General features: G+C 66.5%; 49 protein-coding genes, 10 tRNA genes and 1 pseudogene. 41 read left to right on the top strand and 19 right to left on the bottom strand.

Annotated features, from left to right (window positions below; genetic code table 11):
* Positions 1 to 61: 61 nt before the first annotated feature.
* The 3 genes from LIG30_RS15405 to LIG30_RS15395 form a co-directional block, all read right to left on the bottom strand.
* On the bottom strand, positions 62 to 418 hold the full coding sequence (locus tag LIG30_RS15405) for a cupin domain-containing protein (RefSeq protein ID WP_235510312.1): 357 nt from the start codon (positions 416 to 418) through the stop codon (positions 62 to 64).
* Positions 419 to 499: 81 nt separating this feature from the next.
* Complete coding sequence (locus LIG30_RS15400; RefSeq protein WP_051995038.1) at positions 500 to 1,327, bottom strand: AraC family transcriptional regulator; 828 nt, start codon at positions 1,325 to 1,327, stop codon at positions 500 to 502.
* Between the two features lie 217 nt (positions 1,328 to 1,544).
* Positions 1,545 to 2,348, bottom strand: a complete 804-nt coding sequence (locus LIG30_RS15395; protein ID WP_038713462.1) for an inositol monophosphatase family protein — start codon at positions 2,346 to 2,348, stop codon at positions 1,545 to 1,547.
* A 270-nt stretch (positions 2,349 to 2,618) separates the two neighbouring features.
* On the opposite strand from LIG30_RS15395, the gene LIG30_RS15390 reads away from it, so the two are divergent.
* Both LIG30_RS15390 and cysE read left to right on the top strand, forming a co-directional pair.
* Positions 2,619 to 3,446 (top strand): RNA methyltransferase, encoded by an 828-nt coding sequence (locus LIG30_RS15390; protein WP_152986101.1) that lies wholly within the window; start codon positions 2,619 to 2,621, stop codon positions 3,444 to 3,446.
* Between the two features lie 164 nt (positions 3,447 to 3,610).
* A complete protein-coding gene (cysE, locus tag LIG30_RS15385) occupies positions 3,611 to 4,384 on the top strand; it encodes a serine O-acetyltransferase (RefSeq protein ID WP_038713461.1) in 774 nt (257 codons plus the stop codon).
* A gap of 6 nt (positions 4,385 to 4,390) precedes the next feature.
* Here the strand turns inward: cysE and LIG30_RS15380 are convergent, their stop codons facing one another.
* From LIG30_RS15380 to LIG30_RS15365, 4 genes are all read right to left on the bottom strand, one after another.
* The gene (locus tag LIG30_RS15380) at positions 4,391 to 5,191 is read right to left on the bottom strand and encodes a UDP-2,3-diacylglucosamine diphosphatase (RefSeq protein WP_038713460.1); all 801 of its coding nucleotides are present in this window, start codon (positions 5,189 to 5,191) and stop codon (positions 4,391 to 4,393) included.
* Positions 5,192 to 5,214: 23 nt separating this feature from the next.
* On the bottom strand, positions 5,215 to 5,706 hold the full coding sequence (locus tag LIG30_RS15375; RefSeq protein ID WP_038713459.1) for a peptidylprolyl isomerase: 492 nt from the start codon (positions 5,704 to 5,706) through the stop codon (positions 5,215 to 5,217).
* Positions 5,707 to 5,793: 87 nt separating this feature from the next.
* Complete coding sequence (locus LIG30_RS15370; RefSeq protein ID WP_038713458.1) at positions 5,794 to 6,369, bottom strand: peptidylprolyl isomerase; 576 nt, start codon at positions 6,367 to 6,369, stop codon at positions 5,794 to 5,796.
* Positions 6,370 to 6,410: 41 nt separating this feature from the next.
* Positions 6,411 to 7,109 (bottom strand): tetratricopeptide repeat protein, encoded by a 699-nt coding sequence (locus tag LIG30_RS15365; protein WP_038713457.1) that lies wholly within the window; start codon positions 7,107 to 7,109, stop codon positions 6,411 to 6,413.
* Between the two features lie 234 nt (positions 7,110 to 7,343).
* Here LIG30_RS15365 and cysS point away from each other — a divergent pair, with 234 nt between their 5' ends.
* The 4 genes from cysS (at position 7,344) to tilS (ending at position 12,206) form a co-directional block, all read left to right on the top strand.
* Entirely contained in the window at positions 7,344 to 8,741 is a 1,398-nt protein-coding gene (gene cysS, locus LIG30_RS15360; RefSeq protein ID WP_038713456.1) for a cysteine--tRNA ligase, read from the top strand.
* 47 nt (positions 8,742 to 8,788) lie between these two features.
* Positions 8,789 to 9,679: a DNA-3-methyladenine glycosylase family protein gene (locus tag LIG30_RS15355; protein ID WP_038713455.1), complete on the top strand. Its 891-nt coding sequence runs from the start codon at positions 8,789 to 8,791 to the stop codon at positions 9,677 to 9,679.
* Between the two features lie 102 nt (positions 9,680 to 9,781).
* Entirely contained in the window at positions 9,782 to 10,753 is a 972-nt protein-coding gene (locus tag LIG30_RS15350) for an acetyl-CoA carboxylase carboxyltransferase subunit alpha (RefSeq protein WP_038713454.1), read from the top strand.
* Between the two features lie 46 nt (positions 10,754 to 10,799).
* Complete coding sequence (gene tilS, locus LIG30_RS15345) at positions 10,800 to 12,206, top strand: tRNA lysidine(34) synthetase TilS (RefSeq protein WP_038713476.1); 1,407 nt, start codon at positions 10,800 to 10,802, stop codon at positions 12,204 to 12,206.
* Positions 12,207 to 12,298: 92 nt separating this feature from the next.
* Here tilS and LIG30_RS27545 read toward each other — a convergent pair.
* Positions 12,299 to 12,542 (bottom strand): annotated as a pseudogene (locus LIG30_RS27545) (hypothetical protein).
* Between LIG30_RS27545 and LIG30_RS15340 the strand changes: the two are divergent.
* From LIG30_RS15340 to LIG30_RS15300, 9 genes are all read left to right on the top strand, one after another.
* Complete coding sequence (locus LIG30_RS15340; RefSeq protein ID WP_038713453.1) at positions 12,525 to 13,775, top strand: aspartate kinase; 1,251 nt, start codon at positions 12,525 to 12,527, stop codon at positions 13,773 to 13,775. The pseudogene LIG30_RS27545 and the gene LIG30_RS15340 overlap by 18 nt on opposite strands.
* 113 nt (positions 13,776 to 13,888) lie before the next feature.
* A tRNA-Ser gene (locus LIG30_RS15335) sits at positions 13,889 to 13,982 on the top strand.
* A gap of 622 nt (positions 13,983 to 14,604) precedes the next feature.
* Positions 14,605 to 15,801, top strand: coding sequence for a glycosyltransferase family 87 protein (locus LIG30_RS15330; protein ID WP_160326702.1), 1,197 nt, complete (start codon positions 14,605 to 14,607; stop codon positions 15,799 to 15,801).
* A 1-nt stretch (position 15,802) separates the two neighbouring features.
* Positions 15,803 to 17,548: a hypothetical protein gene (locus tag LIG30_RS15325; RefSeq protein WP_038713452.1), complete on the top strand. Its 1,746-nt coding sequence runs from the start codon at positions 15,803 to 15,805 to the stop codon at positions 17,546 to 17,548.
* A 626-nt stretch (positions 17,549 to 18,174) separates the two neighbouring features.
* Positions 18,175 to 19,062, top strand: a complete 888-nt coding sequence (gene cyoA, locus LIG30_RS15320; protein WP_038713451.1) for a ubiquinol oxidase subunit II — start codon at positions 18,175 to 18,177, stop codon at positions 19,060 to 19,062.
* 3 nt (positions 19,063 to 19,065) lie between these two features.
* Complete coding sequence (gene cyoB / locus LIG30_RS15315) at positions 19,066 to 21,072, top strand: cytochrome o ubiquinol oxidase subunit I (RefSeq protein WP_038713450.1); 2,007 nt, start codon at positions 19,066 to 19,068, stop codon at positions 21,070 to 21,072.
* Positions 21,072 to 21,668, top strand: coding sequence for a cytochrome o ubiquinol oxidase subunit III (gene cyoC / locus LIG30_RS15310; protein ID WP_038713449.1), 597 nt, complete (start codon positions 21,072 to 21,074; stop codon positions 21,666 to 21,668). Before cyoB ends, cyoC begins: the two co-directional genes overlap by 1 nt.
* Positions 21,669 to 22,001 (top strand): cytochrome o ubiquinol oxidase subunit IV, encoded by a 333-nt coding sequence (cyoD, locus tag LIG30_RS15305; protein ID WP_038713448.1) that lies wholly within the window; start codon positions 21,669 to 21,671, stop codon positions 21,999 to 22,001.
* Positions 22,002 to 22,337: 336 nt separating this feature from the next.
* Positions 22,338 to 22,715, top strand: a complete 378-nt coding sequence (locus LIG30_RS15300; RefSeq protein ID WP_038713447.1) for a hypothetical protein — start codon at positions 22,338 to 22,340, stop codon at positions 22,713 to 22,715.
* 109 nt (positions 22,716 to 22,824) lie between these two features.
* Here LIG30_RS15300 and fabI read toward each other — a convergent pair whose 3' ends face one another.
* Positions 22,825 to 23,616, bottom strand: coding sequence for an enoyl-ACP reductase FabI (gene fabI / locus LIG30_RS15295; protein ID WP_038713446.1), 792 nt, complete (start codon positions 23,614 to 23,616; stop codon positions 22,825 to 22,827).
* Positions 23,617 to 23,735: 119 nt separating this feature from the next.
* Between fabI and LIG30_RS15290 the strand changes: the two genes are divergently transcribed.
* The 5 genes from LIG30_RS15290 (at position 23,736) to LIG30_RS15270 (ending at position 30,255) form a co-directional block, all read left to right on the top strand.
* Positions 23,736 to 25,631: an extracellular solute-binding protein gene (locus LIG30_RS15290; RefSeq protein WP_038713445.1), complete on the top strand. Its 1,896-nt coding sequence runs from the start codon at positions 23,736 to 23,738 to the stop codon at positions 25,629 to 25,631.
* 55 nt (positions 25,632 to 25,686) lie between these two features.
* Positions 25,687 to 26,727, top strand: coding sequence for a microcin C ABC transporter permease YejB (locus LIG30_RS15285; RefSeq protein WP_038713444.1), 1,041 nt, complete (start codon positions 25,687 to 25,689; stop codon positions 26,725 to 26,727).
* A gap of 1 nt (position 26,728) precedes the next feature.
* Positions 26,729 to 27,826 carry an ABC transporter permease gene (locus LIG30_RS15280; RefSeq protein ID WP_038713443.1) on the top strand — a complete coding sequence of 366 codons (1,098 nt, stop codon included), beginning with the start codon at positions 26,729 to 26,731 and terminating at the stop codon, positions 27,824 to 27,826.
* Entirely contained in the window at positions 27,823 to 29,445 is a 1,623-nt protein-coding gene (locus LIG30_RS15275) for an ABC transporter ATP-binding protein (RefSeq protein ID WP_038713442.1), read from the top strand. The genes LIG30_RS15280 and LIG30_RS15275 overlap by 4 nt, the downstream gene beginning before the upstream one ends.
* Before the next feature lie 126 nt (positions 29,446 to 29,571).
* Positions 29,572 to 30,255, top strand: a complete 684-nt coding sequence (locus LIG30_RS15270; RefSeq protein ID WP_038713441.1) for a C40 family peptidase — start codon at positions 29,572 to 29,574, stop codon at positions 30,253 to 30,255.
* Between the two features lie 135 nt (positions 30,256 to 30,390).
* On the opposite strand, the gene LIG30_RS15265 is transcribed toward LIG30_RS15270, so the two are convergent.
* Positions 30,391 to 31,413: a patatin-like phospholipase family protein gene (locus tag LIG30_RS15265; protein ID WP_442856859.1), complete on the bottom strand. Its 1,023-nt coding sequence runs from the start codon at positions 31,411 to 31,413 to the stop codon at positions 30,391 to 30,393.
* A 157-nt stretch (positions 31,414 to 31,570) separates the two neighbouring features.
* Here LIG30_RS15265 and gltX point away from each other — a divergent pair, with 157 nt between their 5' ends.
* The 11 genes from gltX (at position 31,571) to LIG30_RS15210 (ending at position 35,130) form a co-directional block, all read left to right on the top strand.
* Positions 31,571 to 32,980, top strand: coding sequence for a glutamate--tRNA ligase (gltX, locus tag LIG30_RS15260; RefSeq protein ID WP_038713439.1), 1,410 nt, complete (start codon positions 31,571 to 31,573; stop codon positions 32,978 to 32,980).
* 115 nt (positions 32,981 to 33,095) lie between these two features.
* A tRNA-Ala gene (locus LIG30_RS15255) sits at positions 33,096 to 33,171 on the top strand.
* Between the two features lie 131 nt (positions 33,172 to 33,302).
* Positions 33,303 to 33,378, top strand: a tRNA-Glu gene (locus tag LIG30_RS15250).
* Positions 33,379 to 33,457: 79 nt separating this feature from the next.
* A tRNA-Asp gene (locus tag LIG30_RS15245) sits at positions 33,458 to 33,534 on the top strand.
* Positions 33,535 to 33,598: 64 nt separating this feature from the next.
* Positions 33,599 to 33,674: transfer RNA gene (locus tag LIG30_RS15240), tRNA-Glu, on the top strand.
* A 77-nt stretch (positions 33,675 to 33,751) separates the two neighbouring features.
* Positions 33,752 to 33,828, top strand: a tRNA-Asp gene (locus tag LIG30_RS15235).
* 64 nt (positions 33,829 to 33,892) lie between these two features.
* A tRNA-Glu gene (locus LIG30_RS15230) sits at positions 33,893 to 33,968 on the top strand.
* Positions 33,969 to 34,045: 77 nt separating this feature from the next.
* Positions 34,046 to 34,122 (top strand) — tRNA-Asp (locus tag LIG30_RS15225).
* A 64-nt stretch (positions 34,123 to 34,186) separates the two neighbouring features.
* Positions 34,187 to 34,262: transfer RNA gene (locus tag LIG30_RS15220), tRNA-Glu, on the top strand.
* A 77-nt stretch (positions 34,263 to 34,339) separates the two neighbouring features.
* Positions 34,340 to 34,416: transfer RNA gene (locus LIG30_RS15215), tRNA-Asp, on the top strand.
* Between the two features lie 249 nt (positions 34,417 to 34,665).
* Complete coding sequence (locus LIG30_RS15210; protein WP_038713474.1) at positions 34,666 to 35,130, top strand: GNAT family N-acetyltransferase; 465 nt, start codon at positions 34,666 to 34,668, stop codon at positions 35,128 to 35,130.
* An 89-nt stretch (positions 35,131 to 35,219) separates the two neighbouring features.
* Here LIG30_RS15210 and LIG30_RS15205 read toward each other — a convergent pair whose 3' ends face one another.
* A complete protein-coding gene (locus LIG30_RS15205; RefSeq protein ID WP_038713473.1) occupies positions 35,220 to 36,101 on the bottom strand; it encodes an AraC family transcriptional regulator in 882 nt (293 codons plus the stop codon).
* Between the two features lie 186 nt (positions 36,102 to 36,287).
* Here LIG30_RS15205 and rraA point away from each other — a divergent pair, with 186 nt between their 5' ends.
* Positions 36,288 to 36,782 carry a ribonuclease E activity regulator RraA gene (gene rraA / locus LIG30_RS15200; protein WP_038713438.1) on the top strand — a complete coding sequence of 165 codons (495 nt, stop codon included), beginning with the start codon at positions 36,288 to 36,290 and terminating at the stop codon, positions 36,780 to 36,782.
* Positions 36,783 to 36,986: 204 nt separating this feature from the next.
* Here rraA and aceB read toward each other — a convergent pair whose 3' ends face one another.
* Positions 36,987 to 38,579: a malate synthase A gene (gene aceB, locus LIG30_RS15195; protein WP_038713472.1), complete on the bottom strand. Its 1,593-nt coding sequence runs from the start codon at positions 38,577 to 38,579 to the stop codon at positions 36,987 to 36,989.
* A 67-nt stretch (positions 38,580 to 38,646) separates the two neighbouring features.
* Complete coding sequence (locus LIG30_RS15190) at positions 38,647 to 39,405, bottom strand: haloacid dehalogenase type II (RefSeq protein WP_038713471.1); 759 nt, start codon at positions 39,403 to 39,405, stop codon at positions 38,647 to 38,649.
* A 158-nt stretch (positions 39,406 to 39,563) separates the two neighbouring features.
* Between LIG30_RS15190 and LIG30_RS15185 the strand changes: the two genes are divergently transcribed.
* Together LIG30_RS15185 and LIG30_RS15180 are read left to right on the top strand one after the other, a co-directional pair.
* Positions 39,564 to 40,466, top strand: a complete 903-nt coding sequence (locus LIG30_RS15185) for a LysR family transcriptional regulator (protein ID WP_038713437.1) — start codon at positions 39,564 to 39,566, stop codon at positions 40,464 to 40,466.
* A 168-nt stretch (positions 40,467 to 40,634) separates the two neighbouring features.
* Entirely contained in the window at positions 40,635 to 41,069 is a 435-nt protein-coding gene (locus LIG30_RS15180) for a universal stress protein (RefSeq protein ID WP_038713470.1), read from the top strand.
* A 197-nt stretch (positions 41,070 to 41,266) separates the two neighbouring features.
* Here the strand turns inward: LIG30_RS15180 and aceA are convergent, their stop codons facing one another.
* From aceA to LIG30_RS15165, 3 genes are all read right to left on the bottom strand, one after another.
* Complete coding sequence (gene aceA, locus LIG30_RS15175; RefSeq protein WP_038713469.1) at positions 41,267 to 42,574, bottom strand: isocitrate lyase; 1,308 nt, start codon at positions 42,572 to 42,574, stop codon at positions 41,267 to 41,269.
* 388 nt (positions 42,575 to 42,962) lie between these two features.
* Positions 42,963 to 44,516 (bottom strand): DEAD/DEAH box helicase, encoded by a 1,554-nt coding sequence (locus LIG30_RS15170; protein WP_038713436.1) that lies wholly within the window; start codon positions 44,514 to 44,516, stop codon positions 42,963 to 42,965.
* Between the two features lie 352 nt (positions 44,517 to 44,868).
* Positions 44,869 to 45,138 (bottom strand): acyl-CoA-binding protein, encoded by a 270-nt coding sequence (locus LIG30_RS15165; RefSeq protein ID WP_038713435.1) that lies wholly within the window; start codon positions 45,136 to 45,138, stop codon positions 44,869 to 44,871.
* Between the two features lie 147 nt (positions 45,139 to 45,285).
* Here LIG30_RS15165 and tsaB point away from each other — a divergent pair, with 147 nt between their 5' ends.
* The 4 genes from tsaB to LIG30_RS15145 are packed head-to-tail and all read left to right on the top strand — an operon-like array spanning position 45,286 to position 48,686.
* Positions 45,286 to 46,053 (top strand): tRNA (adenosine(37)-N6)-threonylcarbamoyltransferase complex dimerization subunit type 1 TsaB, encoded by a 768-nt coding sequence (gene tsaB / locus LIG30_RS15160; protein WP_038713434.1) that lies wholly within the window; start codon positions 45,286 to 45,288, stop codon positions 46,051 to 46,053.
* Complete coding sequence (gene rimI / locus LIG30_RS15155) at positions 46,050 to 46,547, top strand: ribosomal protein S18-alanine N-acetyltransferase (protein ID WP_038713433.1); 498 nt, start codon at positions 46,050 to 46,052, stop codon at positions 46,545 to 46,547. Before tsaB ends, rimI begins: the two co-directional genes overlap by 4 nt.
* Positions 46,534 to 47,730 carry a uracil-DNA glycosylase gene (locus LIG30_RS15150; protein ID WP_083494053.1) on the top strand — a complete coding sequence of 399 codons (1,197 nt, stop codon included), beginning with the start codon at positions 46,534 to 46,536 and terminating at the stop codon, positions 47,728 to 47,730. The genes rimI and LIG30_RS15150 overlap by 14 nt, the downstream gene beginning before the upstream one ends.
* Complete coding sequence (locus tag LIG30_RS15145) at positions 47,727 to 48,686, top strand: DUF1853 family protein (protein WP_038713432.1); 960 nt, start codon at positions 47,727 to 47,729, stop codon at positions 48,684 to 48,686. Before LIG30_RS15150 ends, LIG30_RS15145 begins: the two co-directional genes overlap by 4 nt.
* An 18-nt stretch (positions 48,687 to 48,704) precedes the next feature.
* Here the strand turns inward: LIG30_RS15145 and thiD are convergent, their stop codons facing one another.
* Both thiD and lplT read right to left on the bottom strand, forming a co-directional pair.
* Positions 48,705 to 49,514, bottom strand: coding sequence for a bifunctional hydroxymethylpyrimidine kinase/phosphomethylpyrimidine kinase (gene thiD, locus LIG30_RS15140; protein ID WP_038713431.1), 810 nt, complete (start codon positions 49,512 to 49,514; stop codon positions 48,705 to 48,707).
* Between the two features lie 70 nt (positions 49,515 to 49,584).
* Entirely contained in the window at positions 49,585 to 50,892 is a 1,308-nt protein-coding gene (gene lplT, locus LIG30_RS15135) for a lysophospholipid transporter LplT (RefSeq protein WP_038713430.1), read from the bottom strand.
* Between the two features lie 219 nt (positions 50,893 to 51,111).
* Here lplT and alr point away from each other — a divergent pair, with 219 nt between their 5' ends.
* The 3 genes from alr to LIG30_RS15120 all read left to right on the top strand — a co-directional run bounded on the left by alr (position 51,112) and on the right by LIG30_RS15120 (position 53,967).
* Positions 51,112 to 52,182, top strand: coding sequence for an alanine racemase (gene alr / locus LIG30_RS15130; RefSeq protein ID WP_038713429.1), 1,071 nt, complete (start codon positions 51,112 to 51,114; stop codon positions 52,180 to 52,182).
* A gap of 11 nt (positions 52,183 to 52,193) precedes the next feature.
* Positions 52,194 to 53,570 carry a DNA repair protein RadA gene (radA, locus tag LIG30_RS15125; protein ID WP_038713428.1) on the top strand — a complete coding sequence of 459 codons (1,377 nt, stop codon included), beginning with the start codon at positions 52,194 to 52,196 and terminating at the stop codon, positions 53,568 to 53,570.
* A 127-nt stretch (positions 53,571 to 53,697) separates the two neighbouring features.
* A complete protein-coding gene (locus LIG30_RS15120) occupies positions 53,698 to 53,967 on the top strand; it encodes a DUF2866 domain-containing protein (RefSeq protein WP_038713427.1) in 270 nt (89 codons plus the stop codon).
* Between the two features lie 85 nt (positions 53,968 to 54,052).
* Here the strand turns inward: LIG30_RS15120 and LIG30_RS15115 are convergent, their stop codons facing one another.
* Positions 54,053 to 55,984, bottom strand: a complete 1,932-nt coding sequence (locus LIG30_RS15115; protein ID WP_038713426.1) for an ATP-binding cassette domain-containing protein — start codon at positions 55,982 to 55,984, stop codon at positions 54,053 to 54,055.
* Between the last annotated feature and the right edge of the window lie 68 nt (positions 55,985 to 56,052).

Genomic DNA, 56,052 nt, shown 5'->3' with positions numbered 1-56,052 from the left:
AGGAAGCCCTACAAGCCGCTCGAGCGACTTTGGTAAGGGGTAGGCCACCCCCAAAAATGGCTTACGGGCATCCCGGAAAACAGTATTTCAGCAGCCTGCTAGGTGGCTGAATTCGCCAGAAGCACACGTTCGACATCTGACCGGCACGCAACACGATCGAGCCGTCGCCCGAGGGTCCACCGCGGAAGTCGATTCTCAATTCGCCGTCCAGCACGAGAAAGGTCTCATCTGTATCACCGTGTTTGTGCCAGACGAATTCACCTTCGATCTTGACGACCTTGAACTGATAATCGTTCATCTCCGCGACCACGCGTGGCTGCCAGTGGCCCTCGACCAGTGCAATCTTGCCACTCAGGTCAATCGCCTCACATTGTCCGCGCGCTGCCGGTGCAGTGCGGGAATGAGTTGATGTGGACATCGTTTTCTCCGTTCGGTGTAGATGTACCGTCGAGAATACGCAGTCGCCAGGGGGCCGTATTGAACGATCCTGGGTGAGTGTTCAATCGCGGGGCACGTTGCTCGCGATCTGGACCCAGCGTCCCGGCGTGAGGCCGAAGGTCTTCAGAAAATGACGCGTCATGTGGCTTTGATCGGCGAAGCCCGCGTCTGCTGCCGCGCTCGCGAGCGAGATGCCAGAGAGCAACATGCGCCGCACGGCGTCGAGTCGCCGCATTGTGAGGTAGCGATACGGACTCGTGCCGTAGAACGCGCGGAAATCACGCGAGAGGCTCCAGCGGTCACGGCCTGCGGCTGTCTCCAACTCTTCGAGCGGAACCACGCGCGTGAAGTTCGCGTGCAGATAATCGCGCGCACGGCGTGCCGCGGAATAATCACCTTTCCCTCGTTCGCGGGGCGTGCCCGCGACGGTGGCGAGCGCATGCGCAAGCTCGGCCAGCGCGTCGCTCTGTTCGAGCGGCTCGAACGTATGGCCGACGTGTTGCAGCAAGGTTTCCGTTGCTGCCGCGATACCTGGGTTGGTTGTCACACCGCCTTCGAGGAACGGCAGCGCTCGGCCACCCAATACCTCCTGAAAAAGCGCGGGCTCCACGTAAATCATGCGGTAGCGAAAGCCCTCGCCCGTCCCCGCCTGGCCGTCGTGCGCTTCGTCGGGATGAAGCACGATGGTGTTACCCGGCAGGCTGTCGCGCCGGCTGCGTCGATAGCTGAAGCTCTGCACCCCCGCGAGCGTGCGCCCGATCGCGTACGTATCGTGGCGATGCATGGCATACGCTTTGCCATGAAACCAGGCCTCGATACGCTCGATGCCCTCTGTCGGCTGGGCGCGCATCACCCAGTCTGGGCGCACGGATGCGGCTTTTCGGATCATGGCGAGTCGCAAAAAAGAGTGAATGGAAGTCGCGTCGGCGCGAAGCGCGCACGTCGACTATACAGATTGCAGTTTGGAATAGGAGTGACTGCACCCCGTCTGCGATCGGCCGGACGCTGGCCGGCCAACCCACGCACCGCGATCCCCGCCGCAAAAACGACAACGGCCCGGGCCGCACGGGGCGACTCGGGCCGTAGACGCAACCGGAGGGCGCGCGTTATTCCGCTGCGGGGTGCATCCGGCTGTAGCGGTTCAGGATCGGGATCATCTGCGCGTAGATCTTCGGGTTCGCCGCGACGATCTCATGGCGCTCCAGGAAGTCGGCGTCGCCCAGGTAATTGCCGACGAGACCGCCGGCTTCGGTGATCAGCAGGCTGCCCGCGGCGATGTCCCAGATGCTGATGCCCTGTTCGAAGAAGCCGTCGAGGCGGCCGGCCGCGACGTTCGCCAGGTCGAGCGCGGCGGCGCCCGGGCGCCGCAGGCCCGTGCAGGCCTGGGTCATTTCGGTGAACAGGCGCGCATACGCGTCGAGGCCGTCCTTCTCGCGGAACGGGAAGCCGGTGCCGATCAGCGCGTCCGACAGGCGGTCACGGCGACCGACGCGGATGCGGCGGTCGTTCAGGTACGCGCCGCGGCCGCGCGTCGCCGTGAACAGGTCGTTCTTGTTGGGGTCGTAGACCACCGCCTGCGTGACGACGCCCTTGTGCGCGAGCGCGATCGACACGCAGTAGTACGGGAAGCCGTGGATGAAGTTGGTGGTGCCGTCGAGCGGATCGATGATCCACTGGTATTCGGATTCGTTTTCCGAATGGCCCGACTCTTCCGCGAGGATCGCGTGATCGGGGTAGGCGGTCTTCAGCGTCTCGATGATCGCGTCTTCGGCGGCCTTGTCCACTTCGGTGACGAAGTCGTTCTGCTGCTTCTTGCGGATCTCGATCAGGTCGAGATCGAGCGAAGCGCGGTTGATGATCTGTCCGGCGCGGCGCGCAGCCTTGACAGCGATGTTGAGCATGGGATGCATGAGCCTGGATCCTGTTGCTGGCGGCAGGTGGCCGCCACGAAAATGGAACAAACCGCCCGAAGCGGCGCGGGCACGCTTCGGCGAGGAGAGACGCGAATTGACAAAGAACGACGCGCGCCGCTTGATGCGGGCGCGGATAAGGGCATGATTTTACCCGACTTTCGGCTTTTTTTCGCGGGGATGGCACGGGGAAACCCCATTCGCCATCCTGGCAGGTGGGTTTGGCGCGGTGTTGGCGTACCATACCGGCATTCTGGTGAATCGAGTCGTATGGTGTTGGAATCCTTGCAGAAAACTGCCGCTCCGTCAGCCGCCGGCGCGGCGCAGTCATCCGGGCCGCTGCGCGGCGGCTTTACGTCGACCCGCTTCGTGCTCGTCGAGCCGAGCCATCCCGGCAACGTCGGCGCGGCCGCCCGCGCGCTGAAAACGATGGGATTTTCGCGGCTCGTGCTGGTCGCGCCCCGCGTGCCGCACGTGCAGAGCGATCCCGAGGCGATCGCGATGGCGAGCGGCGCCGACGACGTGCTCGCGTCCGCGCACGTCGTGCCGACGCTCGGCGACGCGCTCAATGGCGTGCACTGGTCGATCGCGCTGACCGCGCGCGGCCGCGAGTACGGCCCGCCGCGGCTCGCGCCGCGCGAGGCGGCCGGGCAGGCGTGCGGGCAGGCAGGCGCGGGCGACATCGCGCTCGTGTTCGGCAACGAACGCACCGGGCTGTCGAACGAGCATGTCGAGCAATGCAGCGTGCTCGCGCACATCCCGGCGAATCCGGCCTACAGCTCGTTGAACCTCGCGCAGGCGGTGCAGGTGCTTGCGTACGAGTTGCGCGTCGCGTTCCTCGACCACGCGGACGCGCCGCAACCGCAGTCCGAGGCGGGCACGCTCGCGCAGAGCGACGAGATCGAGAGGATGTACGCGCACCTGGAAAACGCGCTGATCGCGATCGATTTCCTCGATCCGCGCAACCCGAAAAAACTGATGCCCCGGCTGCGGCGCCTGTTCGCGCGCACCGGCCTCGAGCGCGAGGAGGTGAACATCCTGCGCGGCATCGCGAAGCACATCCTGCTGAAATCGCGCACGCCCGACGGCGACGCGTAACGGCGCGTCGCCCAATACCCGTGCCGGCGGCGGGGTGATCCGGGCACACCGTGCGGGTGCGCGCGAGTCGACCTACAATCAGCCGACGTCATATGTAAAGCTGCCGGCCTGATAAGGGCCGGCGCATCGCCGGCGGTGCGCGCCGGCTTCTCCCGGACCCGACCATGTTCACGAGACTGCGCGAAGACGTTGCCACGATCCGCGAGCGCGATCCCGCCGCTCGCAGCGCGTGGGAAGTGCTGACCTGTTATCCGGGGCTCCATGCGCTCGTCCTGCATCGCGCCGCGCATGCGTGCTGGCGCGGGAAGCGGTATTGGCTCGCGCGCCTCGTGTCGCAGCTCGCGCGCTTTCTGACCGGCATCGAGATTCACCCGGGCGCGACGGTCGGGCGGCGCGTGTTCATCGATCACGGGATGGGTGTCGTGATCGGCGAGACGGCGATCGTCGGCGACGACTGCACGATCTACCAGGGCGTGACGCTCGGCGGCACGTCGCTCACCCGCGGCGCGAAGCGCCACCCGACGCTCGAGGCCGGCGTGATCGTTGGCGCCGGCGCGAAGGTGCTGGGCAGTTTCACGGTCGGCGCGGGTGCGAAGATCGGCTCGAACGCGGTGGTGGTGAAGCCGGTGCCGGCCGGCGGGACGGCGGTCGGCAATCCGGCGCGGATCGTGATGCCGGCCCAGCCGAAGCCCGAGCCGGCGCGCCCGGCGTTCTACGCGTACGGCATCACGCCGAACGCGGACGATCCGATGTCGCTTGCGATCCACGGGCTGATCGATCACGCGGCCAGGGAAAGCCGGCGGGTCGACGAGATCGTGGCGGCGCTCGAACGCCTCGGCACGCATCTGGAATCGTTGCAGGGCGCCGATGCGGCACGGCTGGACTTGCGCCGCCTGTCGGCGGTGCTGGAGGGCAAGGCGGTCGAGCGCGAGCGCTGATCGGGGTCAGTCGAGCGGCAGCGCGTGGATGCCTTCCGCGTCGACGCGCAGGTAGCCGCCGCGCGGCGTGCCGTGGTCGAGATCCCAGTCCGGCAACACCCAGCGCACGCCGCCCGGCTCCAGATGGCGCGCGGGGCGGTGCGTGTGGCCGTGGATCATCACGCTCGCATGGCTGAGCCTGAACAGCGCGGCGACGCCTTCGCGGGTCACGTCGTAGCGCGGTGAGGCCGGGCGCATCCGGCCGGCCTCGCTGTTCGCGCGCATGCGTTCGGCCAGCGAGCGGCGCCAGCGGAACGGGCAGGCGAGGAACAGCCACTGCAACGCGCGGTTGCGTGCCACCCGCCGGAAGCGCTGGTAGCCGCGGTCGGCCGTGCATTGCGCGTCGCCGTGCGCGAGCACGATGTGCTGGCCGAACGCCGTGATCAATGCGGGATCGGGCAGCAGCTTCGCGCCGGCGGCTTTCATGAAGCGCTTGCCGAGCAGGAAGTCGCGGTTGCCGTGCATCACGTACAGCGCGATGCCGCGCTCGGAGAGCGTGTGCAGCAGCGATGCGATGCGCGCGGCGAACGGGTCGGCGCCGAGCACGTCGTCGCCGATCCAGTATTCGAACAGGTCGCCGAGGATGAACACCGAATCGGCGCTGTCCGCGGTGAAGGTCACGAAATGCTCGAACGCGGCGACCGTCTTCGGAATCGCCTCGCTCAGATGCAGGTCGGACAGAAACAGAAAGGGGCGTGCCGCCTGCGCGTATTCGCGCTCGCCCGGCACGCCCGCGGAGACGCTTCGCGGCGGGGTTTCCTGCAACATCGAAGTGCCTCCGTGCGCCAGTGTCAGACGACGACGGCCTTCTCGATCACGACGTCGTCGCTCGGCACGTCCTGATGGAAGCCCTTGCTGCCCGTCTTCACGGCCTTGATCTTGTCGACCACGTCCTGGCCTTCGACGACCTTGCCGAACACCGTGTAGCCCCAGCCTTGCGGCGTCGGCGACGAGTGGTTCAGGAAGTCGTTGTCGTTGACGTTGATGAAGAACTGGGCGGTCGCCGAATGCGGATCGTTCGTGCGGGCCATCGCGATCGTGTATGCGTCGTTCTTCAGGCCGTTGTTGGCCTCGTTGTCGATCGGCGCGTCGGTCGGCTTCTGCTTGAGGCCCGGCTCGAAGCCGCCGCCCTGGATCATGAAGCCGTTGATCACGCGGTGGAACACCGTGCCGTCGTAGTGACCCTTCTTCACGTAGTTCAGGAAGTTTTCCACCGTCTTCGGCGCTTTCTCGGCATCGAGTTCGAGCTTGATGACGCCGTGGTTCGTATGCAGTTCAACCATGATGATTCCTTCGATGAGGTGGTTTAAATGGCACGCGGCCGGTCGGACGACACGGCCGCGTGTGGCGCCGGAACGATCCGGCCGGCATTATTTCGAGACGACGCTCGCCGATTCGATCACGACCTGCTGTTCCGGCACGTCGCGCATCGGGCCGCGCGACGTGGTCGGCGCGGCTTCGATCTTCTTCACGACGTCCATCCCCGACACGACCTTGCCGAACACCGCATAGCCGTTGCCGTCCGGATTCGGGTAGTCAAGGCCGGCGTTGTCGACCGTGTTGATGAAGAACTGGGCGGTCGCCGAGTTCGGGTCGCTCGTGCGGGCCATCGCGATCGTGCCCGTCACGTTCTTCAGGCCGTTGCGGCTTTCGAGCGGGATCGGCGCGCGGGTCGGCTTCTCGTCGAAGTTGGCCTTGTAGCCGCCGCCCTGGATCATGAAGCCCTTGATCACGCGATGGAAGATCGTGCCGTTGTACTGGCCCGCCTTCACGTAGTCGAGGAAGTTGGCGACCGTCTTCGGCGCCTTCTCCGGATACAGCTCGACGCGAATGTCACCCTGCGTGGTCTTCAGTTGCACGACGGGATGCGCGGTGGCCGTTTGCGCAAAGGACGGTGCGCTCGCGAGAAGGGCGGCGCTGCCAAGCGCCAGCAACAGACGTTTCATGACGATCCTCTTGTTGGGGGAGATGACGGGGTGCGCGCCGCTTATCGCGACGGCGCGAGGTACGGCGCCGACATCGCGGCGGACGGGCCGCCGAACTGGAAGGTCGGCGACAGCGGCAGCGTGGTGGTGGACACGTTCGCGGCCGCCCGCTCCGAGTACGCGCGCGCGGCCGACGCCTTCGGCGGCGCGATGATCTTCTGCAGGTCGGCGAGGCGCTGCGCGGTCGCGCCGGTCGTGCCGCCGAGCGCCTGCGCGCGCTTGTACGATTCGGCGGCGAGCCGCAGGTACAGGTCGCCGAGATTCTCGTAGGCGAGGTTGTAGCTCGGGTTCGCCTGCGTGGCGGTGACGAGCGCGGCGCGCGCCTCGTCGTAGCGGCCGTGCTTCGCGTAGAGCGCCGCGAGGTTGTTGTACGGCTCGGGCAGTTCCGGGTATGCCTGGGTCAGCGCGACGAACTGCTCGATCGCGTCGTCGTCGCGGTTCAGGCGGGCGAGCACGGTGCCGCGCTTGAACTGCGCCTGCACGTCGTGCGGATTGGCCAGGATGCGTGCGTCGAGCTGCTCGAGCGCCTGCGTCCACTTCTTGCCGGAGATCGACGTGTCGATCTCCGGCGTGCCGTCGGCGGTGGGCGGAGCCTTCTGCGCCAGGGCCGCGGCGGCCGGCAGAAGCGTCAGTGCGGCGCCCAGGACGGCGGTCGCAACGAGGGTCGCAGCGCTCGGCGCGCGGCCGCGGGGAGATTTCATAGGCGTAAATCGGAATGTTATACTCCGAGCCATTCTAACAAAACGTCTGCGCGTTCCGGCGAGCCGCAGACAGTCTTTTGCCTCTCGTGGCCGTCACCGCTGTGCATGCAGCCTGACCCGCCCCATGTGATACCGAGGACGCGCGCGGCATGCCGCCGTCGCGGGTGCCTCGGCCGGTTCGCATGCAGGGCGAGCATCGCCAGGGCGGTTTCCTTCGGCTCACGTGTCATCTCTATGGAATCACTGCGCATCTACAACACGCTCGCGCGTGACAAGCAAGTCTTCGTGCCGCGCCAGCCCGGCGAAGTGCGGATGTACGTATGCGGCATCACCGTCTACGACTATTGTCACGTGGGCCACGCGCGCATGATGGTCGTGTTCGACCTGGTGCAGCGCTGGCTGCGTGCGCTCGGCTACCGGGTCACGTACGTGCGCAACATCACTGACATCGACGACAAGATCATCCGGCGCGCGGTCGAGAACGGCGAGACGATCAAGTCGCTGACCGACCGTTTCATCGCGGCGATGCACGCCGACACCGACGCGCTCGGCGTCCAGCGCCCGGACATCGAGCCGCGCGCGACGCAGTTCATTCCGCAGATGCTCGGCATGATCGAGGCGCTCGAGTCGAACGGCTACGCGTATCAGGCGAAGGACGGCGACGTCAATTTCGCGGTGCGCAAGTTCGCCGGCTACGGGAAGCTGTCGGGCAAGTCGCTCGAGGATCTGCGCGCCGGCGAGCGCGTCGCGGCGAACGACGCGAAGGAAGATCCGCTCGATTTCGTGTTGTGGAAGCGTGCGAAGGCGGAAGAGCCGGCCGACACCTCGTGGGATTCGAAATACGGCGCGGGCCGCCCGGGCTGGCACATCGAGTGCTCGGCGATGGGCTGCACGCTGCTCGGCGAGCATTTCGACATCCACGGCGGCGGCCAGGACCTGCAGTTCCCGCATCACGAAAACGAAATTGCGCAGAGCGAGGGTGCGACCGGTCAAACTTTCGTCAATTACTGGATGCACAACGGTTTCGTGCAGGTCGACAGTGAGAAGATGTCGAAATCGCTCGGCAACTTCTTCACGATCCGCGAGGTGCTGGAGAAGTACGACGCCGAAGTGGTGCGTTTCTTCATCGCGCGCACGCATTACCGTTCGCCGCTCAACTACAGCGACGTGCACCTGGACGATGCGCGCGCGTCGCTCACGCGCCTTTACACCGCGTTGAAGGACGTCGCGCCGGACGGGCTCGCGCTCGACTGGAACGAGCCGTACGCGCAGCGCTTCGCCGCCGCGATGAACGACGATTTCAACACGCCGGTGGCGGTCGCCGTGCTGTTCGAGCTCGCAGGCGAGGTCAACCGCACGGGCGATGCCGCGCTCGCGCGCCAGCTGAAACAGCTGGCGGGCCTGCTCGGCTTGCTCGGCCGCGAGCCGCGCGCGTTCCTGCAGCATGCGGCGGGTGCCGCGCAGGCGGGCGCGCTGGCGGTCGACGAGATCGAATCGAGGATCGCCGCGCGCAGCGCGGCGAAGCAGGCGAAGAACTATGCCGAAGCGGACCGGATCCGGGCGGAATTGCTCGAAGCCGGTGTCGCGCTTGAAGACAAACCGGGCGGGTCGACCGAATGGCGTCGCATATGAGCGCGCCGCGTCTGTCCCACTGATCGACTCGCCAGGTAGGAGGCAAGATGGCAACGGCCAGAAAAGCGCCGGTCAAGCGCGCGACGGTGCGCCAGCCGGCAGCGCAGCACGCGGCGGCCGCGAAGGCAGGCGCGAAGCGCGCCGCGCCGAACGGCGCGCTCGACGGTCAGGCACAAGCGCCTGCCGCGAAGCCTGCGCGCGCGAAGGGCATGGACGCCGCGGCGCTCGACGGCGCGTTGGCGGTCGCCGATGCGCCGGGCCGCAAGCCGCGCGCATCCGATGCCGACGCACCGGCGCCGGTCGTCGACGCGGATGTCGCCGTGCGCCCGCCGTACTGGGAGAAGGCGTGTGCCGATCTCGTCAAGCGCGACCGCATCCTGAAGAAGCTGATCCCGAACTTCGGCCCCGCGCATCTCGTCAAGCGAGCCGATCCGTTCGTCACGCTGGCGCGTTCGGTGGTCGGGCAGCAGGTGTCGGTCGCGTCGGCGCAGGCGCTGTGGGAGCGCATCCAGACAGCCTGCCCGAAGCTCGCGCCGCAGCAGGTCATCAAGCTCGGCGCGGACAAGCTGATCGGCTGCGGGCTGTCGAAGCGCAAGACCGAGTACATCCTTGATCTGGCCCGGCACTTCGTGTCGGGCGCGCTGCACGTCGACAAATGGACGTCGATGGACGACGAGGACGTGATCGCCGAGCTGACGCAGATTCGCGGCATCGGCCGCTGGACGGCCGAGATGTTCCTGATTTTCAACCTGTCGCGGCCCGACGTGCTGCCGCTCGACGATCCCGGCCTGATCCGTGCGATCAGCCTGAATTATTTCAGCGGGGAGCCGGTGACCCGCAGCGAGGCGCGTGAGGTGGCCGCCAACTGGGAGCCGTGGCGCACCGTCGCGACATGGTACATGTGGCGCAGTCTGGATGCGCTGGATGCCGAGAGCTGATTAAAGCTATCGGTTTTTGAAAAACAATAGTTGCGAGCCGGTTTTGACCGCTTCCCGCGCGAGTAGAATACGCGCTGCCGCAAGACCCAAGGATTCGAACACATGAAAACCACTTTTCTGGATTTCGAGCAGCCGATCGCCGAGCTTGAGGGCAAGATCGAGGAACTGCGTTTCGTACAGGACGATTCGGCTGTCGATATTTCGGAAGAAATCGAGCGGCTGTCGAAGAAGAGCCAGCAACTGACGAAGGATCTGTACGCGAATCTGTCGCCGTGGCAGGTCTCGCAGATCGCGCGGCATCCGCAGCGTCCGTATACGCTCGACTACATCGGCGAGCTGTTCACCGATTTCCACGAACTGCATGGCGACCGCGCATTCGCGGACGACCAGTCGATCGTCGGCGGCCTTGCCCGTTTCAACGGTCATGCGTGCATGGTGATCGGCCACCAGAAGGGCCGCGACACGAAGGAGCGCGCGGCGCGCAACTTCGGCATGCCGCGTCCGGAAGGCTATCGCAAGGCCGAGCGCATGATGCGTCTCGCCGAGAAGTTCGGTTTGCCGATCTTCACGTTCATCGACACGCCGGGCGCGTATCCGGGCATCGGCGCGGAGGAGCGCGGCCAGTCGGAGGCGATCGGCCGCAACCTGTACGTGATGGCCGAACTGAAGACGCCGATCATCGCGACGGTGATCGGCGAGGGCGGCTCGGGCGGTGCGCTCGCGATCGCGGTTGCCGACACGGTGATGATGCTGCAGTTCTCGACCTATTCGGTGATCTCGCCGGAAGGCTGCGCGTCGATCCTCTGGAAGAGCGCCGCGAAGGCGCCCGAGGCGGCCGAGGCACTTGGCCTGACCGCGCACCGGCTGAAGGCGCTCGGCCTGATCGACAAGATCATCAACGAGCCGCTCGGCGGCGCGCACCGCGACCCGAAGGGCATGGCCGCGCTGCTGCGCCGTGCGCTCGCCGATTCGCTGCGCCAGTTCCAGGGCATGAGCATCGACGCGCTGCGCGAGCGCCGCTTCGAGCGCCTGATGGCCTACGGCAAGTTCAAGGAAACCACGCCGGGCGCATGATCCGCCGCGTGACGCTTTCATGGCGCGCCGCGCGCGCCTGCCCATCGTGATTCCCCCGAGTGAATTCTCCGCCGACCGCATCGTGCTCGATGCGGTCGGCGTTGCGCTTTCCGACGTCCCGCCGGGCGCGCGCATTGCGATCGCCTATAGCGGCGGGCTCGATTCGTCCGTGCTGCTCGACGCGGCCGTGCGGATCGCAGGCGCGCCGCGCTGCATCGCGCTGCACGTGCATCATGGTCTGAGCCCGAACGCCGATGCGTGGGCCGCGCATGCCGAGGCGAGCGCCGCGGCGCTCGGCGTCGGGTTCGACGCGATGCGCGTCGACGTGCCGCGCGCGAGCGGCGCGGGCATCGAGGCCAGCGCGCGCGAGTCCCGCTACCGGGCGCTCGACGCGATGTGCGAGCGGCATGGCGCGGCGGTGCTCTGGCTCGCGCAGCATGCCGACGACCAGGCGGAGACGGTGCTGCTGCAACTGCTGCGCGGCGCGGGCATCGCCGGGCTCGCGGCGATGGCGCCGCGCTACCGGCCGGCCGGGGCGCCCGTCGAGCGCGTGCGTCCGCTGTTGCGGCTGTTGCGCGCGCAACTCGAGCGGTATGCGGCGGTGCGTGGGCTCGACTGGATCGACGACGAATCGAACGCCGACACGCGCTTTGCGCGCAATGCGTTGCGCATCGACGTGCTGCCCGCGCTCGCCGCGCATTTTCCGGGCTTTCGCGATGCGCTCGGCCGCGCCGCGCAGCACGCGGCGGCGGCGCAGCGCCTGCTCGACGACCTGGCCGCGCTCGATTTCGACGTTGCCGCGCGCGATGCCGGCCGCGCACTGTCGCGCGAGGCGCTCGTTGCGCTCGACGACGAGCGCGGCGCGAACCTTCTGCGGTTCTGGATGCGCTCGCTCGGGCTGCCGGGCGCGTCGGCCGCGCGGCTTGCGAACATGATGCGCCAGTTGCGGGACGCGCACGACGCGCATGCGTTGCGCGTCGATCACGCAGGGCAATGCCTGCGGCTGTATCGCGACATGGTTTTCTGGGACGCGGGCGGGCGCATCGAGACCGCCGAGGACGGCGGCGTGCCGGCGCGTCCCGCCACCACCTGTGCGTGGGACGGGCAGGAGGTCTGGCATCTGCCCGCGTGGCGCGGAACGTACGTGTTTGCGCCGGCCGCGCCCGGCGACGCGAACGCGGTGCCCGAGACGTTGTTGCGCGCCGCGCCGCTCGTCGCGCGCGCCCGCGAGGGCGGCGAACGGCTGCGCGCCGAGCCGAGCCGGCCGAGCCGCACGCTGAAGAACCTGTTCCAGGAGCGCGGCGTGCCGGCCTGGCAGCGCGACGTGCCGCTGCTGTACGCGGGCGGCCGGCTGCTTTACGTGCCGGGGCTCGGCGTCAATCGCGAAGGCGCCGCGCCGGACGGCGCCGCGTGGCGGCGCATCGAATGGCGGCCCGACCTGCTGATCGCGTGACCGGCTCGATGCGGCTGGCGGCGATTTGCGCGATTCGGGAAAGCGCGGAGGATCGGCCTGCAGCTTGTCAAGCGCGCGTTGATGGAGTACGCTCAGATGTTTGCTCGGCTCGATTTTTGAGCATCTTGTGCAGGTTTTCCGCGTGACGTACCCGGTTTGCGCGGCCTGATCCGCCTTCCGGGCAAATCCGCCACGCCTGCGCGCTGCGCCTCAGCCGCCCCTTTCGTCGTCCGTCCACAGCCACAAGCCGCGTGACCGAACGGCATCGCGGCCTGTCCAGCACGCCCCGTGCGGTCTCTCCTTCAGTTCAGAACGACAATGGCACTCATCGTACATAAATACGGCGGCACTTCGATGGGCTCGGTCGAGCGCATCAAGAACGTCGCGAAACGCGTCGCAAAATGGCATCAGGCCGGGCACCAGCTGGTGGTCGTGCCGTCGGCGATGTCTGGCGAAACCAACCGTCTGCTCGGTCTCGCGAAAGAGATTTCGAGCCAGCCCAGCCCGCGCGAGCTCGACATGATCGCGTCGACGGGCGAACAGGTCAGCGTCGGCCTGCTGTCGATCGCGCTGCAGGAAATCGGCGTCGAGGCCGTGAGCTATGCCGGCTGGCAGGTTCCGATCAAGACCGATAGCGCGTTTACGAAGGCGCGCATCAACTCGATCGACGACGAGCGTGTGAAGGCCGATCTGGCCGCAGGCAAGGTCGTGATCATCACGGGCTTCCAGGGCGTCGATCCGGCCGGCCACATCACGACGCTCGGCCGCGGCGGCTCGGACACGTCGGCAGTGGCGGTCGCGGCCGCGCTGGGCGCCGAAGAGTGCCTGATCTACACCGACGTCGACGGCGTGTACACGACCGATCCGCGCGTTGTCGAGGAGGCGCGCCGCCTCGATCGCGTGACGTTCGAAGAGATGCTGGAAATGGCGAGCCTGGGCTCGAAGGTCCTGCAGATCCGCTCGGTCGAATTCGCCGGCAAGTACCAGGTGAAGACGCGCGTGCTGTCGAGCCTGACCGATCCGATGATTCCGCTCGACCAAGAAATGCACTCGGGCACCCTGATTACTTTTGAAGAAGACGAGACCATGGAAAAGGCAGTCATTTCCGGCATCGCGTTCCAGCGCGACGAAGCACGCATTGCGGTGATGGGCGTGCCCGACAAGCCGGGCATCGCATATCAGATCCTCGGCCCGGTCGCCGACGCGAACATCGACGTCGACATGATCATCCAGAACCAGAGCGTCGAGGGCAAGACCGACTTCACGTTCACGGTCGGCCGCGGCGACTACCAGAAGGCGATGGACATCCTCACCAACCAGGTGAAGGGCCACGTGAACGCCGAGCAGGTGCTGGGCGACCCGAAGGTCTCGAAGGTGTCGGTCGTCGGCGTCGGGATGCGCTCGCACGTCGGCGTCGCGAGCACGATGTTCCGCACGCTGTCGGAAGAGGGCATCAACATCCAGATGATCTCGACGTCCGAAATCAAGATTTCGGTGCTGATCGACGAGAAATACATGGAGCTGGCCGTCCGCGCGCTGCACAAGGCATTCGAACTCGACCAGGCGTAATGAAATTTTCGAGATGCGTTGAAGAAAATGCATCAAGGAAATTGACGTCCGCTCTCAAACCCGATATGATCTTGTTCTCGTCGCACTGACTCCCTGGTGCGAGCGAAAGTTTGGGAGACGTGGCCGAGAGGTCGAAGGCACTCCCCTGCTAAGGGAGCATCTGGGCCAAAACCTGGATCGAGGGTTCGAATCCCTCCGTCTCCGCCAGAAGTGGCGGAACAAGCCCCGCAAGTTCTCGGACTTGCGGGGCTTTTCTTTTTCCATCTCTTGCGGTGTCACTCGTAGGGGTACCTCGTCCCTCACGAAGAGACGTTGAAACTGTCCACCCGCATCGCTCAATCGCGTCACGGCGTCTACTGGTACCGTCACCCGTTTCAGGTGGCTGGCAAGCGCCGCGAAAAGTGGTCCTCCCTACACCCCAGCGACCGCCAAGAACAAGGCGCTGTTGGTTCCGCCATCCTTGTAGCGAACCGGACCGAACGGAACCGGGGTGCTCGCGGACGCCTTCTCCTTCTCGTTCATACGGGCGGGTAGGTCGGTGCAATGTCGCACGCATTCCTAATGCGTCCATCGATCAGGAGGCTTTGATACTTTCACGTTGCCGCATCGACGTCTTTTCAGTTTGGGGGCGTACATTCCATTACATTTGACATTTGCTCCTTTCCGATAAGATGAGCCGCACGCAGGTTGATAGGCGTGGCAAGCAAGCGTGCGCCCAGCCCATCTGGGTTCTTTGCGGAAGCGCGGATTGCAGAGTGGAGGCATACCGATGCAGACATCGCGCGGGCCTGAACGGCGGAGGTATGGTCACTGGCTGACGAGAGGCAGAGTGGTGTTCTACTCCTGCATCTTGTTGCTGGTCGATCTCGGCTTGCCGTTCATCCACTTGTATGGCCGTTATGCGCTGCGAAACGCTCATATCTTGATCCCGGGCTGGGACTTCGCAGTGTTCTGGAGCGCGTCACACCTGACGATTAATCACGGGGCGGCGAGCGCGTACGACTGGGCGCAGATCGAGCAGTTCGCGCTGCCGCTGCAAGGCCTGACCTCCACTGACATGCTCACGCCGTGGGTGTATCCGCCGACCTTCCTGCTCGTCGTCTGGCCGTTTGCGTTCGCGCCTTTCCCGTTCGCCTATCTCGCGTTTGTGCTCGGCGGGCTGCTGTTTGCCGCGTTTGCCTGCACGCAGCTGGTTCGACGCCGATTGCCCGCTGCATTCTGGTTCGCTGCTGCGGCGTTCCCGCCAGTCTGGATCGTCGTTATGACTGGACAGAATTCATTCCTGACTGTCGGGCTGATGGCGCTCGGTCTGGCCTGGTTGGATCGCCGGCCCCGGCTGGCGGGGGCGTGCTTCGGGCTGCTGGTGATCAAGCCGCAACTCGGTGTTTTGATTCCGATCGCGCTGGCATTCGGCCGACGGTGGCGTGCGTTTGCCGCGGCGGCGTGCACAGCATCCTTGCTTTGTCTGGTGGCGGGCGCCGTGTTGGGCTTCGACGCATACGCGAGATTCTTCGAAACGGCTGCGGCGTTTGAACATTACGTCGTTGAAAAGATGTCAGACTGGCCCGCAGGCATGCCGACGGTATTCGGCGCGGCGCATCGCGCGGGCCTGAGCGCAGGATATGCGTACGCAATACACGGGGCCGTTGCGGTGATCGCCGTGGCTGCCGTGGCGAGCTTGTGGATTCGGAACGCGCGGGACAAGCTGCGTGCAGCGGGACTGGTGATTGCAAGCTTGTTGTGCCAGCCTTATTTGATGTCCTACGACTTCATATGGATGGCGCTTTCGCTTCTGCTGCTGTGGGACGACGGCATGAGCCACGGATGGCATCCCGGCGAGCTGACGGTGTTGGTTGTTGCATGGCTTTCGCCGGCGGTATTCTTGCTCCCGACTCAATGGTCGGTGGGCAATGGCATGCCCGCCGTCATGCTGGCGCTTCTCACGGTGATCATCTTGCGCGCTCGGACTGTCGAAGCAGCCGATCCTGTTGCGTTGGTGCAGGCCCATCGCGAAGGCGGCACTTAGTATGGGCCAGGAACTCGACCATAGTCCGGTGGAGCATGAATCGCGTCGCATGACGCGCGGCAGGCCGTTCGGGTTCGCTCCGGAGCAGGCGCGGCTGTTGGCGTTGGCAGGCACCATGCTCGTCGCCAATCTCGCCGCGCTGTGGCTGGGACCGATCGTCAGGGGCGACGACACATTTAGTTCGTTCGCGCACCTCGACGCATGGACCGCAGCGTTGAAGGCGGGCAATCCGCTGTCGGTCTGGACGCCCACGGATGCCAACGGCTTCGGTTCGCCGATGCCGTTCTTCTATCACAAGCTCTTCAATTTGGTCGGCGCGATGCTGGGGCTGTTCGCCGGTGACATCGTGACCGGCTTTCGGCTCGCGGTACTGTTCTTTTCCTCCGTGATGTTTTGGGGCGTTTACCAATGTGCGACGCGGCTCGACCTTGACAGGCCTTCGCGGTTTGTCGCCGCAACCGCGTGCGTGCTGTCGCCTTATGCGATCAACAATATCGTCGAGCGCTGTGCCGTGGCGGAATATTCGGCGATGGCGTTGATCCCGTGCATTCTTGCGCTCGTGCTCGATTTCCACACGGGGGCCAATCGGAAATGGCGCGCGCCCACGCTCATTGCCTTGCTCGTGTCATTGGCGCTCGCGCACGTGTTGATTTTCGTCGCTGCGGCGGGCCTGCTGCTGGTGCTGTCGCTATATAGGATCGCCTCGGCGCAAAGCGGTGGCTGGGCGCTCGCTTGCCCGTCGTTGGTGGCGGTGGCCGCATTCGTCGGCCTGATATACGTTCCCTTCACACATTGGTCTGCGCTGTTTTGCGCGGGTCAGGCAAGCGTGTTCGGCAAGCCTGGCAATTACGTCGTGCCCATGCTCTATGTCTTGCTGCCGTTTCCGTGGTCGCGCCTCGGATGGCCGGGAACGGCGCTGTTGATCGCGATCTACTTTCGGCTTCGCCAGGGGAAAGCGCGATCGGACGATCTCGCGCTCGGTCTCGGCGTGGTTGCGATCCTGCTGATTCTGATAATGACGCCGGTCGCAAAACCGCTGTGGCAGCTATCTTCGAAAGCCGACTTTTTCCAGTTTCCGTGGCGTGTACTGGCGATCGCGACGCCCATCGCGATCGTTGCGCTGTTCGGCTTGATCGAAAGACTTGAGCCGACCAGGAGACGACGCATGCAATTCGACTTGCTCGTTGTCGCAATTTTCAATTTGGGACTGACGCTGTGTTGGATCAAGTGGCGCCCGATGACGCCTGTAACGATACCGCTTGCGGAGCTGCGCCATCAGGTGCCGTCTTCGGGGCCGGGGCCGGACGCAACCGGGGAGTATTTCCCGGTTGCCTTTCAGGCTCGGCTAAACCAGATGAATTTCAAGGTTTGGGGGACGAGCGCATCTTCGGCGCTACCTGTGCGTCGACCGCTGGTCGAGGCGAGCGGATGCGAGTATTCCGATGTGGCTCGCCCCACGTACTTCGATACGTTGTGGATTTCCAGCGTGTGCGCTTATCCGGGGCACGTTCGTATCAATCAGTTTTCGACGCCGTTTCTCGATAGCATGGCTACCAACGATTCGGGTGCGGTGGTGAGGCCGGTCGCGAACGCTCAGGTGATCGAATTCGCATTGCCCCCCGGGCATTGGACGATCACGGTCAGGCAGCGCAGCTATATCGAATTGGTCGAGATGGCTTGGCTTGCCCAACTGCACGATTGGGCAGGAGACCGAGAGTCGAAACGTAAAGAAGCCGTGGCTTTCTGAGCATCATCCGTCGACTGCGTCCGGCGCAGCGCATTACCTGGGGATCGGCGACCAGGCATTAGTAAAAAAAGCGGCGGATGGCCACGGCGGCCAATGATGCCGCCCGGGCTATCGGGGGGCTGGCGCATGCTCACAGGCGCCGAACGGAGATCGGACGAGCGATCCTGTCGCCATCACGTGCCCCTTTGAATTTGGCGCGCACACGTGCGCCGACGCGCTCCACGGGGCGGCTCTCCCGCAGGAACGCGGTCGGGCCCGACGGCCCCAGCGAAATCATCGCGCGCAAGGAACCCGGCAACCGGCTCATGTCGCCAGCGCCGGCGCGCCCCTGTCGGGCGGGACGGGCATCGATGCGCAGCCCGTCGCGTCACTCTTCGCCGGACGCCGGATGGTCATAGGCTACTTGGGTTGCACAGCGGGCGCAATGCGGTGAATGCCGCCGGGCTGCCGTTCCACCGGTGCGACAAACCCGCCCGCGACAATCCGACGCATGACGATTTTTGTAACGATGATTTACCGCATTCGTTGATTTTCATCAAATCCGCACGCCGTATGATTCGAGCGCTTTCGTGGATCGAATGCGCATCGGGCGTTTGCAATGGATTCAATGACAATCAGGCAGTGTTATGAATAGAAAGGCTTTGAAAGGCATGTCGAGGTGGCTGCCGCTCGGTGCGGCGTTGAGCCTGTCCGGCTGCAACTTCGACGTGCTGAATCCGAAGGGGAGCATCGGCGTCGCCGAGAAATCGCTGATCGCGACGTCGACATGGACGATGTTGATCGTCGTCGTGCCGGTGATCCTGCTGACGCTGTTCTTCGCGTGGCGCTATCGCGCGTCGAACCGCAGCGCGACCTATGCGCCGGAGTGGTCGCATTCGACCGCGATCGAAGTCGTGATCTGGACGGTGCCGACGCTGATCATCCTGTTTCTCGGGATCCTCACGTGGAAAACCACGCACGAGCTCGACCCGTATCGGCCGATCGAGTCGTCGGTGAAACCGATCGATGTCGAGGTCGTCGCGCTCGACTGGAAATGGCTGTTCATCTATCCGGATCTCGGCATCGCGACGGTCAACCAGCTCGAGATTCCGGTCGGCACGCCGGTCAACTTCCGCATCACGTCGGATTCGGTGATGAATTCGTTCTTCATCCCGCAGCTCGGCACCCAGGTGTATGCGATGGCCGGCATGCAGACGCGCCTGCACCTGATCGCCGACGAGGCCGGCGACTATGCGGGCGCATCGGCCAACTTCAGCGGGCGGGGCTTTTCCGACATGAAATTCCGCACGCTTGCCGAGCCGCGCGAGCAGTTCGACGCATGGGTGCAGAAGGTGAAGGCGTCGTCCGACCGGCTCGACATGACCGCGTACGGCACGGTCGCGCAGCCGAGCGAAAAGGCGCCGGTGCGCTACTTCTCGTCGGTCGATCCGAAGCTCTTCCACAACATCATCGCGAAATACAACGATGGCCACGTCCTCGACCTCAAGGACGCCGCCTGCGGAACGAAGGGGTAACGCATGTTCGGCAAACTGACACTCTCGGCGATCCCGTTCGATCAGCCCATCATCATGGGGGCGGGCGCCCTCATGGGGCTGGCCGTGCTGGGCATCCTCGCCGCTCTGACGCTCACCGGCAAATGGAAATGGCTGTGGACCGAATGGCTCACCACGGTCGACCACAAGCGGCTGGGCGTGATGTACATCATCGTCGCGTTCATCATGCTGCTGCGCGGCTTCGCCGACGCGATCATGATGCGCCTGCAGCTCGCGCTCTCGTACAACGGCCCCGGCTACCTGCCACCGCATCACTATGACCAGGTGTTCACCGCGCACGGCGTCATCATGATCTTCTTCATGGCGATGGTGTTCATGGTCGGCCTGATGAACCTGATCGTGCCGCTGCAGATCGGCGCGCGCGACGTCGCCTACCCGTTCATCAACTCGCTCTCCTTCTGGATGACGGCGGTCAGCGCGATCCTGATCAACATCTCGCTCGTGATCGGCGAATTCGCGCAGACCGGCTGGCTTGCGTATCCGCCGCTGTCGGAGCTGCAGTTCAGTCCGGGCGTGGGCGTCGACTACTACCTGTGGGCGCTGCAGATCTCGGGCGTCGGCACGCTGCTGACCGGCATCAACTTCTTCGTGACGATCATCAAGATGCGCGCGCCGGGCATGACGCTGATGAAGATGCCGGTGTTTACGTGGACCGCGCTGTGCACGAACGTGCTGATCATGGCGTCGTTCCCGGTCCTGACCGCGACGCTCGCGCTGCTCGGCCTCGACCGCTACCTCGGCATGCACTTCTTCACGAACGAAGCCGGCGGCAACGCGATGCTGTACCTGAACCTGATCTGGGCGTGGGGGCATCCGGAGGTGTACATCCTGGTCCTGCCGGCATTCGGGATTTTCTCGGAAGTCGTCGCGACCTACGCGAAGAAGCCGCTGTTCGGCTACAAGACGATGGTGTACGCGAGCTGCGCGATCATGGTGCTGTCGTTCCTCGTCTGGCTGCATCACTTCTTCACGATGGGCTCGGGCGCGAACGTCAATGCGTTCTTCGGGATCATGACGATGATCATCGCGATCCCGACCGGCGTGAAGGTGTTCAACTGGCTGTTCACGATCTATCGCGGCCGGCTCGAGTTCTCGACGCCGGTGCTGTGGACGATCGGCTTCATGGTCACGTTCACGCTCGGCGGCATGACCGGCGTGATGATGGCGATCCCCGGTGCCGACTTCGTGCTGCACAACAGCCTGTTCCTGATCGCGCACTTCCACAACGTGATCATCGGCGGCGTGCTGTTCGGCTATCTCGCGGGCTTCAACTACTGGTTCCCGAAGGCGTTCGGCTTCAAGCTGAACGAGAAGCTCGGCAAGGCCGCGTTCTGGTTCTGGCAGGTCGGCTTCTACGTCGCGTTCGTGCCGCTCTACGTGCTCGGCTTCATGGGCATGACGCGCCGCATCAACCATTACGACAACCCGGCATGGCATCCGTGGCTGCTGGTCGCCGCGTTCGGCGCCGTGCTGATCGCGATCGGCATCGGATGCCAGTTGCTGCAGCTCGTCGTCAGTATCCGCAACCGCAACCTGCCGGCCTACCGCGACACGACCGGCGATCCGTGGGGCGGCCGCACGCTCGAGTGGGCGATGGCCTCGCCGGCGCCCGCGTACAACTTCGCGGTGATCCCCGAAGTGCGCGAACTCGACGCGCTGGCCGACATGAAGGCGCGCGGGCACGGCCTCGGCAAGCAGGCGTCGTACCAGGACATCCACATGCCGTCGAATACCAGCGCGGGCCTGTTCATCGGGATCTTCAGCCTCGTGCTCGGCTTCGCAGGCGTATGGCACATCTGGTGGCTCGCGATCGCCGGGCTGGTCGGCATCGTCGCGACGCTCGTGATCTACAGCTCGCGTGACAACGACGGCTACTACATTCCCGCATCGACGGTCCGCGCGATCGAAGAGAAGCATCACCGCACGCGTGTGGCGACGCGCGTCGACGACGTAGAACTGGAGGCCAACTGATGCTGCAGAAAACCTTGAGCGTCAATCTGCACGATCATCCGCCGTCGCACTCGGTGTTCGGCTTCTGGCTGTACCTGATGACCGACTGCGTGATCTTCGCGGCGCTGTTCGCTGTGTACGCGGTGCTCGGCCCGCAGCATGCGGGCGGGCCGACCGCGAAGGATCTGTTCGACATTCCGGGCGTGGCGGTCGAGACCGCGGCGCTGCTGCTCTCCAGCATCACCTACGGTTTCGCGATGCTCGGCGCGCACCAGCACAAGCGCGGCGCGACGATCGGCTGGCTCGCCGTCACGTTCCTGCTCGGCGCCGCGTTCCTGTCGATGGAACTGCGCGAGTTCTCGCACCTGATCGCCGAAGGCGCGGGGCCGGGACGCAGCGCGTTCCTGTCGGCGTTCTTCACGCTGGTCGGCACGCACGGCCTGCACGTGACCGTCGGCCTCGTGTGGATGGTCGTGCTGGTCCTGCAGATCGCCGGCCGCGCCGAGCTGTCCGAGCGCGACATCCGCCGCCTGACGTGCCTGAGCCTGTTCTGGCACTTCCTCGACATCGTGTGGATCTGCGTGTTTTCCTTTGTCTATCTCGCGAGCGTGATCTAAATGGCCCAATCGCATTCGTCTCACCTCGAAGAAGGGCACGGCAGCATCGGCAGCTATGTCGCCGGCTTCATCCTGTCGGTCGTGCTGACGGCCGCGTCGTTCGGCCTCGTGATGGGCGGCGTGCTGTCGCCGCATGCGTCGCTGATCGCGATCGCCGCGCTCGCGTTCGTGCAGATCGTCGTGCATCTGGTGTACTTCCTGCACATGAACGGTTCGTCCAGCCAGCGCTGGAACGTGATGGCGTTCAGCTACACGGTGCTGACCGGCGCGATCGTGATCGTCGGGACGCTGTGGGTGATGCACAACGTCAGCATGAACATGATGTCCCGATAGCGCGACGCGGCGAGGGGCCTCCGCCTCGCCGACGTTCCGTCGCCGGCGCGGCCGGCGGCGACAGACGGCACGCAATGCGTGCCGTTTTCTTTTGCGCACGGCGGCGTGTGCCTGCGGATGGCGGGGCGGTCGCGGCCCGGCCGATGCGTGCCGCGCAGATGCCGTATCATCCGCGGCGGCGCGCCCGGGCCGACGCGACGGGCGCGGATGTTACAGGATGTAAGCGGCTCGACCGGGATGCGATCCCGCGCATCAGTTCTTACAAAGTGGAAATATGCGTGCGCGGCCGATGCCGCTATAGTCGAGTCACCAACGATTGAACCAGAAGGGGAGTCCATGAAGACCTTGCGTATTGCCTCGCTCATGACCGGTCTTACAGCCTTGCTCGTGTCGGGCGTAGCAATGGCGGGTGTCAGTGTCGGGATCAACGTCGGCGTGCCGGCGCCGGTCTACGTCGAGCCCGCGCCGGTGTACGCGCCGCCGCCGCCGCCCGTCGTGTACCAGCCGGCGCCCGTGTACGTCGCGCCCGCGCCGGCGATCGTGATGGGCTGGCACGGCGACCGTTACTGGGATGGCCGCCGCTACTGGGATCGCGACGACTGGTATCGCCACCACGGCCGCGACCACTGGGATCACGACCGCGGCGACCGTGGGGATCACGGCCGCGGCGACCATTGGGACCATGACCGCGGCCGCCATGAAGGCTGGCGTTGACGCGCGGCCCGCGCGCGATGCGGCACGGCCCCGCAGGCCATGAAAAAACCGCCCCTCGGGGCGGTTTTTCTTTGGCTGGGCGCAGCGGCGGGCGAGGCGCCCGCGCGGCTTATTCGTCGAGCCCGGCCATGCCGCCGACCACCGCGGAAAAGCCGCTGTCGACGTGCATGATCTCGGCCGTCACGCCGCTGGCGAGATCGGACAGCAGGAATGCGCCCGCGTTGCCGACCTGCTCGATCGTTACGTTGCGCTTGAGCGGCGCGTTGTGCTCGACGAAGTCGAGGATCTTGCCGAAGCTCTTGATGCCGCTTGCCGCGAGCGTCTTGATCGGGCCGGCCGAGATGCCGTTGACGCGAACGCCCTTCGCGCCGAGCGACACCGCGAGATAGCGCACGCTCGCTTCGAGCGACGCCTTCGCGAGGCCCATCGTGTTGTAGTTCGGGATGGCCCGTTCCGCGCCGAGATACGACAGCGTCAGCAGTGCCGCGTTGTCCGACAGCATCGGCAGCGCGGCCTTCGCGAGCGCGGGGAAGCTGTATGCGGAGATGTCATGCGCGATGCGGAAGTTCTCGCGCGTCATGCCGTCGAGGAAGTCGCCCGCGATCGCTTCGCGCGGCGCGAAGCCGATCGAGTGGACGACGCCGTCGAGCGTGTCCCAGTGCTGCTTCAGCGATGCGAACAGCGCGTCGATCTGCGCGTCGTCGGCCACGTCGCACGGGAACACCAGCTTGCTGTCGAATTCGGCCGCGAACTCGGTGATGCGGTCCTTGAAGCGGTCGCCGACATACGTGAACGCCAGTTCGGCGCCTTCGCGCTTGCAGGCCTGCGCGATGCCGTAGGCGATCGAGCGGTTCGACAGAAGGCCCGTCAGCAGAATACGTTTACCAGCGAGAAAGCCCATGAATTCTCCTATTTGATGCACGCGCACCCGTGCGGCGACGGGCGGCGGATGACTGTAATCGGTTTCGAGTGGGTAGAATTCTCTCACATTGCCACCTTCAATCGACTGACAGGGCCTTTATGACGACGGGTTCGCCCCGGGCCGCCGCCGCGCGCGCCCGATCCGGCGCGGCGGCGCGCGCGGCCGGCACGATGCGGGCCGCCTGCCGCGCGGCCGCCTGCCTGCTGGCGCAGGCGCTTTTCGCGGCGTCCGCCGCGCATGCGGCATATGCGATCGCGCAGTACGGCGCGCCGAAATATCCGCCGGGCTTCAAGCATTTCGACTACGTGAATCCGGATGCGCCGAAGGGCGGCACGCTGGTGCTGGCGAACCCGAGCCGCCTGACGTCGTTCGACAAGTTCAACCCGTACACGATGCGCGGCAATCCCGCGCCCGGCATCGACCTGCTGTTCGAGAGCCTGACGACGGGCAGCTCGGACGAGCCTGCGTCCGCGTACGGCCTGCTCGCGGACGACATCGCGGTCGCGCCGGACGGCCTGTCGGTCACGTTCCACCTGAATCCGCGCGCGCGCTTCTCGAACGGCGATCCGGTGACGGCGGAAGACGTCAAGTATTCGTTCGACACGCTGAAGAGCCGCCTGGCCGCGCCGCAGTTCGGCGCGTACTTCGCGGACATTTCGCGTGCGGTGATCGTCGATCCGGCCACCGTGCGCTTCGAGTTCCGCCGGCGCAATCGCGAGCTGCCGCTGATCGCGGGCGGCGTGCCGGTGTTCTCGCGCAAGTGGGGGCTGCGGCCGGACGGCACGCGCGTGCCGTTCGACCAGCTCGCATTCCAGGAGCCGATCGGCAGCGGGCCGTACCTGATCGAGCGCTACGACAGCGGGCGCACGATCACGTACCGGCGCAACCCCGCGTACTGGGGCGCCGGCCTGCCGGTGCGGGTCGGCACCTACAACTTCGAGCGGATCGTCTACAAGCTGTACGGGGACGGCGTCGCGCGTCTCGAGGCGTTCAAGGCCGGCGAATACGACGTGCTCGTCGAATACATCGCGCGCAACTGGGTGCGGCGCGACGTCGGCAAGCGCTTCGACAGCGGAGAGCTGATCAAGCGGGAATTCCGCCAGCACAACGGCGCCGGGATGCAGGGTTTCATGATGAACCTGCGCCGGCCGCAGTTTCGCGACGTGCGGGTGCGGCGCGCGCTCGACCTCGCGTTCGACTTCGAATGGCTGAACCGGCAGCTCTTCTACGGCGGCTACACGCGTCTTGACAGCTATTTCGCGGATACCAGCCTGCAGGCGACGGGCATGCCGGGCGCGGGCGAGCTGGCGCTGCTCGAGCCGTTGCGCGCGCAGCTCGACCCGGCGGTGTTCGGGCCGATGGTCACGCAGCCCGACACGAACCGGCCCGGCTCGCTGCGCGCGAACCTGCTCGAGGCGCGCGCACTCCTCGCCGAGGCCGGCTGGACATACCGCGACGGCGCACTGCGCAACGCGCAGGGCGAGCCGTTCACGTTCGAGATCCTCGACGATTCCGGCTCGGCGATGGAGCCGATCGTCACCGCGTACCAGCGCAACCTGGCGAAGCTCGGCATCGACGCGACGTTCCGCACCGCCGACTACGCGCTGCTGCAAAAGCGGCTCGACGCGTTCGACTACGACATGACGACGATCCGCTATCCGGGCGTGCAGGTGCCGGGCGCCGAGCAGTTCGCGCGCTTCGGCAGCAAGTTCGCCGACGTGCAGGGCTCGGACAACGTGATCGGGCTCAAGTCGCCGGCCGTCGACGCGCTGCTGCAGACGCTCGGCGCCGCGCAGACGCGCGAGCAGATGCTCGACGCGACCCACGCGCTCGATCGCGTGCTGATGCACGGCCGTTACGCGATCCCGCAGTGGTACAGCACGACGCACCGGATCGCGTACAAGCGCACGCTTGCCTATCCGACGGCGCTGCCGCTGTACTATTCGGCGGAGGGCTGGGTCGTGTCGACCTGGTGGATCAAGCCGGGCGGCTGACGCCTGCCGTGCGCGCCGCCGTCCCTTCATTGCCAATCACCGCGAGTTGCCGCCCATGTGGAGTTACATCCTCAAACGCCTGTTGCTGATGATCCCGACACTCGTCGGCGTGCTGACGATCACGTTCGCCGTGATCCAGTTCGTGCCGGGCGGCCCGGTCGAGCAGGCCGTGCAGGAGCTGCGAAAGGGCGCCGAGCAGGGCGCGGTGCCGTTCGGGATGCGCGCGCATACGGGCGTCGATCCGCAGCAGCTCGCGCAGCTCAAGGCGCTCTACGGCTTCGACAAGCCGCCGCTCGAGCGCTACGTGCTGATGCTCGAGCGCTTCGCGCGCTTCGATCTCGGCGACAGTTATTTCCGTCACCAGAGCGTCTGGTCGCTGATCGTGTCGAAGCTGCCGGTATCGATCAGCATCGGGCTCTGGACGTTCTTCCTCACCTACCTGATCTCGGTGCCGCTCGGCATCGCGAAGGCGGTGCGCAACGGCTCGCCGTTCGACCTCGCGACGAGCCTCGTCGTGCTGGTCGGCTACGCGATCCCCGGCTTCGTGCTCGGCGTGCTGCTGCTGGTGCTGTTCGGCGGCGGGTCGTTCTGGCAAATCTTCCCGCTGCGCGGCCTCACGTCGGACAACTTCGCCGAGCTGTCGACGATGGGCAAGATCCTCGACTATCTGTGGCACATCGCGCTGCCGATCACCGCGTCGGTCGTCGGCAGCTTCGCGGTCGTGACGATGCTGACCAAGAACGCGTTCCTCGACGAGATCCGCCGGCAATACGTACTGACCGCGCGCGCGAAAGGGCTGTCCGAGCGCAGCGTGCTGTGGAAGCACGTGTTCCGCAACGCGATGCTGCCGCTCGTCGTCGGCTTTCCGGCCGCGTTCATCGGCGCGTTCTTCACCGGCAGCCTGCTGATCGAGACGCTGTTCTCGCTCGACGGGCTCGGGCTGTTGTCCTACGAGTCGGTCGTGCGGCGCGATTATCCGGTCGTGCTCGGCACGCTGTACCTGTTTACGCTGATCGGGCTCGCGACCAAGCTGGTCTCCGATCTGTGCTACGTGTGGGTCGACCCGCGCATTCAATTCGAACAACTGGAGCGCTGACTTGAACCAAGCCGCCGTGCCTTCCCGCCTCGACGCCGCGCGTGCGCGCGTGTCGCCGTCGCCCGCGCGCCGGGTCTGGCGGCGTTTCACGCAGCAGCGCCTCGGCTACTGGAGCTTCATGATCTTCGTCGCCGCGTTCGCCGCCAGCCTCGCGGCGCCGCTGTGGTCGAACGACAAGCCGCTCGTCGTCCGCTATGACGGCCACTACTATTTCCCGATGTTCCATGCGTACCCGGAGACGGCCTTCGGCGGCGACTTCCCGACGCCCGCCGACTACCTCGATCCATACATCCAGAAGCGCCTCGCGGCGCCCGGCAACTTCGTCGTCTATCCGCCGAACCGCTACCACTACGACACGCTGAACTACTTCTCGAACGTGCCGAACCCCGCGCCGCCTTCGCGCGCGAACTGGCTCGGCACCGACGCGCAGGGGCGCGACCTGCTCGCGCGGCTCGTCTACGGATTTCGCGTGTCGGTCGAATTCGGGCTGATCCTGACCGCGATCGGCACGGTGCTCGGCATCTTGGCGGGCGCGGTGCAGGGCTTCTTCGGCGGGCGCATCGACATCGTCGGCCAGCGGCTGATCGAGATCTGGAGCTCGCTGCCGGAGCTGTACCTGCTGATCATCTTCGCGTCGATCTTCGAGCCGAGCTTCGTGCTGCTGATCGTGCTGCTGTCGCTGTTCGGCTGGATCGGGCTGTCCGACTACGTGCGCGCGGAATGCCTGCGCAACCGCACGCAGGACTACGTGCGCGCGGCGCGCGCGATGGGGCTGTCGAGCTGGCAGATCATCTGGCGCCACGTGCTGCCGAACAGCCTGACGCCCGTGATCACGTTCCTGCCGTTCCGGATGAGCGGCGCGATCCTCGCGCTTACCAGTCTCGACTTCCTCGGCCTCGGCGTGCCGCCGCCGACGCCGAGCCTCGGCGAGCTGCTCGCGCAGGGCAAGGGCAACCTCGACGCATGGTGGATCTCGCTGACGACGTTCGGCGTGCTCGTCACGACGCTGCTGCTGCTGACCTTCATGGGCGACGCGCTGCGCAACGCGCTCGACACGCGCATCGCCGACACCGCGCGCGCGGCCGGAGGCGGACGATGAGCGCCGTGGCCACGCCGCGGCAGGGCGAGCCGCTGCTGTCGATCGAGCGCCTGCGGGTGCGTTTCGGCGACACCGTCGCGGTCGACGAGGTGACGCTGTCGATCGGTCGCGGCGAGCGCGTCGCACTCGTCGGCGAGTCGGGTTCAGGCAAGAGCGTGACGGCGCTGTCGATCCTGCGCCTGCTGAGCGACGCCGACGTGAGCGGCACGATCCGCTTTGCCGGCGAGGATCTCGCGGGCAAGAGCGAGCGGGAGATGCGCGGGCTGCGCGGCTCGGACATCGCGATGATCTTCCAGGAGCCGATGACGGCGCTCAATCCGCTCTACACGATCGGCGCGCAGATCGCCGAGACGATCGTGCTGCACGACGGCGTGACGGCCGCCGAGGCGCGCACGCGCGCGATCGCGCTGCTCGCGCGCACCGGGATCGCCGAGCCGGACAAGCGGGTCGACAGCTATCCGCACCAGCTGTCCGGCGGGCAGCGGCAGCGCGTGATGATCGCGATGGCGCTCGCGTGCCGGCCGCGCCTTCTGCTTGCCGACGAGCCGACCACCGCGCTCGACGTGACGATTCGCGCGCAGATCGTCGATCTGCTGCTGGAGTTGCAGCGCGAGGAAGCCGAAAAGCGCGGCATGGCGATCCTGCTGATCACGCACGACCTGAACCTGGTGCGGCGCTTCGCCGAACGCGTCGCGGTGATGGAGCGGGGCCGGCTCGTCGAGAGCGGGCCGGTCGAGCAGATATTCGACGCCCCCGAGCATCCCTATACGCAGCGTCTGTTGCACAGCCGGCCGCAACGCACCGTCGCGCCGGTGCTGCCGATCGCACCCGTCGTGCTCGAGGCGCGCGACGTGAGCGTGCGGTTCGCGCGCCCGCGCCCGGGCATCGCCGGCTGGTTCAAGCCGGCGTATTTCACGGCCGTGTCCGATGCGAGCGTGGCCGTGCGGCAAGGCGAGACACTCGGCATCGTCGGCGAGTCCGGCTCCGGCAAGTCGACGCTCGCGATGGCGCTGCTCGGGCTGCAGAAGACCGCGCACGGCGAGATCGAATTCCAGGGCCGCGCGCTGTCGGACTATCGCGGCCGCGAGCAGACCGCGCTGCGAGCAAGCATGCAGGTCGTGTTCCAGGATCCGTTCAGTTCGCTGTCGCCGCGCCAGACGATCGAGCGGATCGTCGGCGAGGGGCTCGCGCTGCATCGCCCGGACCTGTCGGCCGACGCGCGCCGAGCGAAGTCGCTCGCGGTGCTGCGCGAGGTGGGGCTGGACCGGACCGTGATGCAGCGTTACCCGCACGAGTTCTCGGGCGGCCAGCGCCAGCGCATCGCGATCGCGCGCGCGCTCGTGGTCGAGCCGCGCGTGTTGATCCTTGACGAGCCGACCTCGGCGCTCGACGTGTCGATCCAGCAGCAGGTGCTGAAGCTGCTCGCGAGCCTGCAGCAGAAATACAACCTCGGCTATGTGTTCATCAGTCACGACCTGGAGGTGATCGGCGCGATGGCGCACCGGGTCGCGGTGATGCAGGGCGGCGAGATCGTCGAGTCCGGCGATGTCGATGACATTTTTATGAAACCGTCACATCCGTACACGCAAAAACTGCTGAAATCGGTCTGGCGTGAGTGAATCGCCCCAATGGTGCGGGTATCCCGATTGAATTTTCCTATTCACTTTGACAAACGATTACTCGCTGGCTACTATCGATCAAAATTTTCGCCAATCAGCTGATTTTTAAGCACAATCCATCGACCAATGCAGCACAGATCCCTGACCCAGGTATGCGCGCGGGCCCTCGCCGGGATGTTCGTCGGCGCTCTTTTCGCTGCAGCTCCCGGCGCGTTCGCCGACGAAGCGAGCAACTTTAATCAAAATGCCGCATTTTCGACTCAATCCGGGTCGAATTCCTCTTCGAGTGCGCAGGCAAACGTTCAACCGGCCACCGAAGGCGGCGGTGCGAAGTCGTTCCTGTCCGGCATGGCGGGGAAGGCGGGCGACGTCGTCGTCGGCGCGCTGAACATGATCGGCGTGCGTTACCGCTGGGGCGGCAACACGCCCGATTCGGGCCTCGATTGCAGCGGCTTCGTCCGCTACGTGTTCCAGGACACGCTCGGCATGTCGCTGCCGCGCCGCGCCGAGGAAATGAGCCGCGTCGGCGAGAAGGTGCGCATGAGCGAGCTCAAGCCGGGCGATCTCGTGTTCTTCAACACGCTGCGCCGTTCGTTCTCGCACGTCGGCATCTACATCGGCGACAACAAATTCGTGCATTCGCCGTCGACCGGCAGCACGGTGCGTGTCGACGATCTCGATAGCGGCTACTGGGAACAGCGTTTCAACGGCGCGCGCCGCATCGAGACGCAGTTCCAGATGAAGCCGGAAGAGTTGCGCCAGCGCGTGCGCGCGACGCTCGGCAACGACGCGATGAACGGCGGTAACTGAGCGCCACGCCGCGCCGGTTGAACCCGAAGAAAAAACCCTGCAGCCTTCGGGCTGCAGGGTTTTTTCTTTTGGCAGGCAGCAGGCAGGCGCGCTTCGCGAAGCCGCGCCCGCCCGCTCGCTGCCCGGGACCGCCGCTTACGCGGTGGCCGCGCGGGCGGTGGCGAGCTTGCGCTGCAGTTCGGGCATGATGCGTGCCACGGCTTCCTCGCCGGCGAGGATCGCCGCATTGCGCTGGTTGAAGTCGCTGCCGCCCATCGCGGCGAGATTCGGGCGGATCACGACGTCGGCATACTTGTCGAGCTCGTAGGTCTTGATCGTCTGGCCCATGATCGTAAACGTCTGCATCAGCATGTCGATCGGGTTGCTGGTCGGCGCGCCTTCCGGGCGCGACGAGATGTCCACCGCGATCACGAAGTCCGCGCCCATCTTGCGCGCGTACGACGCGGGCACCGGGCTCACGAGCCCGCCGTCGACGTATTCGCGGTTGCCGATCCTCACCGGCTCGAACACCGACGGCACGCTGCACGACGCGCGTACCGCGAGGCCCGTGTTGCCGTGCTGGAACAGGATCGGCTGGCCGCTTTGCAGATCCGTCGCGACGATGCCGAGCGGCTTCGCCATCTTCTCGATCGGGCGGTTGTTGAGCGTCTTGTTGAGGAAGTTCTGCAGCGCGACGCCCTGCAGCAGGCCGCGCGATCGGAACGGCAGCGCCCAGTCGCTGATCGCCGCCTGGTCCATCTCGAGCGCGAGCTTGTTCATCTGCAGCGCATTCATGCCGGACGCGTAAAGCGCGCCGACGACCGAGCCCGCGCTCGTGCCCGCGACCAGCTCGACCGGGATGCTGCGTGCTTCGAGGGCCTTCAGCACGCCGATGTGCGCGAAGCCGCGCGCGGCGCCGCCGCCAAGCGCGATGCCGATGCGCACCGGTTTTTCGCGCGGCTGCGCGGGATTGGCGGGCGACGCGGTGTCGGAGCGGCTCTTGCCGCCGAGCGACGTGCAGGCGGCGAGGCTCGCGCAGGCACTGGCAATCACGAAATGGCGGCGCGACGGGCGAGGGGAAGACATCGAAAACTCTCCAGCTTCGGGCGGCGGGCGGTGCGCCCGCGGCGCCGGTACGTTCCAGAAGGCGGCGCCGGCTGGCGGCCGCGGCGCGCACATCATAAAGCAAGCGGCGCGCGCTGCACGCAGTGTCCGGGCGAGTATAATTCCGGCTTCTTTCCGTTCCGGGTGCCGGCTGCCCCGCGTTGCAGCGCGGCTGGCCCCGTCGAACCCGCGTCGATTCAATCATGCGCCTCTGGCGTCCGAGTTACCGCTTATGACCCATCCTGTCCGTACCCGCTTCGCGCCGAGCCCCACCGGCTTCATCCATCTGGGCAACATCCGTTCCGCGCTCTATCCGTGGGCGTTCGCCCGCAAGATGAAAGGCACGTTCGTGCTGCGCATCGAGGACACCGATGTCGAGCGTTCGACCGAGGCGTCGGTCGACGCGATCCTCGAAGGGATGAAGTGGCTCGAGCTCGATTTCGACGAAGGCCCGTTCTACCAGATGCAGCGGATGGACCGCTATCGCGAGGTGCTCGCGAAGATGGCCGACGACGGTCTCGTCTACCCGTGCTACATGTCGACCGAGGAACTGGATGCGCTGCGCGAGCGTCAGCGCGAAGCCGGCGAGAAGCCGCGCTACGACGGCACGTGGCGTCCCGAGCCGGGCAAGGTGCTGCCCGAGCCGCCCGCCGGCGTGAAGCCCGTGCTGCGCTTCCGCAACCCGCTCACCGGCACCGTCGCATGGGACGATGCGGTGAAGGGCCGCATCGAGATCTCGAACGAAGAGCTCGACGATCTCGTGATCGCGCGTCCGGACGGCACGCCGACCTACAACTTCTGCGTGGTGGTCGACGATCTCGACATGCGGATCACGCACGTGATCCGCGGTGACGATCACGTGAACAACACGCCGCGCCAGATCAACATCCTGCGCGCGCTGGGCGGCGAGGTGCCGGTGTATGCGCACCTGCCGACCGTGCTCAACGAGCAGGGCGAGAAGATGAGCAAGCGTCACGGCGCGATGAGCGTGATGGGCTACCGCGACGCCGGCTATCTGCCGGAGGCGGTGCTGAACTATCTGGCGCGCCTCGGCTGGTCGCACGGCGACGCGGAGATCTTCTCGCGCGAGCAGTTCGTCGAGTGGTTCGATCTGGAGCATCTCGGCAAGTCGCCGGCGCAGTACGACCACGACAAGCTGAACTGGCTGAACAACCACTACATCAAGGAAGCGGACAACGCGCGCCTTGCCGGGCTGTCCGGGCCGTTCTTCGCCGCGCTCGGCATCGACGAGGGCGCGCTGGCGAACGGGCCTGACCTTGAGGGTGTGATGGGCCTGATGAAGGATCGCGCGTCGACGATCAAGGAGATCGCGGACGGCGCGGCGATGTTCTACCGCGTGCCCGCGCCCGACGCCGAGGCGCTCGCGCAGCACGTGACCGATACGGTGCGTCCGGCGCTGGCGGAACTGGCGGCGGCGCTGAAGACGATCGAGTGGAACAAGGAGTCGATCGCTGCGGCGCTGAAGGCGGCGCTGTCCGCACACAAGCTGAAGATGCCGCAGCTCGCGATGCCGGTGCGCCTGCTGGTGGCGGGCACGACGCACACGCCGTCGATCGATGCGGTGCTGATGCTGTTCGGCCGTGACGTGGTGGTGTCGCGTATCGAGTCGGCGCTCGCGTAAGGTGAGGGTGGTGCGAAGCTGTCCGCTGACGGCTTCGCAAAAATTTCACTCGAATCGCAAAAAAGGTATTTACAAACGAAAAATAGGCCCCTATAATTTCACTTCTGTTCTGCAAGGGGGTATAGCTCAGCTGGGAGAGCGCTTGCATGGCATGCAAGAGGTCAGCGGTTCGATCCCGCTTACCTCCACCAACAGAACGGTAAATCGCTGAGTGAAGCGGGCAGTAAAAAAAGCTTCACAAAACGATTTAAAACAGTCAGAATCTCGGTCTTCGCTGTTGACGTAAATGAATGGCGAAACCAGACAGATCTGAAAAGATTATGTCCCCTTCGTCTAGAGGCCTAGGACATCACCCTTTCACGGTGAGTACAGGGGTTCGAATCCCCTAGGGGACGCCAGATTCGGCGTCACTTCGATGAGAAGCGGTGCAGCTTGCGGGAGTTTGATCGACGCCCGCAAGTGACGGTTAAAGTAGTTGGAGCGGTAGTTCAGTTGGTTAGAATACCGGCCTGTCACGCCGGGGGTCGCGGGTTCGAGTCCCGTCCGCTCCGCCAGAACGAAGCCCGTTCAAGACATTTTTTGAGCGGGCTTTTGTATTAAAGATGTAAGCTGTACGTTGTCCCCTTCGTCTAGAGGCCTAGGACATCACCCTTTCACGGTGAGTACAGGGGTTCGAATCCCCTAGGGGACGCCAGATTCGGCGTCGTTCGAGTGTTCGATCGATGCGCCGGCAGGAAATGACCGACGCCTGCCAGGTAGTGAAGCAAGACTGGAGCGGTAGTTCAGTTGGTTAGAATACCGGCCTGTCACGCCGGGGGTCGCGGGTTCGAGTCCCGTCCGCTCCGCCAGAACGAAGCCCGTTCAAGACATTTTTTGAGCGGGCTTTTGTATTAAAGATGTAAGCTGTACGTTGTCCCCTTCGTCTAGAGGCCTAGGACATCACCCTTTCACGGTGAGTACAGGGGTTCGAATCCCCTAGGGGACGCCAGATTCGGCGTCGTTCGAGTGTTCGATCGATGCGCCGGCAGGAAATGACCGACGCCTGCCAGGTAGTGAAGCAAGACTGGAGCGGTAGTTCAGTTGGTTAGAATACCGGCCTGTCACGCCGGGGGTCGCGGGTTCGAGTCCCGTCCGCTCCGCCAGAACGAAGCCCGTTCAAGACATTTTTTGAGCGGGCTTTTGTATTAAAGATGTAAGCTGTACGTTGTCCCCTTCGTCTAGAGGCCTAGGACATCACCCTTTCACGGTGAGTACAGGGGTTCGAATCCCCTAGGGGACGCCAGATTCGGCGTCGTTCGAGTGTTCGATCGATGCGCCGGCAGGAAATGACCGACGCCTGCCAGGTAATGAAGCAAGACTGGAGCGGTAGTTCAGTCGGTTAGAATACCGGCCTGTCACGCCGGGGGTCGCGGGTTCGAGTCCCGTCCGCTCCGCCAAACAATAAATGCCCGCCTTGTGCGGGCATTTTTGTTTTTGACCACAGGTGCCCGCTTGCGGGCACGCCGCTGCGGGGTGGGGGGAGCCGCCCGCGCGACTTCCGGCGGGACATCGAAGAGATGCGCGTGCACACGCTCAGCGGCCTGCGGGACGTAGGCGAGTCCCGTCCGCGCCGATGCGTGCAAATCGCAATTGCATCCGTGCCGCGCTGCGCTATCGTGACGGCATGCGTCAACAATAGCCGCGCGATGCTCGACCCTACCGACCTCCGACTTGTCTTTCAGCTTCGTCCGGCAGAGCCCGGCGATTTTCCGTTTGCCGAAGCGCTCACGCACGGCAACATGGGCGGCTATTACAAGCGCCACGGCCTCGTCTGGCGCGGCGACCTGTTCTATGCGAGCTGGTGCGAATCGGAGAACTTCATCCTCGAAGCCGACGGCGAACGCATCGGCATGCTGCGCATCACCGAAGAGGGTGACTCGCTGCATATCCGCGACGTGCAGATCGCCGCCGGCCATCGCGGCAAGGGCGCGGGCACCTACCTGCTCGAGACGTCGCACCGCTGGGCGAAAGCGCGCGGCCTGAGCGAGCTGCAACTGCGGGTGTTCGTCGACAACCCCGCTGCGCGCCTCTACCTGCGCATGGGTTATCGCGTCTCAGGTCCCCGGCTTGCGCAACTCGGGTCGATCCGCCGTATGGTGCGGCCGGTCTGACATGTCGCGGGGCTGGCGCAAGCCCGCCACACGCCCGCCACACGCCCGCCACACGCCCGCCACACGCCCGCCACACGCGAGAATCGCTCCTAGCTTCCGGCTGCGTCACCGGCCTCGCTGTCATGCAACCCACCGTGCGCGGCCGGCGTTTCGCCGGGCGGCGGTTCCTGACCGCGCAGCATGAACGCGCGCGGGCTTTCACCGAATGCACGCCGGAACATCGCGGAAAACGCACTCTGGCTTTGATAGCCGAGTTCGCGTGCGATATGCGACAGCGGGCGTCCCTGGTTCAGCAGCGGAATCGCCCGCGCGAGCAGCGCCTGCTGCCGCCATTGCGAAAAGCTCACTCCCAGCTCGTGCTTGAACAGACGGGAAATCGTGCGCGTGCTGGCGCCGACTTCGGCCGCCCAGTGTTCGAGCGATTCCACGTGCGCGGGTTGTGCGAGCACGGCTTCGCACAACATGCGCAGCCGCTTTTCGTCGGGCATCGGCACCGCGAGCGGCAGCGGTTCTGCGTGACTCAGCTCGTCGAGCACGAGTGCGCAAAGCAGGCGCTCTCGCGTGGCGCCCAGCTCGCGTGCGTCGAGCGCGACGATCAGTTCGCGCAGCAGGCCCGACACTTCGACGACGCGGCACGCATCGAGACCGTCCGGCACGACCGATTCGTCGACGTACAGCGTGCGCAGGTACGCGTCCTCGACGACCACGACTTCGTGCGTGACGTGCGGCGGCACCCAGATCGCGCGCGATGGCGGCACCATCCATGTCGTGCCGGCGGTCGCGACGCGCAGCACGCCGCGCGACGCATACGCCATCTGCGCCCACGCGTGCGTGTGGCGCGGCACCCGTACGCCTGCGGCGAGCGGACGCGCGCGCACCCGCATCGGGTGGACGTCCGTCGGCGCGAATTCCGGCGGAATGTCGATGACGTCGATATGGACAGGGACGGCGGCCCGAGCGGACGGATTCATGGGGGAGATCAGGTGCGGCTTGGCGACGCGGGACGATGCCGTCATTGTAGAAGGGCGCGCGTCTGGGTGCGCGTCGGGAATTTTTCGGTCGATAATGCGAGCTTCGAATTGACTCTGGTCGACAGCTTTGCATCGGACCAGCAATTACTGCTAGCGCATTAACCTTGGTCGACAGGAGACGACGACATGACCTTTGCGACAACCGATCTTTGCGACGCCCATGAAGACAAGCTCGCAGCCGGCACGCTGCGCGTGCTCGAGCCGGCGCTGCGCGCGTATGGCGGCACGGCACGCTTTGCCGGCCCGGTCGCGACGCTGAAGCTGTTCGAGGACAACACACTGGTGCGCGCCGCGCTCGAGCAGGACGGCGCGGGCCGCGTGCTGGTCGTCGACGGCGGCGGCAGCATGCGCTGCGCGCTCGTCGGCGGCAATCTCGGCGCACTGGCTGAGAAGAACCACTGGGCCGGGATCGTGGTGAACGGATGCGTGCGCGATTCGGATGAACTGAACGCGTGCAACGTCGGCGTGCTCGCGCTCGCGACGCATCCGCGCAAGAGCGACAAGCGCGGCGTCGGCGAATGCGACGTGCCCGTCACGGTGCTCGGCACGCGGATCGCACCGGGCGAGTGGATCTATGCTGATGCGGACGGCGTGCTGGTCAGCGACGCGCCGCTGACCTAACGCGGCAATGAGCCCGTTGCGCCGCATGCGGCAGCGGGCATGCCGCACATCGAATCGGGCGGCTGGGTCAAGTGTCGGCGCGAGCCCGCGAGCGCGTGACACCGGCTCCCGGCCGAGTCCGTAAACGAAGAAGCGCCCCGAGGGGCGCTTCTTCGCTGTGACGACCAGCGCGCGAAGCCGACTGCGCTTCGCGCCGCTGCGCGGTCAGATTTCCTCGTAGAGCGGCAGCGTGAGGAATTCGGTGAACGTCTCCGACGTCGACATCTGTTCGAAGATCACCGCGGCGCGCTCATACGGCGTCGTGTCGCCGCCGACCGTCTTCTTGACGTTCTCGAGCTCGACCTTCGCGTAGTCGCGCACGAGCTCGGCCGTGACCTTGCGGCCGTCCTCGAGCGTGCCCTTCGGCGAGCGGATCCACTGCCACACCTGCGAGCGGGAGATCTCGGCCGTCGCCGCGTCTTCCATCAGGTTGTGGATCGGCACGCAGCCGTTGCCCGCGAGCCAAGAGCCGAGATAGTGGATGCCCACGTTGATGTTGTTGCGCAGGCCAGCCTCGGTGATCGGCGCTTCCGGCTGGAAGTTGAGCAGGTCACGACCTTCGATCTGCACGTCGTCGCGCTGCTTGCCGATCTGGTTCTGCTTGTCGCCGAGCACCTTGACGAATTCCTCCATCGCGAGCGGCACGAGGCCCGGGTGCGCGACCCAGCCGCCGTCGTAGCCGTCGGTCGCGTCGCGCGCCTTGTCCGCGCGCACGCCGGCCATCGCCTTGTCGTTCGCTTCCGGGTCGTTCTTGATCGGGATCAGCGCGCTCATGCCGCCGATCGCCGGCGCGTTGCGCTTGTGGCAGGTCTTGAGCAGCAGCAACGCGTACGCGCGCATGAACGGCACCGTCATCGTGATCTTCGAGCGGTCCGCGAGGCAGAAGTCGCGGTCGTTCTTGAACTTCTTGATCGCCGAGAAGATGTAGTCCCAGCGGCCCGCGTTCAGGCCCGAGCTGTGCTCGCGCAGTTCATAGAGGATTTCGTCCATCTCGAACGCGGCGAGGATCGTCTCGATCAGCACCGTCGCGCGGATCGTGCCGCGCGGAATGCCGACGCGCTCCTGCGCGGCGATGAAGATGTCGTTCCAGAGGCGTGCCTCCAGGTGGCTTTCCATCTTCGGCAGGTAGAAGTACGGGCCGGAGCCGCGCGCGATCAGTTCCTTCGCGTTGTGGAACAGGTAGAGCGCGAGATCGAAGATGCCGCCGGACACGCGCTGGCCGTCGACCGTCACGTGCTTCTCGTCGAGGTGCCAGCCGCGCGGACGCACGATCAGCGTCGCGATCTTGTCGTTCAGCTTGTACGACTTGCCGTTCTGCTCGAGCGAGATCGTGCGGCGCACGGCGTCGCGCAGGTTGATCTGGCCGTCGATCTGGTTCGTCCAGCTCGGCGCGTTCGAATCCTCGAAGTCCGTCATGTACGAATCGGCGCCCGAGTTCAGCGCGTTGATGATCATCTTGCGCTCGACCGGGCCGGTGATTTCGACGCGGCGGCACTGCAGGTCGGCGGGAAGTGCCGCAACCTTCCAGTCGCCTTCGCGGATGGCCTTCGTGTCGGCCAGGAAATCGGGGCGCTCGCCGGCGTCGAGGCGCTTCGTGCGCTCGGCGCGCACTTGCAGGAGCGCCTGGCGGCGCGATTCGAACGTGCGATGCAGCGTCGCGACGAGCTCGAGTGCGTCGGGCGTCAGGATCGCTTCGTAGCCCGGCTTGATTTCGCCGGTGATCGCCATGCCTTGCGGCAGCGTGAGCGTGGTGGTCATGAGTGTCATCTCCTTGGTGGTCATTGCAATTTCGGTAAAGCGGGAAAGGCCGGCAGCGATGCGTGCGTCACGCGCCCGGGCCGGGGCGCGCGCGGTTCGCATGCCTGCCTGGCGAAGCCGGGGCGGCGAGGAAGGCGAGCAGGTCGGCCATGCCGGCACCGGTGCCGTCGGGCGGTGCGCCCAGTTCCTCGGGCGGCGCGCCGGTGCGATTGAGCCAGAACGTCGTGTAGCCGAACCAGCCGGCGCCCGTCACGTCCCATCCGTTCGACGAGACGAACACGATGTCGCGCGGCGGGGCGCCGAACGCGTCGGTGCCCAGCGCATACGCGGCCGCGCTCGGCTTGTATGCGCGCACCGCGTCGACCGACAGCACGCGGTCGAACAGGCCGTTCATCCCGGCGCTCTTGATCGCGATGTCGAGCATCTGCGGATTGCCGTTCGACAGGATCGCGAGCTGCGGCCGCGGCGCGCGCGCGCGCAGCTCGCGCAGCGCGGGCACCGCGTCGGGGTAGCTCGACAGGCACGCGTATTCGTCCATCAGCCGCTTCTCGGCGGTACCGTCGAGCGCGAGGCCGAGCGATCGGGCGGAAAAGCGCAGCGCGTCGAGCGTGACGTCCCAGAACGGCCGGTAGCGGCTGCCGGCGGGATCGGCCAGCGTGCGAAGCTGCGAATACTCGAGCTGCTTGCGCCGCCACAGCTGCGACAGCCGCTCGCCGTGCCCGGGGAACAGCTGCTCCGCCGCGGCCACGACCGCATGCACGTCGAACAGCGTGCCGTATGCGTCGAAGAGGATGGCTCGGGGGGAGAGTGCCGTGGTGGCCGACATCGCGTTGCGCTCCATGTTCAGCGGTCAATGACGATTCTATTAATGATCGCCATCGGCGAAAAAGTCTCTAAACATCACTTGATCTTTTACTTTTACATACCTAATCTGGGGCGGTTTCCGTCAACCTGACCGGGCGGCCAATGCCGCCCGCCCGATGCATGGACCGGTTCAAGCAAATCGAAACGTTCGCCGCGGTCGCGGCGAAAGGCAGCCTGTCGGCGGCGGCGCATGCGGAAGGGGTCGCACCCGCGATCATCGGCCGCCGTCTCGACGCGCTCGAAGAGCGGCTCGGCGTGAAGCTCCTCGTGCGCACGACGCGCAAGCTCACGCTGACGTTCGAAGGCTCGGCATTCCTCGAGGATTGCCAGCGCATCATCCACGACATGCAGAACGCCGAGGCGAGCGTGTCCGCGGGCGGGGTCAAGGCGAGCGGCCATCTGCGGATTTCCGCGCCGGCCGGTTTCGGGCGGCGTCACGTCGCGCCCCTCGTGCCCGATTTCACGGGCGCGCATCCGGACGTCTCGGTGACGCTCGACCTGTCCGACCGGATGGTCGACCTCGTCAACGAGGGCTTCGACTGTGCGGTCCGGCTCGGCGCATTGGCCGATTCGTCGCTGGTGTCGCTGAAGCTCGGCGAGAATCGCCGCGTGTGCGTCGCGTCGCCTGCGTACCTGGCGCGGCGCGGCACGCCGCAGACGCTCGCGGAACTGGCCCGCCACAACTGTCTCGCGCTCGCCGCGAACGCGAACCAGCAGCGCGGCTGGTCGTTCCTGGAGGATGGCAAGCCCGTGTCGATCCGCGTGAGCGGCACGATGGAATGCTCGGACGGCGCCGTGCTGCGCGAATGGTGCGTTGCAGGGCATGGTCTTGCATGGCGTTCGTGGTGGGAAGTCGGGGCGGACATCGCGGCCGGGCGACTCGTCAGCGTGCTCGATGCGTTCGCCGCCCCGCCGATCGGCATCCACGCGGTGTTTCCGCAGCGGCGCCACTTGCCGCTGCGCGTGCGGCTCTTTCTCGACTACCTGAAGCACACGTACGAGCGGCCGGGTTATTGGGGGTGAAGCCTGGGCCGGGGCGGCGCCCGCGTGTTTTCGATATGAGGGCGAACCCGCTGCCCGGGCGGGCGGCGGGTTTTCGCACACTACAATCGAAGCAGGAACACCGGGTGCGTCATGGCCGCGGCGTGCGGCGGCATGGCACACCGGGTGCGATTGCCGATGGAGGCCGCGATGTTCAAGCACATCCTCGTTCCCACCGACGGCACCGATCTGTCGAAAAAGGCGATCGATGGCGCGATCGATCTGGCCCGTGCGGTCGGCGCGCGCGTGACCGCCTACGCCTGCCTGCCGCAATATCCTTACTCGCCGTTTTCCGAGGTGATCATCGAGCCGCCCGCCGATTTCAGGGCGCGCAGCGAGCGTGAGGCACGTGCGCATCTCGACGAAGTGAAGTCGGCCGCGCAGCAGGCGGGGGTCGAATGCGACAGCTGGACGAGCGTGCATCCGTCGCCGTATCTCGGCATCATCGAAGCGGCCGAACGCGGCGGCTGCGACGTGATCTTCATGGCGTCGCACGGCCGGCGCGGGCTGGGCAGCCTCCTGATCGGAAGCGAGACGCAGCGCGTGCTGACCCATACGAAAATTCCGGTGATCGTCTATCGATAGGCGTTGCGGGCGGAGCAAAAGACGCGCCGGGCAGGGGCCGGCGCGCAATGTCGTGTGCGGCCCGCAGGCCGCGCGGCCGATCGTGCGCCCGGCAACCGCGCACGTCAGGCCGCCTCCCCCTGTTCATCGTCCCGGACGAACGCCGACGCCGCGCCGTCGCATGACCGGCGGGCGTCGGCACGACGCCGTGTGGCGTCTTACGCGACCTTGTTGCCCTCGAAGAACTGCTCGTCTTCGGTCGAGCCGTGCAGGGCGGTCGTCGACGCTTCGCGCTCGACCGTCTGCGTGACGGCGTCGAAGTAGCCGGTACCGACTTCGCGCTGGTGCTTGACCGCGGTGAAGCCCTTTTCGGCAGCCGCGAACTCGGCTTGCTGCAGTTCGACGAATGCGCTCATCTGCGTGCGGGCATAGCCGTGCGCGAGGTTGAACATCGAGTAGTTCAGCGCATGGAAGCCGGCCAGCGTGATGAACTGGAACTTGTAGCCCATCGCGCCGAGCTCCTTCTGGAACTTCGCGATCGTTGCGTCGTCGAGGTTCTTCTTCCAGTTGAACGACGGCGAGCAGTTGTACGACAGCAGCTTGCCCGGGAATTGCTTGTGGATCGCTTCCGCGAACTTCTTCGCGTACTCGAGATCCGGCTTGCCCGTTTCGCACCAGATCAGGTCGGCATACGGCGCGTAGGCCAGGCCGCGCGAGATTGCCTGGTCGAGGCCCGGCTTCGTGCGGAAGAAGCCTTCGACCGTGCGCTCGCCCGTCAGGAACGGCTTGTCGTTGTCGTCGATGTCGGACGTGATCAGGTCGGCTGCTTCAGCGTCGGTGCGCGCGACCAGCACGGTCGGCGTGCCCATCACGTCGGCCGCGAGACGCGCCGCCGACAGCTTCGCCACGGCTTCGCGCGTGGGCACGAGCACCTTGCCGCCCATGTGGCCGCACTTCTTCACCGAAGCGAGCTGATCCTCGAAGTGGACGCCCGAAGCGCCGGCTTCGATCATCGCCTTCATCAGTTCGAACGCGTTCAGCACGCCGCCGAAGCCGGCTTCCGCGTCAGCGACGATCGGCGCGAAGAAATCGACGTAGCCTTCGTCGCCCGGGTTCTTGCCTTCCGACCACTGGATCTGGTCGGCGCGCGTGAGCGTGTTGTTGATGCGCTTGACGACGAGCGGCACCGAGTTCGCCGGGTACAGCGACTGGTCCGGGTACATTTCGCCCGCGACGTTCGCGTCGCCTGCGACTTGCCAGCCCGACAGGTAGATCGCCTTCAGGCCGGCCTTCACCTGCTGCATTGCCTGGTTGCCGGTCAGCGCACCGAGCGCGTTGACGAACGGCTCGTTGTTCACGAGGCTCCACAGCTTTTCGGCGCCGCGCCTGGCAAGCGTGTGCTCGATCTGAACCGAGCCGCGCAGACGGATCACGTCTTCCGCCGTGTACGCGCGCTTGATGCCCTTCCAGCGCGGATCGGTTTCCCATTGCTTCTGCAATTCCAGTGCCTGTTGCTGACGCGACATGGTGTGCTCCTTGAAGTGCGTGTTGCCTGAAGTGATGAATCCGATGGTGCGGCGATCCACGAAGCGGGGCGGAGAGCGGCGTTCCGTTTTGTGATGTCTTGTATAAGAGTCTAGGCAACTCCGATGGTGCGATACAGCGGCTTTTTCAGGAAGTGTATAAAATTTTTATACTTTTAAATCAGGTATTTATTGTGACTGTTTTGCAATGAGAAACGTATTTTTCCATGCTGCAATGGCACGGGTTGTGCCACGCAACATGATTTTTACGACGCAGAAATTTTTTTCGCATCGTGAAATTTTCTGTGGGCAAAAAAAAACCGGTGCCGAAGCACCGGTTGGCTGTCATCGCGGGGGCGACGGGCGGCCGAACTGCGCCGCCCGCAGGCCTTTACGACGCGGAATTGCCGCGACGCGGGCTGCGCTGGCCGTCGCTGCGGCGGCCGCCGCCGTAGCCTTCGCGGCTGCCGCCCGGCTTGCCGCTCCAGCCGCCGCCGTTGCCGCCATTGCCGCCGTATCCCTGGCGGCCGTTGCTGTGACCGCTGCTGCCCGGCTTGCCGCCGAAGCGACGGCCGCCATTGCCGCCATTGCCGCCGGGGCGGCCGCGGCCCGGGCCGCGATCGTTGCGCGGCGGCGCCTTGCGCGGCTCGAAGCCTTCGACCACGTTGACGGGCAGCGGCGCGCGCACGAAACGCTCGATGCGCTTGAGCGCGCCTTGCTCGGCGTGATGCACGAGGCTCACCGCGATGCCCGAGCGGCCCGCGCGGCCGGTACGGCCGATGCGGTGCACGTAGTCTTCGGCGAACTTCGGCAGGTCGTAGTTGAACACGTGCGTGATGCCCGGGATGTCGATCCCGCGCGCCGCGACGTCCGTTGCGACCAGCACGCGCACGCGGCGCTCGCGCAGCGCGCGGATCGTGCGGTTGCGCGCGCCTTGCGGCAGGTCGCCGTGCAGCGCGGCGGACTCGAAGCCCGCGTCCGCGAGACGGCCGGCGAGCTGGTCGGCGTCGATCTTCGTTGCGGTGAAGATGATCGCCTGGTCGAGCGCGTCGTCGCGCAGCAGGTGGTCGAGCAGGCGATCCTTGTGATCGCGGTCGTCGACGTAGTGCACGCTTTGCGCGATGTTCGTGCGCGACTCGAGGCGCTGCGTGATCTCGATACGCTCCGGGTCCTTCAGCAGGCGGCTCGTCAGCGAGCCGATCTTGCCGTCGAGCGTTGCCGAGAACAGCATCGTCTGACGCGATTCCGGCGTCGCCGCGACGATCGTCTCGATGTCGTCGATGAAGCCCATGTCGAGCATGCGGTCAGCTTCGTCGAGGACGAGCATCTTCAGCTCGGACAGGTCGATGCGGCCGCGCTCCAGATGGTCGAGCAGGCGGCCCGGCGTCGCGACGAGGATTTCCGGGTTCTTGGCGAGCAGCATCAGCTGCTGGCCGTAGGCCACGCCGCCGAGGATGCTGACCGTGCGCAGGCGGCGCAGGTGCTTGCCGTAGGTCGTGGCGGCCGTCGTGACCTGCATCGCGAGCTCGCGGGTCGGCGTCAGCACGAGCAGGCCCGGGCGTGCGACCGGCTGCGGGCGGCGGCCGCGGCGATCGCCGCCGTTCGGCTCGCGCGGCGTGCGCGGCTGTTGCGCCTGCGCCTTCTGCAGCTGCGCGAAACGCTCGATCGCGGGCAGCATGAAGGCGGCCGTCTTGCCCGAGCCGGTCGGGCTCGACACCAGCAGATCGCGCCCGGCGATGCCCGCCGGAATCGCGCGCTGCTGAACCGGCGTCGGCTTCACGTAGCCGGCGGCCTCCAGCGCGGAGACGATCTCCGGAGACAGCCCGAGCGACGCGAAGGTCGGCTCGTCGGCGGCCGGCGCGGCTGCGGCCGGCGCTGCGTCGTCGAGGCCGAGCGCCTGATCGGCGATCGCGTTGAGCGGGCTGGGGTTGATGCTCGAAGTCATAACAATCCTTGAAACACAGTGGGTGAAACGTCGGCGCCAATCGCGCATACCCAAGTCGTCGGATTCAGCGAGCAAATCGGGAAACGGGTGCAATCCGCCGGACATGCGGCGGATGAGGCTAGAAGCTGTTTTGGGTGCGGCGCGCCCTGGGGGCGGTGCCGCCAGCCTGATAATTGACGGCCAGCGAGGCCGAAGCAGGAGGGGACAGGTTCTAAACCGGATTGGAGCTTAACGCTACGAGGCGTCTGGCCGTATCGGCCAAGTGGGCCGGAGTCGGATGTGACGCAGCCGGCATTATAGCGATTCTTGCTGCGCTGCGCCACCCCAATCGTTGAATTGCGTGGGCGGGCGCTCAGGACGCCGTGCCGTTCTTCAGCGATTCGACGAGTTCGACATATTGTTGTTTTGCTGCATCGGGGGCGGTGCCCTTGAGCGCTTCCCACGCGTCGTACTTGTACTTGCCGACGATATCGGTGAAGCCCGGCTTGTCGCCGTGAGCGTCGCCGTCGGTCGCCTGCTTGAAGAGCGCGTAGAGGCGCAGCAGCGTCAGGTTGCCGGGGCGCTCGGTCAGCGCCTTGACGTCGATCTGGGCCTGGTTGAAGTGGGCGGTGAGGTCGCTCATCGGGTGTCTCCATTAAGGGTTCGAGTCGAACGATCTTAGCAAGCGCGTCGGCGCGGCGGGTCGAGCGATCCTTCCAAACGACGCCGTGCGCCGGGTGAGGGCGGCGATCCGTGCGGATCGCCCGTGGGAGCGGGGCGCGGCATTACAATGTCGGCCATGACGCAAACAGTGCTCCTCGCCATCGATACGTCGACCGAATACTGCTCGGTCGCCTTGCTGCGCTCGGCCACGGCCGCCGGCGCTGATTCCTCCCCACAATGCTGGGTCCGCCACGAACTGACGGGCGCCGTGTCGAGCACGCGCGTGCTGCCGGCGATTCGCGAAGTGTTCGCCGAATCCGGGCTCACGCTCGCCGACTGTGACGCGATCGCGTTCGGCGCCGGGCCGGGCTCGTTTACCGGCCTGCGCACCGCGACCGGCATCGCCCAGGGCCTCGCGTTCGGGCGCGCGCTGCCGGTCGTGCCGGTCGGCACGCTGCTCGCATGCGCCGAGCACGCGCGGCTGCGCGCGCCCGGCACGGCGCGCGTGCTCGCCGCGCTCGATGCGCGGATGGACGAAGTCTATTGGGCCGATTTCGCATGGGACGATGCCGCCGGCGAATGGCGCACGCTGCACGCGGCCGCGCTCGACGCGCCGGGCGCGGTCGGGGTGCCCGACGCGCCGTTTACGCTCGCGGGTAACGCAGCGGCCGCGTTCGGCGCGCAACTGCCTGCCGCCGCGCGTGCGGCGGCGATCGACGCCGACGCGCTGCCGCATGCGGTGCCGATTGCGCATCTGGCGTTGCGCGCGTACCGCGCCGGGCGCACCGTGCCCGCCGATCAGGCCGCGCCCGAGTACATCCGCAACAAGGTCGCGCAGACCACGGCCGAACGGATGGCCGCGCGGGCGCTGCATCCGGCCGGAGCGCCGAAATGACGGGCGTGCTGCTGAGCGACCGGTATCTGTCGCCGATGACGGATTCGGATCTCGACGAGGTGGTCGAGATCGAGCGTGTCGCGTACGAGTTTCCGTGGAGCCGCGGCAATTTCGAGGATTCGCTGCGCAACGGCTATTTCGGCGTGTGCCTGCGCCACGTGACGGGCACGCTCGTCGGCTACTGCGTGCTGATGCCGGTGATCGACGAGATGCATCTGCTCAACGTGTGCGTCGCGCCGGCTGCGCAATGCACGGGGGCCGGGCTCGCGCTGTTGCGCGAGGCGGCGCGCATCACCCGCGCGGAGAGGCTCGACGGCGTGCTGCTCGAGGTGCGGCCGTCCAATCCGCGCGCCATCCGCCTCTACGAGCGTTTCGGCTTCGTCACGATCGGCCGCCGCAAGAATTATTACCCGGCCCGGCATCATGGCCGGGAGGACGCGATCGTGATGCGTCTGACGCTGAACAAGGACGGAGGCGAGCATGGCGTGGGCTGAGGCGGTGCTCGAGGAGATGGGCCTCGCTCATGTCTGGGTGCGGCGCGGGAGGCGGACGGACGAGGCGGTGCGATCGGGCGGACCGGATGCCGCGCCGGATTCGGGCGCGCCCAGGCCTGCTGCCGCGACGGCCTCGATGGCCATCGGGGCGGCCGACGTCGCGTCTGCGCGTGACGTGCCGCCACCGCCGGCAGCCGTGCCGGCGGCACATGCTGTGCCGCGCGGGGCCGGAATGTTTGTGCCGGCTGGCGAGGTGCGGCATGCGGCCGATGCGCCGGTGCCAGGCAATGCGTCGCTGCCGGCTGGTGAGGCCGACGCACTGACCGATGCCCGACCGCGCGAGGTCAATGCGACCGTGCCGGCAGTCGAGCCGACGGAGATGCGACGCGCGACGCCTCAGGCCGATGCGCGGCCGTCCGCTGCACGCCCGGTGGAGCGCGCTGTAGTCGATGCCTCCGCCGTGCCCGCAGAGGATTTCCCGCCGCCGTTCGATGCCGCACCGCCGCTCGAAGAAGACGATTTCGCGTGGTTCGACGCTGCGCCGCCGGCCGATCCGGCACCACCCGCTGCGGCGCGCCCGGCCGAGCCGCCCGTGACCGAACTCGACTGGGACGCGCTCGCCGCGCGCGTGGCCGACTGCACGCGCTGCGGCCTGTGCGAGAAGCGGACCAACACCGTGTTCGGCGTCGGCGACCGCGAAGCGGACTGGATGCTGATCGGCGAGGCACCCGGCGAGAACGAGGACAAGCAGGGCGAGCCGTTCGTCGGCCAGGCGGGCAAGCTGCTCGACAACATGCTGCAATCGCTGTCGCTCAAGCGTGGCGACAACGTCTATATCGCCAACGTGATCAAGTGCCGCCCGCCGGGCAACCGCAACCCGGAGCCGGACGAGGTCGCCCGTTGCGAGCCGTACCTGCAGCGGCAGGTCGCGCTCGTCAGGCCGAAGCTGATCGTCGCGCTCGGCCGGTTCGCCGCGCAAACGCTGCTGAAGACGGACGCGAGCATCGCGTCGCTGCGCGGCCGCGTGCATGCGTACGAGGGCGTGCCGGTGATCGTCACCTATCACCCGGCGTATCTGCTGCGCAGCCTGCAGGACAAGTCGAAGGCCTGGGCCGACCTGTGCCTCGCGCGCGACACGTTCCGCGCCGCGGGCGGCACGCAGGACGACCCATCCGGGCAATGACAGCCGCCGCCGCGCTGTCGTTCGTCGAGACGCTGCGCGATGCCGCGGTACGCGATCTGGCGTGGCTGCTAGCCAGCCCGGGTCTGTTGACTGCCGCGCCCGGCGCGCCGCTCGCGAACCCGTGGGCCGATGACGCGGAGCGCGCGGCGGTGCAGGCGTGGCTCGCCGCGCTCGACGCGGCGCCCGGGCCGCTGCATCGCGCGCTCGACGGGCTGCGGCCGGTGCGGCTCGGCCGCTATGCGGAATGCCTGCTCGAATATTTCCTGACGTACGGCCCGGTGTTGCGGCTCGTCGTGGCGAACCTCGCGCTGCGCAGCAACGGGCACACGCTCGGCGAAGTCGATTTCCTGATCGATGCGCCCGGCGGGCGCCGGCTGCACTGGGAGCTGGCCGTGAAGTGCTACCTGTGCGCGCCGGCGCACGGCGACATGGCGTCGCTCGCCGATTTCGTCGGGCCGAACCTCGTCGACCGCTTCGACCGCAAGCGCGAGCGGCTGATTGGCCATCAGTTGCGGCTGAGCGAGCGTGACGCGTTCGCGCTGCTCGGCTACGGCGCGCCGCACGACGCGCAGATGTTCGTCAAGGGCTGGCTGTTCTATCCGCACGGCGAGCCGATTCCCCGCGTGAGTCCGGAAATCGCGCCGGATCACCCGCGCGGCTTCTGGGTGACGCATGCGCAATGGCGCGCGTGGGCGGCCGAGCAGGGCAATGGGGCGGGATGGGCGGTGCTGTCTCGACTGGCCTGGCTCGCGCCGCGACGCATCGCCGCGGGCGGTACGATCGAGCCGTTCGACGACGCGGCTGGCGGCGTGCCGGAGACGCTCGCGGCGCGCGAGGCGCCGGCGCTGATCGGCGTCTACCGGCGAGCGGACGACGGCGCATGGCGCGAAACGGCGCGCGGCTTCGTCGTGCCCGACGACTGGCCCGTGCGGGCGGCGGCGTTCGCGGCGAGTTGACGGCGCGTCAGCGCGCGCTTACCACCAGCGGTAAAAGTGATGGACCGGGCCGACGCCGTGGCCGACGTCGAGCTGGCCGCTGGCGGCGATCGCGCCGGTCAGGTATGCCTTGGCCGCGGATACGGCGCTGTCGAGATCCGCATGTCGCGGCAGCAGCGCCGCGATCGCCGACGACAGCGTGCAGCCGGTGCCGTGCGTGTTGCTGACCGGCACGCGTGCGCCGTCGAGCCTGAGCGCATGCGCCGCGTCGACGAGCCAGTCGGGGCTCGCCGCCGCATCCGGCAGGTGGCCGCCCTTCATCAGCACGGCCTGCGCGCCGGCTTTCAGCAGCGCCCGACCCTGGCGCACCATGTCGTCCTCGGTGACGGCCGCCGCTTCGCCGAGCAGCGCCGCTGCTTCGGGCAGGTTCGGCGTGACGACGCTCGCGAGCGGCAGCAGCTCGTCGCGCAGCGCGTCGACCGCGTCCGGCGCGAGCAGCGCGTGCGCGCTTTTCGAGATCATCACCGTATCCAGCACCACGTAGCGGGGCGCATGGCGCCGCAGCGCGTCGGCCACCGCGCGGACGATCGCCGCGTTCGCCAGCATGCCGATCTTCACCGCGTCGATGCGGATGTCGCCGAACACCGCGTCGAGCTGCGCGGTCACGAATGCGGCGTCGGGCGCGTGCACGCCGGTCACGCCCTGCGTGTTCTGCGCGGTCAGCGCGGTGATCACGCTCGCACCATAGGCGCCGAGCGCGGAGAACGTCTTCAGGTCTGCCTGGATGCCGGCGCCGCCGCCGGAGTCGGAGCCGGCGATCGTGAGAACGTTGGGAATCGGGTGCGTCATGATGGCGAAGTGCCGGTTCGGGCGAACCGGCACGGAGAATCGGACAGGAGACAGTGTAGCGGGAGCCGGCTCAGTGCTTCGACTCGCCGATCAGCGCGACCGAGTCGAACTGGCGCTGGTTTGCCTGGTGACGGCGGATCACGAGCCACATCGTCAGGCAGACGAACGTGCCGAACAGCACGATCACGACGCCGACCGGCACGTCGAGCCACACGAGCACCGCATACAGGCACAGCATCACGAGCACCGACAGATTCTCGTTGAAGTTCTGCACGGCGATCGAGTGGCCGGCCGACAGCAACACATGGCCGCGATGCTGCAGCAGCGCGTTCATCGGCACCACAAAGTAGCCCGATAGCGCGCCGACCACCATCAGGAACAGGTAGGCGATCAGCAGATAGACGGGCACGCGCAGGTGGCCGACGTGGACGACCCAGTCCGACGGGAACAGGTCGCGCGTGTAGAACGCCATCAGCATCACCGCGATGCCCATCATGATCCCGACGGGCAGCACCGTGAGCGATTTTTTCAGCGGAATCCGGCCGGCCGCGGCGATCGCGCCCCCGGCGACGCCGACCGCGACGACCGCCTGCAGGATCGCGCCTTCGGACAGCGACATGCCGAGCGACACCTCGGCCCACTTCAGCACGATGAACTGCAGCGTCGCGCCCGCGCCCCAGAAGAGCGTCGTGACGGCAAGCGAGATCTGGCCGAGCTTGTCGTGCCAGAGCGACGTGAAGCAGTCAGCGAAGTCGCTGATGAGCTTGATCGGGCCGTGCTGCTGCCGCGGGTAGCGTGCGCCGGTGTCGGGAATCCGCAGGTTGAACAGCGCGGCGATCACGTAGATCGCCATGATGACCAGCATCGCCGCTTCGGCGGGCGTGTTGATCGACGCCGGGGTGTGCGCGATCACGTGCGACGCGATGTGAGGGCTGATCAGCGCGCCGCCCAGCACCGTGCCGAGGATGATCGAGCTGACGGTCGTGCCCTCGATCCAGCCGTTCGCCGCGACGAGCCGGTCGGCCGGCAGCAGCTCGGTGAGAATGCCATACTTCGCGGGCGAGTAGGCCGCTGCGCCGAAGCCGACGACTCCGTATGCGAACAGCGGATGCGCGCCGAGCAGCATGGTGAGGCAGCCGACGACCTTGATCGAGTTGGTGATGAACATCACGCGCCCCTTCGGGCGCGAATCCGCGAAAGCCCCGACGAACGCCGCCAGCACGACGTAGGACAACACGAAGAACAGCTTGAGCAGCGGTGTCATCCAGTTGGGAGCGTGCAGATCTTTCAGCAGGGCGATGGCGGCGATGAGAAGCGCATTGTCGGCCAGCGACGAGAAAAACTGCGCGGCCATGATGGTGTAAAAACCTTTTTTCATCTGAAGCGATGCTTTCCTCGCTGCGGCTCGGCCGCGAGGGCCGCCTGATATGCGATCGGCTTATTCCGTTCGAAATGGGTTGTGCGCACGGCTTTATAACACGAAAATACAGCAACTCGGACTAGCAAGATTCCCCGATCGTTCCGTGAATTGTCGGCTACAGTGCTCAAAAGGCGCGCTAAGCTGATGATTCGCAAGCGTCTTTACGTAAAAATTCCCATGCCGCGCCCGATCTCTGCCACCATCCACACCGCCGCTCTTGCGAACAATCTTTCCGTCGCCCGCCGCTGCGCCGGCCAGTCCAAGGTCTGGGCCGTCGTCAAGGCGAACGCCTACGGGCACGGCCTCGCGCGGGCGTTTCCCGGCCTCCGGGGCACCGACGGCTTCGGGCTGCTCGATCTCGACGAGGCCGTCAAGCTGCGCGAGCTGGGCTGGGCCGGGCCGATTCTGCTGCTGGAAGGCTTTTTCCGCTCGACCGACATCGACGTGATCGACCGCTACAGCCTCACGACGACGGTCCACAACGACGAGCAGATGCGGATGCTGGAAACGGCGCGGCTGTCCAAGCCGGTCAACATCCAGCTGAAGATGAACAGCGGCATGAACCGCCTCGGCTACACGCCGGAGAAGTTCCGCGCCGCGTGGGAGCGCGCGCGCACGTGCCCGGGCGTCGGCCAGATCACGCTGATGACGCATTTTTCGGATGCGGACAGCGAGCGCGGCGTCGCCGAGCAGCTGGCGACCTTCGAGCGCGGTGCCGCGAGCATCGCCGGCGCGCGCAGCCTCGCGAATTCCGCGGCGGTGCTTTGGCACCCGGCCACCCATTTCGACTGGGTGCGCCCGGGGATCATGCTGTATGGCGCGTCGCCGTCGGGCGCGAGCGCCGACATCGCGGACACCGGCCTCAAGCCGGCGATGACGCTCGCGTCCGAGCTGATCGCCGTGCAGACGATCGCGAAGGGGCAGACGATCGGCTACGGATCGACGTTCTCGGCGCACGCGCAGATGCGCATCGGCGTCGTCGCGTGCGGCTACGCGGACGGTTATCCGCGTGTTGCGCCCGAAGGCGCGCCGGTGATCGTCGACGGCATCCGTACGCGGATCGTCGGCCGCGTGTCGATGGACATGCTGACCGTCGACCTGACCCCGTGTCCGCAGGCCAATGTTGGCTCGCGCGTCGAACTGTGGGGCGAGGCGCTGCCGATCGACGACGTCGCGCGCCATTGCGGCACGATCGGTTACGAGCTGATGTGCGCGGTCGCGGCCCGCGTGCCGGTGCGCGCGGAATAAGGGCGCATCACGTGGCCAAGCAGAAGACCGTTTACGTCTGCAGCGAGTGCGGCGGCCAGACGCCGAAGTGGCAGGGGCAATGCCCGTCGTGCCACGCGTGGAACACGCTTGTCGAGTCGGCCGCGGAGTCGCCGTCGGCGCACCGCTTTCAGTCGCTCGCAAAGCGCGCGCCGGTGCAGCGCCTCGCCGACATCGAGGCGGCCGACGTGCCGCGCTTTTCGACCGGCATCGGCGAATTCGACCGGGTGCTCGGCGGCGGCCTCGTCGCGGGGGGCGTCGTGCTGATCGGCGGTGATCCGGGCATCGGCAAGTCGACGCTGCTGCTGCAGTCGCTCGCCGGCATCGCGAGCGAGCGCCGCACGCTCTATATCAGCGGCGAGGAATCGGCCGCGCAGATCGCGTTGCGCGCGCAGCGGCTCGCGCTGCTCGACGGCGGTGTGCCGGCGGCCGAACTGAAGCTGCTCGCCGAGATCCAGCTCGAGAAGATCCAGGCGGCGATCGACGCGGAGCGCCCCGACGTCGCCGTCGTCGACTCGATCCAGACCGTCTATTCGGAAGCGCTCACGTCGGCGCCCGGCTCGGTCGCGCAGGTGCGCGAGTGCGCGGCGCAACTGACGCGCATCGCGAAGCAGTCCGGCACCGCGATCATCATGGTCGGCCACGTGACGAAGGAAGGCAATCTGGCCGGCCCGCGCGTGCTCGAGCACATCGTCGACACGGTGCTGTATTTCGAAGGCGACACCCATTCGTCGTTCCGGCTCGTGCGCGCGTTCAAGAACCGTTTCGGCGCGGTCAACGAGCTGGGCGTGTTCGCGATGACCGAGCGCGGCCTGCGCGGCGTCGCCAATCCGTCCGCGCTGTTCCTGTCGCAGCATGAACAGGTGGTGCCCGGCTCGTGCGTGCTGGTGACGCAGGAGGGCACGCGTCCGCTGCTGGTCGAGGTCCAGGCGCTCGTCGATACCGCTCATGTGCCGAATCCGCGCCGCCTCGCGGTCGGCCTCGAGCAGAACCGGCTCGCGATGCTGCTCGCCGTGCTGCACCGCCATGCGGGCATCGCGTGCTTCGACCAGGACGTGTTCCTCAACGCGGTCGGCGGCGTGAAGATCGCCGAGCCGGCCGCCGATCTCGCGGTGCTGCTCGCCATCCACTCGTCGATGCGCAACAAGCCGCTGCCGAAGGGCCTGATCGTCTTCGGCGAAGTGGGGCTCGCGGGCGAGATCCGCCCGTCGCCGCGTGGCCAGGAACGGCTGCGCGAGGCCGCGAAGCTCGGCTTCACGACGGCGCTGATTCCGAAGGCGAACGCGCCGAAGCAGCCGGTCGACGGGCTGCAGGTGATCGCGGTCGAGCGGCTCGAACAGGCGATCGACCGCGTGCGCGGGCTCGAGTGACGGCGCGCGGCACGCCCGCCGTCCTGTCGCGTAATTGCGTGTAATGTTTTTGTAGGCTTCTGTAACCCGCCGGACATCGCGCTTCCCTATCCTTTGACGAACTGTCGAACCGCGCGATGCGCAAAGGATGGATGTGAAACGGTCTGTGGAAGCGCCCGTCGGGCGCGATTACAACCTGCGTGGCTGTCGCGTGTCGGAGCCGATTCGCCAGCCGTGGGGCGGCGGTTGCAGGATCGTCGAGTGGATCGATGCGGAAGGGCGCGTCGCCCGCCGCGTGGTGGCCGAGCACGTGACCGAGGCGGAAGTCGTCGCGGCGATGCAGCGGCCGCCCGAAGGGCGCCGGCACCTGATGCGCGACGACGAACAGATGCCGCGCGACACGCTGCGGCGGCGCTGACCGGAAGCACGCGTCAAGCCGGGCTTGCCGGCCGGGCCGCGGGGCGATTCGCCAGCGGCCCGCGGCACGCCCGCAGGCGCGTCCGTCAGCCGATCTGCTCCAGTTCCTCCTGCGCAGCCAGCCAGTCGGCCTCGACGGTCTCGAGCCGGCTGTTGACGTCGCCGAGCGTGCGGATCGCGTCGGTCAGCTCCGTTTTGCGCGCTGCCTCGTAGCTCGCCGGATCGGCGACGAACGCGTCGAGCCGCGCCTTCTGCGCGTGCAGCGTTTCCATTTCCTTTTCCAGCTTCGCGATGCGCGTTTGCAGCGGCTTCTTGAGATGCGACAGGCGCTGGCGCTGCTCGGCTTCCTGCCGCTTCTGGTCCTTGCGGTTGACGACGGGGCCGGTGGCCGGCGCGGCCGCGCTGTCCGCCTTCGCCGCCGCGCGCTGCTCGGCGGCGTGCTGGAGCAGCCAGTCCCGGTAATCGTCGAGATCGCCGTCGAACGGCTGGAGCCGGTGTTTGGCGACGAGCATGAACTGGTCGGTCGTCGCGCGCAGCAGATGACGGTCGTGCGACACGAGGATCAGCGTGCCTTCGAATTGCGCGAGCGCCATCGTCAGCGCATGGCGCGTCTCGAGGTCGAGGTGGTTGGTCGGTTCGTCGAGCAGCAGCAGGTTCGGCTTCTGCCAGATGATCAGCGCGAGCGCGAGCCGCGCCTTTTCGCCGCCGGAGAACGGCCCGACCGGGTTGGTGGCCATTTCCCCGGAAAAATTGAAGCCGCCGAGGAAATCGCGCAGCTCCTGCTCGCGTGTGTCGGGCGCCAGTCGCGCAAGATGGGCGAGCGGGGAGTCGTCCTCGCGCAGCGTCTCGAGCTGGTGTTGCGCGAAATAGCCGATCGTCAGCCCCTTGCCTTCGCGGACATGCCCGGACAGCGGCGCGAGCGTGCCCGCCAGCGTCTTGATCAGCGTCGACTTGCCCTGGCCGTTCGCGCCGAGCAGGCCGATGCGCTGGCCGTTCTGGATCGACAGCGACACGCGCTCGACGATCGGGATCTCGGCGCCGTCGTCGCCGTGGTAGCCGCAGCGGACGTCCTCCATCACCATCATCGGGTTGGGTGCCGCATCGGGCGTGCGGAATTCGAACGTAAACGGCGACGCGACGTGCGCCGGCGCGATCAGTTCCATCTTCTCCAGCGCCTTCATCCGGCTCTGCGCCTGCCGCGCCTTGGTCGCCTGGGCCTTGAAGCGGTCGATGAAGCTCTGCAGATGCTCGATCGTGCGCTGCTGTTTCTCGTAGGCGCTCTGCTGGAGCGTCAGCTGCTGCGCGCGCAGCACTTCGAACTGCGAGTAGTTGCCGCCATAGCGCTTCACCTGACGGTTGTCGAGGTGCAGCGTGACGTTGCAGATCGCGTCGAGGAACTCGCGGTCGTGCGAGATCACGACGAGCGTGCCCGGGTAACGGTGCAGCCAGTCTTCGAGCCAGACGATCGCGTCGAGATCCAGGTGGTTGGTCGGTTCGTCGAGCAGCAGCAGATCGGAGCGGCACATCAGCGCCTGCGCGAGGTTCAGGCGCATGCGCCAGCCGCCGGAGAAGCTCGCGACCGGCTCGCGCGTCTGTGCGAGCGTGAAGCCGAGGCCGAGCAGCAGGGCCTCGGCGCGCGCCGGCGCGGTATAGCCGTCGGCATCGGCGAACGCGGCGTGCGCGTCCGCTTCCGCCGCGCCGTCGTGCGCGGCCGACGCGGCGGCGATGCGCGCCTCGATCGCGCGCAACGCAGCGTCGCCGTCGAGCGTGTAATCGAGCGCGGTGCGGTCGACGGCGGGCGTTTCCTGCGACACGTGGGCGATCTGCCATGACGGCGGCATCGAGAAATCGCCGGCGTCGGCATGCAGCTCGCCGCGCAACACCGCGAACAGCGTCGACTTGCCGGCGCCGTTCGCGCCGATCAGGCCGGCCTTCTCGCCGGGGTTGAGCACGAACGTGGCCGCGTCGAAAAGCGGCTTGGTGCCGCGCGCAAGACTGAACTGATTGAAACGGATCACGACGGAGAATGTGAGGCAAAAGCGCTATTTTAGACCGGGCGGCCGGCGCCGGGCATCGACCGTTCGGA

The sequence above is a fragment of the Burkholderia sp. lig30 genome (assembly GCF_000687455.2).
GTDB lineage: Bacteria > Pseudomonadota > Gammaproteobacteria > Burkholderiales > Burkholderiaceae > Burkholderia.
Note: the sequence above shows the minus strand (reverse complement) of the source record. Positions and strands in the feature narration are given on the sequence as shown.

Coding starts and splice junctions, on each gene's coding strand:
- LIG30_RS15405 (WP_235510312.1), bottom strand. CDS start 418: ATGTCCACATCAACTCATTCCCGCACTGCACCGGCAGCGCGCGGACAA.
- LIG30_RS15400 (WP_051995038.1), bottom strand. CDS start 1,327: ATGATCCGAAAAGCCGCATCCGTGCGCCCAGACTGGGTGATGCGCGCC.
- LIG30_RS15395 (WP_038713462.1), bottom strand. CDS start 2,348: ATGCATCCCATGCTCAACATCGCTGTCAAGGCTGCGCGCCGCGCCGGA.
- LIG30_RS15390 (WP_152986101.1), top strand. CDS start 2,619: ATGGTGTTGGAATCCTTGCAGAAAACTGCCGCTCCGTCAGCCGCCGGC.
- cysE (WP_038713461.1), top strand. CDS start 3,611: ATGTTCACGAGACTGCGCGAAGACGTTGCCACGATCCGCGAGCGCGAT.
- LIG30_RS15380 (WP_038713460.1), bottom strand. CDS start 5,191: ATGTTGCAGGAAACCCCGCCGCGAAGCGTCTCCGCGGGCGTGCCGGGC.
- LIG30_RS15375 (WP_038713459.1), bottom strand. CDS start 5,706: ATGGTTGAACTGCATACGAACCACGGCGTCATCAAGCTCGAACTCGAT.
- LIG30_RS15370 (WP_038713458.1), bottom strand. CDS start 6,369: ATGAAACGTCTGTTGCTGGCGCTTGGCAGCGCCGCCCTTCTCGCGAGC.
- LIG30_RS15365 (WP_038713457.1), bottom strand. CDS start 7,109: ATGAAATCTCCCCGCGGCCGCGCGCCGAGCGCTGCGACCCTCGTTGCG.
- cysS (WP_038713456.1), top strand. CDS start 7,344: ATGGAATCACTGCGCATCTACAACACGCTCGCGCGTGACAAGCAAGTC.
- LIG30_RS15355 (WP_038713455.1), top strand. CDS start 8,789: ATGGCAACGGCCAGAAAAGCGCCGGTCAAGCGCGCGACGGTGCGCCAG.
- LIG30_RS15350 (WP_038713454.1), top strand. CDS start 9,782: ATGAAAACCACTTTTCTGGATTTCGAGCAGCCGATCGCCGAGCTTGAG.
- LIG30_RS15340 (WP_038713453.1), top strand. CDS start 12,525: ATGGCACTCATCGTACATAAATACGGCGGCACTTCGATGGGCTCGGTC.
- LIG30_RS15325 (WP_038713452.1), top strand. CDS start 15,803: ATGGGCCAGGAACTCGACCATAGTCCGGTGGAGCATGAATCGCGTCGC.
- cyoA (WP_038713451.1), top strand. CDS start 18,175: ATGAATAGAAAGGCTTTGAAAGGCATGTCGAGGTGGCTGCCGCTCGGT.
- cyoB (WP_038713450.1), top strand. CDS start 19,066: ATGTTCGGCAAACTGACACTCTCGGCGATCCCGTTCGATCAGCCCATC.
- cyoC (WP_038713449.1), top strand. CDS start 21,072: ATGCTGCAGAAAACCTTGAGCGTCAATCTGCACGATCATCCGCCGTCG.
- cyoD (WP_038713448.1), top strand. CDS start 21,669: ATGGCCCAATCGCATTCGTCTCACCTCGAAGAAGGGCACGGCAGCATC.
- LIG30_RS15300 (WP_038713447.1), top strand. CDS start 22,338: ATGAAGACCTTGCGTATTGCCTCGCTCATGACCGGTCTTACAGCCTTG.
- fabI (WP_038713446.1), bottom strand. CDS start 23,616: ATGGGCTTTCTCGCTGGTAAACGTATTCTGCTGACGGGCCTTCTGTCG.
- LIG30_RS15290 (WP_038713445.1), top strand. CDS start 23,736: ATGACGACGGGTTCGCCCCGGGCCGCCGCCGCGCGCGCCCGATCCGGC.
- LIG30_RS15285 (WP_038713444.1), top strand. CDS start 25,687: ATGTGGAGTTACATCCTCAAACGCCTGTTGCTGATGATCCCGACACTC.
- LIG30_RS15275 (WP_038713442.1), top strand. CDS start 27,823: ATGAGCGCCGTGGCCACGCCGCGGCAGGGCGAGCCGCTGCTGTCGATC.
- LIG30_RS15270 (WP_038713441.1), top strand. CDS start 29,572: ATGCAGCACAGATCCCTGACCCAGGTATGCGCGCGGGCCCTCGCCGGG.
- LIG30_RS15265 (WP_442856859.1), bottom strand. CDS start 31,413: ATGTGCGCGCCGCGGCCGCCAGCCGGCGCCGCCTTCTGGAACGTACCG.
- gltX (WP_038713439.1), top strand. CDS start 31,571: ATGACCCATCCTGTCCGTACCCGCTTCGCGCCGAGCCCCACCGGCTTC.
- LIG30_RS15210 (WP_038713474.1), top strand. CDS start 34,666: ATGCTCGACCCTACCGACCTCCGACTTGTCTTTCAGCTTCGTCCGGCA.
- LIG30_RS15205 (WP_038713473.1), bottom strand. CDS start 36,101: ATGAATCCGTCCGCTCGGGCCGCCGTCCCTGTCCATATCGACGTCATC.
- rraA (WP_038713438.1), top strand. CDS start 36,288: ATGACCTTTGCGACAACCGATCTTTGCGACGCCCATGAAGACAAGCTC.
- aceB (WP_038713472.1), bottom strand. CDS start 38,579: ATGACCACCACGCTCACGCTGCCGCAAGGCATGGCGATCACCGGCGAA.
- LIG30_RS15190 (WP_038713471.1), bottom strand. CDS start 39,405: ATGTCGGCCACCACGGCACTCTCCCCCCGAGCCATCCTCTTCGACGCA.
- LIG30_RS15185 (WP_038713437.1), top strand. CDS start 39,564: ATGGACCGGTTCAAGCAAATCGAAACGTTCGCCGCGGTCGCGGCGAAA.
- LIG30_RS15180 (WP_038713470.1), top strand. CDS start 40,635: ATGTTCAAGCACATCCTCGTTCCCACCGACGGCACCGATCTGTCGAAA.
- aceA (WP_038713469.1), bottom strand. CDS start 42,574: ATGTCGCGTCAGCAACAGGCACTGGAATTGCAGAAGCAATGGGAAACC.
- LIG30_RS15170 (WP_038713436.1), bottom strand. CDS start 44,516: ATGACTTCGAGCATCAACCCCAGCCCGCTCAACGCGATCGCCGATCAG.
- LIG30_RS15165 (WP_038713435.1), bottom strand. CDS start 45,138: ATGAGCGACCTCACCGCCCACTTCAACCAGGCCCAGATCGACGTCAAG.
- tsaB (WP_038713434.1), top strand. CDS start 45,286: ATGTCGGCCATGACGCAAACAGTGCTCCTCGCCATCGATACGTCGACC.
- rimI (WP_038713433.1), top strand. CDS start 46,050: ATGACGGGCGTGCTGCTGAGCGACCGGTATCTGTCGCCGATGACGGAT.
- LIG30_RS15150 (WP_083494053.1), top strand. CDS start 46,534: ATGGCGTGGGCTGAGGCGGTGCTCGAGGAGATGGGCCTCGCTCATGTC.
- LIG30_RS15145 (WP_038713432.1), top strand. CDS start 47,727: ATGACAGCCGCCGCCGCGCTGTCGTTCGTCGAGACGCTGCGCGATGCC.
- thiD (WP_038713431.1), bottom strand. CDS start 49,514: ATGACGCACCCGATTCCCAACGTTCTCACGATCGCCGGCTCCGACTCC.
- lplT (WP_038713430.1), bottom strand. CDS start 50,892: ATGAAAAAAGGTTTTTACACCATCATGGCCGCGCAGTTTTTCTCGTCG.
- alr (WP_038713429.1), top strand. CDS start 51,112: ATGCCGCGCCCGATCTCTGCCACCATCCACACCGCCGCTCTTGCGAAC.
- LIG30_RS15120 (WP_038713427.1), top strand. CDS start 53,698: ATGGATGTGAAACGGTCTGTGGAAGCGCCCGTCGGGCGCGATTACAAC.